Source organism: Demequina sp. NBRC 110056 (assembly GCF_002090155.1).
Classification (GTDB): Bacteria; Actinomycetota; Actinomycetes; order Actinomycetales; family Demequinaceae; genus Demequina.
Genome location: NZ_BBRM01000003.1, coordinates 114,005 through 169,572, shown reverse-complemented (window position 1 = coordinate 169,572; position 55,568 = coordinate 114,005). Strand labels below are relative to the sequence as shown.

Genomic DNA, 55,568 nt, shown 5'->3' with positions numbered 1-55,568 from the left:
TCGGGCCCGTCGAGCAGGGCCGCGAGCCCGACCTCGAGCATCGCCGCGCGCTCCCGGAAGTAGGCGTGGCCGGGGTGCGACGGGTCGAGCGCGTCCGCCTCGACCATCGCGAACAGCCGCGCCGCGTGCGGCAGCGCGACGATGTTCTCCACGGTCCTGTCGAGCAGCGCGCGCGGACCTTCGGCGACTGCGCGCTCCCAGTCGATCGCCGCGTCGTCGCGCTCGTCGCGGCGGCGCACGAGCGCCACCAGCAGCGTGTCGAGGTCGGGGAAGTAGTGCATGAGGCCCGGGGTGGACATCTCGCACCGGCGGGCGAGCTCGGCCATCGTGAGACCGCGGTGCCCCTCGGCGTCGATGACCGCGAGCGCCACGTCGAGGATCCACTCGCGACGCGCCTCTGGCGTCATGCGTCCTGCCACCCCAGCCACCTCCCCACGTGCCGGTCGAGACTTGCGGCGCGCGCATCGGCCCGCCTAGACTCCACCTTATCTAACTGTCTTAGATAGGCAAGGCATCGCCGCCGCCACAAGGAGCATCATGACCGTCACCGACGCCCCCGTCCTGCCCCACGGGGTCACCGAGCAGGCCCTCGAGATCGTCTCGCGCCTGCCCCGCGAGGAGCGCATCCGCCTCATCTCCGGAGCCAGCATGTGGTACTCCGAGGCGCTCGACTCCGAGGGCGTGGCGTCGTTCATGATGACCGACGGCCCGCACGGGCTGCGCAAGCAGAACGGGGACGGCGACCACGGCGGCCTGCACGAGTCCGTGCCCGCCACCTGCTTCCCCACCGCCAGCGCGCTCGCCGCGACGTGGGACCTCGACCTCCTCGAGCAGGTCGGGCACGCCCTGGGGCTCGAGGCCCGCACCGAGGAGATCGGCGTGCTGCTGGGCCCCGGCCTCAACATCAAGCGCCACCCTGCCGGCGGCCGGAACTTCGAGTACATGTCCGAGGACCCGCTGCTGGCCGGCCGCGCCGCCGCGGCGCTCGTGCGCGGCATCCAGGCCGAGGGCGTGGGCGCGTGCCTCAAGCACTACGCGGTCAACAACCAGGAGACCAACCGCATGGGGCTCGACACCATCGTCGACGAGCGCACCCTGCGCGAGATCTACCTCACCGGCTTCGAGATCGCGGTGCGTGAGGCTCAGCCGTGGACCGTCATGAGCGCCTACAACCTCGTCAACGGCGAGCACGCGGGCGAGTCCCGGAAGCTGCTCACCGAGATCCTGCGCGACGACTGGGGCTTCGACGGCCTGGTGATGACCGACTGGATCGCGACCTTCGACCGCGCCGTGGGGGTGCACGCCGGGCTCGACCTCGAGATGCCGTCGAGCACGGGAGCCTTCGACGCCCGCGTGAGCGCGGCCATCGACGCCGGCGAGCTGAGCGAGAGCGACCTCGACACCGCCGCCGCGCGCGTCATCGCGCTCGCGCTGCGCGTCGCCGCGGAGCGGGCGAGCCGCCACCCGGCCGCCCACGTCGACGCGATGCACGCCGACCACCACGCGCTCGCCCGCCGCGCGGCCGCCGCGGGATCGGTGCTGCTGACCAACGACGGCATCCTGCCTCTCGCGCCCCAGGGCAGCATCGCCCTCATCGGCGCCTTCGCGGAGGCTCCGCGTCACCAGGGCGGCGGCAGCTCGCTCGTCCAGACCACCCGGCTCGACACCGCGCTCGAGGCCATGCGCGCCCGCCTGGGCGACGGCGCGACGCTCACCTACGCGCCGGGCTACGACGCCGGGACCGGCGAGGCGACGGACGCGCAGCTGCAGGAGGCCCTCGCCGCCGCCGACGGCGCGGACACCGTGGTGCTCATGGTCGGCCTGCCCACCTCGTTCGAGTCCGAGGGCTACGACCGCGACCACCTCGACGTCCCCGCCTCGCACGTGCGCCTCATCCAGGCGATCACCGCCCGACACGACCGCGTGGTGGTGACGCTGTCCAACGGCGCGCCCGTCGACATGCCGTGGGCGGACGCCCCGAACGCGATCCTCGAGTCGTACCTGGGCGGCCAGGCCTCCGGCAGCGCCGTCGTGGACGTGCTGTTCGGCGACGCCGAGCCCGGCGGCCGCCTCGCGGAGTCCTTCCCCGTCGCGGTGACCGACCTGCCCTCGAACCACGACTTCGCGAACGACCCGCGCCTCGTCCAGTACCGCGAGGGCCCCTACGTCGGCTACCGCTTCCACGACACGTTCGGCGTGCCCGCGCGCTTCGCGTTCGGCCACGGCCTGTCGTACACGACCTTCGAGCTCGGCGCCCCGAAGGTGACCGGGCGCGGCGCTGCCCGCAAGGTGACGGTGCCCGTCACCAACACCGGCGACCGCGCCGGGTCGACCGTCGTGCAGGTCTACGTGCACGACCCGGTGTCGACCCTGCACCGCCCGGTGCAGGAGCTCAAGGGCTTCGCGAAGGTCACCCTCGAGCCCGGTCAGAGCGCCGATGCGGTGGTGCAGCTCGACGAGCGCTCGTTCGCCGTCTACGACGCGGCCGACGGCGCCTGGAAGGTCGAGGCGGGCGACTACGAGCTCCGCGTGGGCCTGTCGTCGACCGAGATCGTCGCCACCAAGTCCATTCGCCTCACGTCCGACGACGTCGTCACCGAGGCCGCCCGGCCCGCCTCGGCCATCGCCACCGCGAGCGAGTTCGCGCGGCTGATCGGGCGGCCGATCCCCGCCTCGCGCCCGGCGTTCCCGCTGCACTACGACTCGGTCATCGGCGACCTCGACCAGACCTGGCTCGGCGGTCGCGTGAAGGCCGTGCTCACCGCGCAGATCGGCAAGATGCTGCCCGTGGGCGACGACACCCCGGACGAGGTGCGCACCACCATGGAGGCGTTCATCACCAACATGCCGCTGCGTGCGATCGCCATGGCCTCCGAGGGCAAGGTGTCGTTCGCGCAGCTCGACACGCTGCTCACGGTCCTCAACGCCACGGGGCTGAAGGCCAAGCGGGCCGCGCGGGGTGAGGCAGGGCTGACCTAGCCTGGGCGCATGCCACGGCGCTGGGAGTGCGAGGCCACGCTCGACCGCGGTGACCACGGGATGGGCGCCACGCGTGGCGCCGCCCAGCGCACCGGCCTGATCGAGGTGACCGGGACGACCCTGCGCTGGGTGCCGCGCGAGGGGCTCGAGTGGACGCTGCCGCTGTCGGAGCTCGCGGTGACGCCGCCGGGCCCGTGGCCGCGCCACGGGGTCGAGGTCCGTCACGCGGACGTCGGCACCTTCCGCATCCGTCCCGTGGGAGGGCCGATGCGCGCGCGGGCCCTCGTCCGCCGCCTCACCAGGCCTCGCGCCTAGTCTGCAGGCATGAGCCTCAAGCGCTGGAGCCTCGCGGCCCACATCAACGACGAGGACCACCGCGTCACGACGATGGAGCTGCTGTTCGACGTCGTCTACGTCTACGCGTTCATCCAGGTGACCTCGTGGATCGCGGGAGAGCACACGTGGCGAGCGGTCGCCGAGGGCCTCGTGGTCCTCGCCGTCCTGTGGTGGGTGTGGATCGCGTGGACGTGGCTCGGCAACGTCATGCGCGCGGACCGAGGGCTGCCGCTCGCGGGGTTCATCGTGGCCATGGTCGCGGTGTTCGGCATCGCCCTCACCATCCAGGGCATCTGGGAGGCCGAGGGCGGCTCGTTCGCGCCCGTGGCGTTCGCAACCCTCTACCTCGTCATCCGCGTGGTCCACGCCGCCGTGTACCTGTGGGGCGCGCGCGGCGACGAGCGCCTCACCCGCCAGATCCTGCTCACCACGGCCGCATGGATCCCCGCCGGGGCGCTGCTCGTGGTCGGCGCGCTACTGCCGCCCGACCAGCGGCTGTGGTGGTGGGCGGGCACCGTCGCGCTCGACGTGCTCGGCACCTGGATCCTGTCGGTGCGCGGGCCCGGCTGGCGCGTGCAGTCGGGATCGCACTTCTCCGAGCGGTTCGACCTGCTCGTCATCCTGGCGCTGGGCGAGTCCGTGCTCGCCGTCGGCATCACCGCCGCGGGCTTCGACCCCAGCCCGGCGCTGGTCGCGCTCGGGCTGCTCGGCGTGCTCGTCGCCGTCGCGCTGTGGTGGCCGTACTTCAAGGACGTGGGCCCCACCCTCGAGCAGGCGCTTGACGACGCGGACCACGAGCGCAAGGCCGACATCGCCCGCGACGCCTACACGTACCTGCACCTGCCGCTGCTCATGGGCATCATCCTGGTCGCGGCCGGCAACGAGGAGGCGGTGATCGCGCTCGACGCGGAGGAGGCGTCCACGGCGTCGTCCCTGCTCATCTGCGCGGGAGCGACGCTGTTCGCCGCGACGTGCGCGGTGCTCATGCGCGTGGCGGGTGGCACCTGGCGCTGGCTCGCCGCGTCCGCCGTGTTCTTCGCGCTCGGAGCGCTGTGGCTGCCGCTGCTCGACGCGACCGTGGCGATCGCGGTCACCGTCGCCGTGCTTGGGGCGGTCGGCTGGATCACCCCGGCGGCGCGTCACCGCGAGCCCACCGCCGTGGCGGCCGGGGACCACGGCGACACGGGCGACTGACCCGGCCCGCGCATCGGCGCTCCGGGCGGTGCGCATGCTCCCCGCACCACCCCCTCCGCACGACGAAAGTGGGCCCACTTTCATCCTCAACAGGCGCGCGGCGAGGAAGGTGGGCCCACTTTCGTGGAGGGGAGCCGGACGGGTCACCGCGCTCATCGGCCCTGGTCGCACTAGCGTGGAGGTCGGAGGAGAGACATGAGCGACAGCACCAGTGTGACCACCAGGCGCGAGCCGATGACCCGCTCCACGCTGGCGAAGTGGGTGTTCTGGCCATCGGCCGTCATCATCCTCAGCTTCTGCCTGTTCGCGATCATCGCGCCCACCGTCGCCGAGGACTTCTTCGCTGCCATCCAGTCAGGCATCATCAACTCGTTCGGCTGGTACTACGTGCTGATCGCCGCGTTCTTCGTGGCCTTCGCGCTGGTGATGGGGTTCAGCAAGTTCGGCAACATCCGCCTCGGCAAGGACGACGACAAGCCGCAGTTCACGATGTTCTCGTGGTTCGCGCTGCTGTTCGCGGCCGGCATGGGCATCGGCCTCGTGTTCTACGGCGTCTCCGAGCCCCTCGCGCACTTCTCCGACCCCCGCCCCGGAGTGACCGGCTCGCCGGAGCGGCTCGCCCAGCAGGCCATGGCGCAGACCTTCCTGCACTGGGGCATCCACGCGTGGGCCATCTACATCGTCGTCGGGCTCGCGATCGCCTACGCGGTGCACCGGCGCGGCCGCCCGGTGTCCATCCGCTACGCGCTCGAGCCGCTGCTCGGCAAGCACATCAAGGGCGCGTGGGGCGACGTCATCGACATCACGGCCGTCGTCGGAACTCTCTTCGGCGTCGCCACCTCGCTGGGCCTGGGCGTGCTGCAGATCTCCTCGGGACTCGAGTCGGTCGGCATCGCCGAGCCGTCCACCGAGACCCAGATCGTCCTGATCATCGCGATCACGATCGTCACGATCTTCTCGCTCGTGACCGGCCTGCAGCGCGGCATGAAGTGGCTGTCGAACATCAACCTCGCGCTCGCGCTGTTCCTGCTCCTGTTCGTCCTGTTCGCCGGACCCACCGCGTTCCTCATGCGCGAGTTCGTGCAGTCGATCGGCGCGTACATCCAGGAGTTCGTGGGCCTCGCGTTCAACGTCTCCGCCTTCCAGGGCGCCGCGGGCGAGGCCTGGCAGGCGTCGTGGACCACGTTCTACTGGGGCTGGTGGATCTCGTGGGCGCCCTTCGTCGGCGTGTTCATCGCGCGCGTGTCCAAGGGCCGCACCGTCCGCGAGTTCGTGTGGGGCATCCTGCTGGTCCCGACCCTCATCACCATGCTGTGGTTCTCGGTCATGGGCGGCACCGCGCTGTACGAGGAGCTCTACGGCGGCGGCGGGATCCTGCTGCCCGACGGCTCGGTCGACTACAACGGCTCGTTGTTCGCGATGCTCGAGCTGCTGCCCGGCGGGACCGCGCTCACGATCGGCGCGATGATCCTCATCGCGGTCTTCTTCGTCACCAGCTCGGACTCCGGCTCGCTGGTGCTGTCGATGCTCACCACCGGTGGCGACGAGAGCCCCCGCCGATGGATCCGCGTCTTCTGGGCCTGCACCACCGCGCTGGTCGCGATCGCGCTGCTGCTGTCCGGTGGGCTGTCCGCCCTGCAGACCGCGGCGATCATCACGGCGCTGCCGTTCTCGCTGGTGATGATCGGCATGTGTCTGGCCACCATCAAGGCGTTCAGACGCGAGCACAGCGCCTTCCTGCGCTCCAACCGCGAGGACTTCGTGTCCCACATCACGGAGACCATCGGCGAGGAGTACGGGCTCGAGCCCACCACCGCCGAGATCGACGTCGAGGGCGCCAAGACCCACCTGCCGCATCCCAAGGGCTGGCACCTCCCCGGGCGCTCCCGACGGGAGGCCGATGCGCGCGCCGGGACCCCCACGGGCGTCGCCTCCGGCGCGGCTGGGGTGGGCGTCGCTGGCGCCGCCTCGGCGGCGAACCTGGCCACCGATGGGAGCGGAGCAGACGAAGGCCGTCCTGGCGTCGAGTCCGCGGGCAGCTCGGACACTCCCGAGGCGCAGGCCTGGGAGGACGCCGTCGCGCAGACCGCCGGCGAGTCCGACGGCGCCGCTGCCGAGTCATCGGCCACCGTCGAGGCGGGCTCACCCGAGCAGACTCCCCCCGCCCAGGCGACCGAGGGCGAGGACCCGGCGGGCGCATCGGCCCCTCCGACGGGCGCCGCGGCGCCGGGAGCGGAGATCCCCACGTCACCGGGACCGGTGGACACCGACGCCCCCGAGGGCGCCGACGAGAAGCCGCCGGCCTACGAGGCCATGCACACCGACGAGATCGTGCTGCCGCTGCCCGAGGACCTCGACCCCAAGGACTGACGCGCGCGGTCACTCACCCCGCGCGCCAGAAGGCACTGAGTGCCGGAATCGAGCCGATTTCGGCACTCAGTGCCTTCCAGGGCGCTGGCGGTAGGGCTACAGCCCCTGGGCGAGGCGGTAGTAGGCCTTGTTCCAGCGGACCTGGTCGCGGAAGCCGCGCGCCGTGGTCTCCTCGTCGATCTCGAGCAGCTCGAGCTGCGCGATCTCGGCGAAGTCGCGGAACACCTCGATGCCCACGGCGGTGGTCATGACGGTGTGGTGGGCGGCGCCGGCGGTCAGCCAGCACTCGGCGCTCGTGGCGAAGTCCGGCGCCGGCTTCCACACCGCGCGGCCCACGGGCAGCTTGGGAAGGTCGGGGGCGTCGACGTTCTCGACCACGTTGGCCGTGAGACGGAAGCGGTCGCGCATGTCGCTCATCGCGACCACGAGCGCGGGACCCGGGTCGGCGGTGAAGACCAGGCGCACCGGGTCCTCCTTGCCGCCGATGCCGAGCGGGTGGATCTCGAGACGCGCCTTCTGGCTCGACAGCGAGGGGCTCACCTCGAGCATGTGGGCGCCAAGGATGCGCTCGTTGCCCGGCACCAGGTCGTACGTGTAGTCCTCCATGAGGCTCGCGCCGCCGGGCAGTCCCGCCCCCATGACGTTCGCGACGCGGACGAGGATCGCGGTCTTCCAGTCGCCCTCGGCGCCAAAGCCGTAGCCCTCGGCCATGAGGCGCTGCACCGCGAGCCCGGGAAGCTGCTTGAGCTCGCCGAGGTCCTCGAACGAGTCCGTGAAGGCGTGGAAGTCGCCGGCCTCGAGGAACGAGCGCAGGCCCACCTCGATGGCGGCGGCGTCGCGCAGCGACTGGTGGCGGTCGCCGTCGGGCAGGAGCTCCTCGGCCACGTCGTAGCTCGCGAGGTAGTCCTCGATGAGCGCGTCGACCTGCTCGTCGGTCGCCGCGGCGACGGCCTCGGCGAGCTCGTTGACGCTCCAGGTGTTGACCTGCACGCCCAGACGGATCTCTGCCTCGGTCTTGTCGCCCTCGGTGACGGCGACCTGGCGCATGTTGTCGCCGAAGCGGGCCAGCTTGAGGGTGCGCACCGCGGCCCAGCCAGCGCACGCGCGCTGCCAGGACTCGATCTTCGCGGTGACCGCGGGGTTGGACACGTGGCCCACGACGGTCTTGCGGGGGATCGCCATGCGCGACTGGATGTAGCCGAACTCGCGGTCGCCGTGCGCGGCCTGGTTGAGGTTCATGAAGTCGAAGTCGATGTCCTCCCACGGGAGCTCGACGTTCGCCTGCGTGTGGAGGTGCAGCAGCGGCTTCTGGAGCGCGTCGAGCCCCGTGATCCACATCTTCGCGGGGCTGAAGGTGTGCATCCAGGCGATGACGCCGATGACGTCGTCGCGCGCGTTGATCTCGAGTGCGAGGCGACGGATCGACTCCGTGTCTTTGAGGACAGGCTTCCACACGACCTTCACCGGCAGGCCGTTGAGGCCGGCGACGACCTCCTGGGACTGCTCGGCGACCTGGCGCAGGGTCTCCTCGCCGTAGAGGTTCTGGCTGCCGGTGACGAACCAGATCTCGTACTGGCTCAGCGGATTCTGGGCGATCGTGGTCTGGGTCATGCGGGTTCTCCTTGGGTCTGGGGGGTCTAGAGGGCCGATGCGGCGGCGCGCTCGACGGCGAGCCCGGCGCGGTAGCGGTCCAGGTAGGCGGTGTAGCCGGCCACGTCGGCCGGGTCCGGGTCGACGACGGACACCTCGGCGTCCGCGAAGATCTGGGTATCGAGGTAGGCGGGCAGGTCACCGGCGTCGGGACCGGCGGCGCGGAACGCCGCGAGCACGGCCATGCCCCACGCGCCACCCTCGGAGGCGGTGTCGCCCACGGCTACCGGGGCGCCCACGGCCGCGGCGAGGAAGCGCTGCGCGACCCCGGCGGTGCGGAAGATGCCGCCGTGCGCGAACATCCGGTCGAGCGCGACGTCCTCGCTCGCGAGCACCTCCATGCCGAGGCTCAGCGTGCCGAACACGCCGTACACCTGGGCGCGCATGAAGTTGGCGAGCGTGAAGCGGCTGTCGGGCGTGCGGACCACAAGCGGCCGGCCCTCGGGGAGGTCGGCGATGGGCTCCCCCGCGAGGGTGTTGTAGGCCAGCAGGCCACCCGCGTCGGCCTCGGCCTCGAGCGCCTCGGTGAGCAGCGTCGCGAAGACGGCGTCCGCATCGGCCGGCTGCCCGCTCGCCTCGGCGAACCGGGTGAACAGCGACGCCCACGCGCCCAGCTCGGAGGCGCCGTTGTTGCAGTGCACCATCGCGACGGCGTCGCCCACCGGCGTCGTCACGAGATCGATCTCCTCGTGCGCGCTGGCGAGGGGTCGCTCGAGCACCACCATGGCGAAGATCGACGTGCCTGCGGAGACGTTGCCGGTCCGAGGTGCGACGGCGTTGGTCGCGACCATGCCCGTGCCCGCGTCGCCCTCGGGAGGCGCGAGCGGGATCCCGGCCTGCAATGCCCCGGTGGGGTCGAGCAGCGCGGCTCCCTCGGCCGTCAGCACGCCGGCGTCGGCGCCGGCGACGCGGACCTCGGGCAGCAGGGCGCGGGCGTCGACTCGACCGGCCGCGAGCGCGTCGTACGCGTCGAGCATCGCCGCGTCGTAGTCCCGGGTGGCGGAGTCGATGGGGAACATGCCCGACGCGTCGCCCACGCCCAGCACCTTCTCGCCCGTGAGGCGCCAGTGCACGTAGCCCGCGAGGGTCGTGATGTGGTCGAGCCGGCCCACGTGGGCCTCGCCGTCGAGCACGGCCTGGTGCAGGTGCGCGATGGACCAGCGCAGCGGGATGTTCACGCCGAGCGCCTCGGTCAGCTCCGCGGCCGCGACGCCGGTGTTCGTGTTGCGCCAGGTGCGGAAGGGGGTGAGCAGCTCGCCGTCCGAGTCGAAGGCCAGGTAGCCGTGCATCATCGCGCTGACGCCGATGGCGCCGTAACTCGTAGGCGCGACCCCGTGGCGGGAGCGCGCGTCCGCGACGAGCGCGGCGTAGGCGGACTGCAGTCCGGCCCACACGTCCTCGAGCGTGTACGTCCATAGCCCGTCGGCGTACTGGTTCTCCCAGGCGTGGGAACCCACGGCGAGCACCTCAGCGGTGTCCACGTCGATCAGGCAGGCCTTGATCCTCGTCGACCCCAGCTCAATGCCCAGTGCTGTTGATGAGCCCTGTGCGGTACGCGACCCGGCCAGCGCATCGGCCGTCATCAGGCGGACTCGCCGTCGCGCCGGTCGTCGGACGCCTGCCCGTAGACGTTCTGGTAGCGCGCGTAGAGGGAGTCGATCGCCTCCTGCGGGATGGGGATGAGGTCGCCGCCCTGCTGTGCGATGTGCACGGTGCGGGCGACATCCTCGAGCATGACCGCGGCCTTGACGGCGTCCTTCGCGGACGAGCCGATGGTGAACGGCCCGTGGTTCTGCATGAGCACGCCGCGCGAGCGGTGGCCGCGCAGCGTCTCGACGATGCCGCGGCCGATCGAGTCGTCGCCGATGATCGCGAACGGCCCCACCGGGATGGGTCCGCCGAACTCGTCGGCCATCGCGGTGATGACGCACGGGATCTCCTCGCCGCGGGCCGCCCACGCGACGCCGTACGTCGAGTGGGTGTGCACCACGCCGCCCACCTCGGGCATGTGGCGGTACACGTAGGCGTGCGCGGCGGTGTCGGAGGACGGGCTGCGCTCGGATCCCGGGGTGCCCGGGATGACGTTGCCGTCGAGGTCGCACAGGATCATGTTGTCCGGGGCGAGGTCGTCGTAGCTCACACCCGAGGGCTTGATGACGAACAGGTCGGCACCGGGTACGCGACCGGAGACGTTGCCCCCGGTCCACACGATGAGGTTGTAGCGGACCAGCTCCGCATGCAGGGCGGCGACGTCCTCACGGACCTTCTGGATCGCGGCTTCGAGATCGGTCATGCCCTCAATGTTAACGTTCAATAGAATAGCCGTCCACTCGGCCGCCCTCCCCTTTCCCCGCGGTTCGTGTAGACGTCGCCCACATCTCGCGTTTGAGTGCGCGCTGCGTGAATGGCCGGGTTCGACCACCCGTGTCCAGATCTACACGCAGGAGTCGCCGGAGCCCGTGATGTGGGCGACGTCTACACGAACCGGACGCGGTCGCCGGGGCGCAGCTGTGCTGCGCGCGCCGCGGAGTCCGCGTCGAGCACCCCGATCACCGGGTAGCCGCCCGTGGTCGGGTGGTCCGCGAGGAAGATGACGGGCTGCCCGCTGGGCGGCACCTGGATCGCGCCGAGCACCATGCCCTCGCTCGCCAGCTCGGCCGTCGCGGCCCGCTCGAGCGCCGGGCCCGCGAGCCTCACGCCCACACGATTCGAGTCGCCGGACACCTCGTAGGTCGCACTCCGAAGCGTCTCGAGCGCGGCCGGCGCGAACCAGTCGCCACGGGGTCCTGGAAGGACCCTCAGACAGACGGCCGATGCGCTCGCCGGCTCCTCGCGTTCCGGCACCTGGGCCGCGGCGAGGGCGCGCAGGCGTGCGAATCCTTCGTGGTCGAGGGACGCGGCCGTCCCCACCGGGAGCGCGTCGCCGTCTCGCAGCGGCGCGGGTCCGAGCCCGGACAGCACGTCGGTCGATCGGCTGCCGAGGACCGGCTCGACGGCGACGCCGCCGCGCACTGCGAGGTAGCTGCGCAGCCCCGCATCCGCCGTCCCGATCTCGATGACCTGGCCGGCGGCGAGGCGCAGCGGTGAACCGTGCGGCGCAGGAACGTCGCCGACCCACACGGGCGCCGTCGCCCCGGTGACGGCCACCACCGCCGGAGCCCGGACGCGGATCGCGCAGCCGTCGAGGGTGGTCTCGAGCACCGCGGCGTCTGCCTCGTTGCCCACCAGCGCGTTGGCGCGCTCGCGCGCCGGACCGTCCGCCGCACCGGACCGCGGCACACCCAGGTGTGCGTGCCCCCGCCGACCGGAGTCCTGAATCGTCGTGAGGGCGCCCGCGCGCACCACCTCGAGCGCGTGCGATGGCTCCGACTGCGCCGCTGCGGGCACAGCTGCGGGAGCCGTGGACGAGCTCGTTGCCGCGCGCGCCCCTGCGTCCACGAGGCGCACCCGCACGCCCGGTGCGAGCAGCGCCGGCGGCTCGCGAAGCGAGTCCCACAGCGTCACGTCGACGGCGCGGCCCACGAGCTGCCAGCCGCCCGGCGACTCCCGCGGATAGATGCCCGCGTACGCACCCGCCAGTCCGAGCGCACCGGCCGGAACCCGGGTGCGGGGCGACGCGCGGCGCGGCACCGCCCACGCGTCGGGCAGACCGGTGAGGTAGGGAAATCCTGGCGCGAACCCGCTGAAGGCGACGAGCAGCTCGGTCGCGAGCAGCCGCTCGATCACGACCTCGGCCTCGACCCCCCACAGGCTCGCGACCGCGTCGAGGTCCGGCCCGTCGAACGCGATGGGCACCTCAACGAGCGGACCGTCACCCCCCGCGAGAGACGCCACCTCCCACCGCGGGATCTCGACCGCGAGCGCATCGCGGTCGACTCCCTCGATGCCGTCGATCAGCACGGTCGTCGCACCTGGGACGATCTCCCGGGCCGACCATGCCGCGCTCGCGTCCGTGTCCGTGTCCGCGTCCGTGCACGTGCCGGTGCCGGTGCCGGTGCCGGTGCCGGTGCCGGCAACCAACCGCGACCGCGCGGTCTGCGCGACAGCGGCGACCGCATCGGCCGTCTCCACCTCGACCAGGAGGCCGTCCTCGCCGACGGGCAGGACGCGGCCGATCACGGGTCGCACCTCGCGGCCCATGGCTCAGCGTCCGCAGACAGCAGGGCGCGTCGCGCAGCGCGGCTGAGGACGCACCGGTCGCGGGCGCGGGCGCGTGCAGGCGGCGCTCACGCGAGCCTCACCAGGCCCCGTCGCCAGCATCGGCGACGCCGACGAACGGCCGCACGTCGACGCCGGCCTCGGCGAGCGCCGCACGCACGCGCGCGGCGACCTCGACCGCGCCGGCGGTGTCGCCGTGCACGCACAGCGACTCGGCCTCGATGGACAGCGGCGTGCCGTCGATCGCGGTCACGGCGCGGCCGGTCGCGACGGCGACCGCACGGTCCACCACCGCGTCGGCGTCCTCGATGACCGCGCCCTCGCGCGAGCGCGGCACGAGCGTGCCGTCCGGCAGGTAGGCGCGGTCGGGGAAGGCCTCGGCGACGATCGGCAGGCCCGCGGCGGCCGCGAGTCGTAGCAGCTCCGAGCCCGGCAGCCCGAGCACGGGAAGCGCCTCGCCGAACGCGGTGGACGCGAGCAGCACGCCGTCGACGACGGCCTTGGCCTGCTCCGCGTCCGCGACCACGCGGTTGTAGAGCGCGCCGTGCGGCTTGACGTAGTCGACCCCGCCGCCTGCCCCTGCGGCGAAGACTTCGAGCGCACCCACCTGGTAGGCGACCTCGGCGGCGAGCTCGTCGGCGGGCATGTCCATCGCCCGGCGGCCGAAGCCGGCGAGGTCGCGGTAGGAGACCTGGGCGCCGATCGCCACGGACCCGGAGACCGCATCGGCGCACACCCGGCGCATCGTGACCGGGTCGCCGCCGTGGAAGCCGCAGGCCACGTTGGCGCTCGTCACCGAGGCGAGGAGCCCCGCGTCGTCGGTCAGGCTCCACCGCCCGAAGCCCTCGCCCAGGTCCGCGTTGAGGTCGATCACGAGGCTCACGCTATCGCGGCGCCAGCGACTCGTCACGGCCCCGTCACCGGAAGTTTGTTGACAGTCAGGACAAAGGTCCGTCGCGATTCGGCACGCGCTTTCCTACGGTCGAAGTGAGCCCCCTTCCGACCCTGCCCGGAGCCCGCCATGACCGCACCCGCCACCTCCTTGCGCCCGCCCTCGGCCCGTCCGACCGCGACCTCGCCGTCGCCCGCACCCTCGAAGCGCAAGGAGCGACCCATGCGCCGCCGCGAGCTCCCGCAGATCACCACGGGCAGCGCCGACCTCCACTTCGCGGAGCAGGTCGTGCCGCACGCCGCGGACACGACCGCGTTGGCGTTGCAGATCGCGCGCATGCCCGGCACGGACGTGACGGTCCAGGCCGAGTGCTTCCAGGTCGCCGCGGAGTCCGAGCACGTGCGCTCGACGGTCAGCGACTGGCTGCGCGCCCGAGGCTTCGACTCGCTTGCCGACCATCACTCGTCAGTGGTGCTCGAGCGCGAGCGCGACGCCCAGGCGCAGGCACACGCCCTCCGGTCCCTTGCGGGCCACCAGCTGCGCTCCGTGGTGCTCGCTGGCGCCTACGCACCCCACGGCGGCTCGGCCGACCTGGTGCGCGTCGCGCGGGACCTGGCCGCGACGGCGGCCGTCGAGGCGGACCGCCTCCGGGCCCTCGCCCAGCTGGTCAGCCTGCGCGCCTCACGCCCGTAGCAGCAGACACACCTCGACAGGGCCCTCGAGACCGGACGCGCTCTCGACGGGCGGCTCGGGGTACCACTCGTACCAACACTCCCAGGTGTCGACCCCGTCCGCGCCGGACACCGCGTAGTCCATGCCGCGCGACTCGCCCCACGTCATCAGCTCGCGGGTGAGCCCGCCGATCCACGCGTAGGGGCCGCGCTGCTCGGCGACCGCGAAGTGGCCCTTCGCGAGCTCGTCGAGGACGAAGGGATCGCGCACGCGCGGCCGGTCGCCGCGCCCCGACAGTGCCAGCCCCACCTCGACCGTGAACGTGCCCTCGTACGAGAAGTCGCGGTAGCGCAGGAGGGACGGGCCGGCGAGGTCGATGCCCCGCATCTCGACGTACCTGTCCAGCTCCTCGAAGCCGGCGCCGACGTCTGCGGGAAGCGTCTCGAGGGTGGTCTCGACGGGGAGCCCGACGTACGCGACGGGCGCCCGTCGCGCGATCCGGAACTCGGCCATCCCTGCAGGCTAGTGCTGCACGGCCCACCTGAACAGGACCGATGCGCTCGCCGGCCCCCCTCCCAGGTGAGGGGTGCACTCGGGACGGCACGCGCATCGGCGCTCCGTCCCGGTCGACTCAGCGGTACTCGGGGTTGGGGTGGCCAAAGCGCTCGCCGTCGCTCCACGCCTCCGAGGAGTTCCCGCCTGCCGGGAAGCCGCCCGAGGCCTTGAGCCAGGCCGCGGTGTGCAGGAGGTTCCACGTCATGAAGGTGAGGTTGCGCTGCGTGAACTCGGTCTCGGGGCCGCCCGAGCCCTCGTCAAGGTAGGACGGGCCCGGCCCGATCGCGCCGATCCACCCCGCATCGGCGTTGGGCGGGATGACGTAGCCCAGGTGCTGCAGCGAGTACAGGATGTTCATCGAGGCGTGCTTGACGCCGTCCTCGTTGCCCGTGACGATCACGCCGCCGGTGCGGCCGTAGTACAGGAACTGGCCGCGGTCGTTGGTGTCACCCGACAATCCGTAGAGGCGCTCGATGAGCCGGGTCGCGATCGACGACTTCTCCCCGAGCCACAGCGGGGTGCCGATGACCAGGATGTCCGCGGCGAGGATCCGCTCGGCGAGCTCGGGCCAGTCGTCCGCGGCCTGGTTGCCGCCGGGGACGTCCTCGCGCATGTCGGGGTAGACGCCGGGCGGGACGTCGAAGTCCGCGAGCCGGATCTGGTCCACGGAGACGCCCTGGTCCTCCATGATCCTGACGGAGTCCTCCATCAGGCCCTGGGTGTGGCTGAGCGCCGGGTTGGGCTTGAGCGTGCAGTTGACGAACACGGCCTTGAGGCCGGAGAAGTCGAGCTCGGGAGCGGGGTTGGTCATCGTCGTACCTCCTGGAGGTGCGACGCTCGGCGGCGCCCGCCTATTCCTGCGGACGGTTCGCACGGGAGCGCCACCCGCGCCCGCGCGTGCCGGCTAGCGCGGAGTCACGTCCACGTAGTCCGTGGCGTGCTGCAGGCTCGCCTCCCACTGGTTCTTCTCACGGGTGGCGAGCATCACGAACACGCCCCACACGCCCAGGTCGTCGATGAAGCCCAGCGGCCCGAGGAACATCTCCGGGATCAGGTCCACGGGGATCGCGGTGTAGATGACGGCGGCGATCGCCGTGAGCCACGTCATGGGCGCGAGCTTGTACTCGCCGCGGCGCACCGCCTGGAAGAACTTCCACCACATGGGACACCTCCTGGGTCTCACGTCCCTAGGCGTCCACGGTAACCCCGGGCGCCGTCATGGGGCTAGACGACCTCGCGCAGCTTGCCCGTGTGCACGTCGAACACGAAGCCGCGCACCTGCGACGAGTCCACCAGGAACGGGTTGCGGCGCAGGCGCTCCATCGACTGGCGCAGGTCCGCGTCGAGGTCGCGGAACGACTCGGGGCTCCACGTGGGCTTGAGGCCGGTCTCGTCGAGCAGCTGGTTGCGCAGCTCGTCGTCGGTGAAGGTCAGGGCGCCGCAGTCGGTGTGGTGGATCAGGATGATCTCGCGGGTGCCCAGCTTGCGCTGCGAGATGACCAGCGAGCGGATCATGTCGTCCGTGATGACGCCGCCGGCGTTGCGCATGATGTGCGCGTCGCCCACCTCGAGGCCCAGCAGGGCGAACACGTCCAGACGGGAGTCCATGCACGCGACGACCGCGAGCTCGCGGCGCGGGGGCAGCGGCCGGTCGGGGGCGTAGTCGGTGGCGTAGGCGGCGTTGTTCTCGATCAGCTCATCGGCGATGCCCATGGGTGACTCCTTGCAAGATCCGGGGGGGTTCATCGGACGTTCGCCCGCGGCGGGACGAATGGTCCGGTGCGCCCAGCCTACTGGCGCGTACGCTGAGCATGCCGAGGCCGTACTTCTCTGGGCGTTGTGTGCCGTTCCGGTGGAGTGCGGCCTCGGTTTCGCGCCTGGCAGCCCCGCGTCCGTAGGGTGGTCGCATGGCTCGCATCCTCGTCACCGGATCCGCCCAGGGCATCGGCGCCCAGACCGCGCGCGACCTCGCCGCGCTCGGCCACGACGTGGTCGTCCACGGCCGCACCCCCGAGAGGGCCGATGCGGCACTCGCCGCGGTGCCCGGCGCATCGGCCGTGGTGGTGGGCGACTTCGACTCGCTGGCCTCGGTGCGCGAGCTCGCCTCGGCGGCGCGACGGGCCGGCCCCTTCGACGTCGTGATCCACAACGCGGCGCTCGGGCCCGACCAGCCCGAGCCGGTGACCACGGTCGACGGCCTCGAACGCATGCTGCAGATCAACGTCGTCGCGCCGTACGTGCTCACGTGCCTCATGCCGCTCGCGCCGCGCATGGTCTACATCGGCTCGGACGCGCACCGCTACGGCACGGTCACCTTCGATAGCGCGGCGTCCGGCTGGGACGGCGGGCAGGCCTACGCGGACTCGAAGCTGCTGCTGCAGATGTGGGTGTTCGAGCTGGCGGCGAGCGCCACGCACGCGGCCGTCAACATCGTGCACCCCGGCTGGGTGCGCTCCGCCATGGGCGGGCCGGGTGCGGCGCTGCCACTCGAGGACGGCGCCGACACCCCCGTGTGGATGGCGACGAGCGACGACGACCTCGCGCTCGGCTCGGGCGCGTTCGTGCACGAGCGCGCCGCGGAGGACGTCAACCCGGCCTCGCTCGACCAGGATGCTCGGGCCGCCGTCGTCGCCCGTCTCGAGGAGCTCACCGGACTGGTGCTGCCGACCAGCTGACCGCGCGGGCGCCCAGGCGTGTCTACGCTGGTCGCATGGCACGCGTCCTCATCACCGGATCCTCGCAAGGCATCGGCGCCGAGTGCGCCCGCCAGCTCCTCGACCTCGGCCACGAGGTGGTCCTGCACGCTCGCGACGACGAGCGCGCCCGGGCCGCGCTCGAGGCCAACCCCGGCGCCCTGGCCGTGGTGACGGGAGACCTGGCGAGCCTCGGGCAGACCCGGGCGATCGCATCGGCCGCGAACGATCACGGACCGTACGACGCGATCATCCACAACGCGGGACTCGGCGGCGGCTCCGAGCGCGTCGAGACCGAGGACGGCCTCTCGCGGCTGTTCCAGGTCAACGTCGTCGCCCCGTACCTGCTGACGGCGCTCATGCCGGTCGCGCCCCGGATGGTCTACCTCACCAGCGGCCTTGAGGCTGACGGGGCGTGGACCCCCGAGGACCTGCAGTGGACCGCCCGCGAGTGGAACGGCCACCAGGCGTACGCCGACTCGAAGGTCTACGACTCGATGCTCGCCTTCGAGGTCGCCGAGCGACACCCGGACGCGATCGTGAACGTGGTGGATCCGGGCTGGATCCGCACCCGGATGGGCGGACCCGACGCATGGGACCCCGTCGAGGACGGCGCCGAGACCCAGGTGTGGCTCGCGGTGTCGGACGACGCGGAGGCGCTGCGCACCGGCCGTTACGTGAAGCGCCGCCAGACCCTCACGCCCAACCCCCTCGTCGAGGACGCCGATGCGCGTGCTGGGCTGATCTCCGAGCTCGAGCGGGTGACGGGGGTCGCGCTCAGCTAGGAGCTCGGCGCGGCGGTCGAGGCGCGCACGACGAGCTCGGGCGCGATGAGCTGCGCGGCGGGAGACTCTCCCGCGACGTGCGCGACCACGAGCTCGACCGCGCGCCGTCCCACCGCCTCGAAGTCCTGGCGCACCGTCGTGAGCGGCGGCAGCGAGTGCCGCGACGTCGCCGTGTCGTCGTAGCCGACCACCGAGAGGTCGCCCGGCACCGAGCGGCCTGCGGTGGCGAGGGCGTGGATGAGCCCAAAGGCCATGTCGTCGTTCGCGCAGAAGACCGCGGTGGCGCTCGGGTCGAGCCGCGCGCCGGCCGCGAAGCCGGAGTCGGTGGTCCAGTCGCCCTCGAGTATCTCGAGCTCGGGCAGGCCGGCCTCGGCGGTCGCTGAACGGAACTCGTCGCGGCGCAGCTGCGCCTCGATGTAGGTCAACGGACCGGCCACGTGCTGGATGCGCGTGTGGCCCAGGCCGATGAGGTGGTCGACCGCGAACCGCGCTCCCGCCCGCTGGTCGATCGATGCGGCGGACCCGGCGGGCTCGCCGCCTGTCAGCAGGTGGATCACCGGGACGCGCGGGTCGACGCCGGCGAGCGCCTCGAGCACGGAGCGCTGCTGGGCGACGAGCACGATCGCGTCGACGCTGCGGCCCACCAGGAACTCGAGGGCGTCGCGCACGCTCGCCGCGGACGGGTCCGCGCTCGTCATCATCGTGTGCAGGCCGGCATCGCGCGCGGCACGCTCGACGGCGTGCAGCGTGGACAGCGGGCCGATGTCGGGGATCTCCGGGCCGATCATGCCGATGGTCTGCGACCGTCCCGTCACGAGGGCACGCGCCGCGAGGTTGCGCCGGTAGCCCAGCTCCTCGATCGCCTCGAGCACCTTGTCGCGGGTCTCGGGCCGGATCCCCGGGAAGTCGTTGAGCACGCGGCTGACGGTCTGGTGGGACACGCCAGCGCGCGCCGCCACGTCGTGCATGCTCGGACCGCGATTGCCGTTCGCCACTGGTGCCTCCCTGTCGCACGTTCACACTAGTGCGCGGCGGGGCCGCGGCCGCGGAGCCTTGCCCGAAGCGGGTTTACCGAGCGTCTCTCGCACGCCCCGAGAACCGCGAGATGGATCCGAATCGCTGGTCTCAGGCCTTGGAGCAGCGATTCGGATCCATTTCGCGGAAGGCTGGGAGCGGTCGGTAGACTGGACTGTGACCGGTCACAGGGTGCCCCGAGCCTGCGATACTGGACACCAGCACTCAGCACCCGCGCGCCCTAGCGGCCGACGACGAAGTGGAGCCACCGATGACTGACCACCTTGCCTCCGTGACGGCTGCCTTCGAGGCCGCCTACGGTCACTCCCCCACGGGGATCTGGTCGGCCCCGGGCCGGGTGAACCTCATCGGAGAGCACACCGACTACAACAACGGGTACGTCCTCCCCTTCGCGATCGACCGCCGCACCTGGGCCGCCGTGGGCGTCCGCGAGGACCGCACGGTGCGCCTGCGCTCGACGTTCGCCGACGAGGAGATCGTCGCGTCGCTGGACGCCCTGAGCCCGGACACGATGGACGGCTGGAGCGCCTACGTGCTGGGCGTCGCGTGGGCGATGGCCGACTCCGGCATCGACCTGTCTGGCGCGACCGGCCTGGACATCCTGATCGACTCGGACGTGCCGGTCGGTGCGGGGCTGTCGTCGTCGGCGGCCCTCGAGTGCGCCGTGGGCAAGGCCTTCGATGAGCTGTGGGGGCTGGGCCTGGACAAGCTCGCCCTGGCCCGCATCGGCCGTGTCGCGGAGAACAAGGCCGTCGGCGCCCCCACCGGGCTGCTGGACCAGGCGGCCTCCATGCTCGGCGAGGAGGACCACGTGGTGTTCCTCGACTGCGACACCGAGGATGCCCGCCCCGTCGCGCTGCACCTGCGCGAGGAGGGTCTGCAGATCCTGGTGATGAACTCCAACGTCGAGCACGAGCACGCCACGGGTGGGTATGGCGACCGCTTCGCGTCCTGTGCCAACGGCGCCACGGCGCTCGGAGTGACGACGCTGCGGGAGATCGGCCAGGCCGACCTGGCCCGCGCGGAGGAGGTGCTGGACGAGGAGACCTACCGCCGCGTGCGCCACGTCGTCACCGAGAACCAGCGGGTCCTGGACACCGTGGACACGCTGGGCAAGGCCGGCCCGCGCGCCATCGGCGAGCTGATGGGCGCCTCGCAGGCGTCCATGCGCGACGACTTCGAGATCACCGTGCCCGAGATCGACCTCGCGAGCGAGGCCGCGGTCGCGGCCGGCGCGATCGGCGCGCGCATGACCGGTGGGGGCTTCGGCGGATCCTCCATCGCGCTCGTGCCGGCGGACAAGACCGATGCCGTGGCTGCGGCGGTCACCACCGCCCTGGCCGACGCCGGCCTGCGTGAGCCGACCATCTTCACCGTCACGCCCTCCCAGGGTGCCAGGCGCGACATCTAGTACTCACCACAGTCCTCAAAAGGAGCTCTCATGGCTTGGATGGTGACCGGCGGAGCCGGCTACATCGGCTCGCACGTGGTGCGGGCGCTGACCGACGCCGGCATCGACGCGGTGGTCCTCGACGACCTGTCGTCCGGCTTCGAGAAGTTCATCCCCTCAGGCGTGCCGTTCGTCAAGGCCAGCATCCTGGACACCGACACGGTGCGTGCCGCGATGGTCGAGCACGGCGTGTCCGGCGTGATCCACTGCGCGGGCTACAAGTACGCCGGCGAGTCGGTGAAGTTCCCCATCCACACCTACCGCCAGAACGTCGAGGGCACCGCGTGCCTGCTCGAGGCGATGGCCGACGCCGGCGTGACCCGCCTGGTCTTCTCCTCGTCCGCTGGCGTCTACGGCACGCCCTCGGAGGCGGTCGTGACCGAGGAGACAGGCACCACGCCCGAGTCGCCCTACGGCGAGTCCAAGCTCATCGGCGAGTGGCTCATCCGCGACCAGGTACGCGCCACCGCCGACACCGACGCACCGCTGAAGGCGACGAGCCTGCGCTACTTCAACGTGGTCGGCTCAGGCACGCCAGACGTCTACGACGCGTCGCCCCACAACCTGTTCCCCAAGGTGATCCGCGCCATCAAGGCCGGCCAGGCGCCGCTGATCTTCGGCGACGACTACGACACCGCTGACGGCACGTGCGTGCGCGACTACGTCCACGTCCAAGACCTCGCGCACAGCCACGTGGCGGCGGCCAGGATGCTCGACTTCGGCAAGCCCCTGGCGCCGGTCTACAACCTCGGCTCCGGCGACGGCACGTCGGTGCGCGAGATCGTCGGCAGCCTCCTCGAAGCCGCCGACTCCGACCTCGAGCCCATCGTCAAGGAGCGCCGCCCCGGCGACCCCGCCCGCATCGTCGCCACCGGCGAGCTCGCCGCGGACGACATCGAGTGGAAGATGGCCCACACCATCGAGGAGATGGCCTCCTCCGCCTGGGCGGCAGCCCCTGACGAGGGCTGACGGCCGCTACAGCTCAGCGATGATGGTCTTCAGCTCGGTGTAGTCCTCGACGCCGAACGAACCGAGCTCGCGGCCCCAGCCGGACTCCTTGTAGCCGCCGCGCGGCAGCGTGACGTCGTCCGCGTGCCACGAGTTGAGCCAGACGGTGCCGGCGCGCAGGCGACCGCCGACACGGTGCGCCGTGCCGATGTCCCGCGACCAGACCCCGGCCGCCAGCCCGTAGCGCGTGTTGTTCGCGGCGGCGATGGCCTGCTCCTCGGTGTCGAAGGGCACCGCGGTGACGACGGGACCGAAGATCTCGTCGGTCTGGATCGACATCTGCTCGCTCACATCGGTGAACACCGTGGGGCGCACGAAGTAGCCCCGGTCGCCCACTCGCACGCCACCCTCGGCCACGGTGGCGCCCGCCGCGACGCCCGCTTCGAGGTAGCCCGTGACCTTCGAAAACTGCTCGTCCGAGATGAGCGGGCCCATGTCGGTGCGCTCGTCGAACGCGCTGCCGACGGTGATGCCCTTCGCGATCTCGGAGATGCCGGCGACGACCTCGTCGTACACCCCGCGCTGCACGTACAGGCGCGAGCCGTTGACGCAGCATTGGCCCTGGTTGAAGAACGCGGCGTGCGCCGAGCCCGGGATCGCCTTGGACAGATCCGCGTCGTCGAACACGATGTTCGGGGCCTTGCCGCCGAGCTCGAGCGAGACCTTCTTGAGGTTGCGGCTGGCAGCCGCCGCGATGACCTTGCCGACCGCGGTGGAGCCGGTGAAGGCGACCTTATCGACGTCGATGTGATCGACGAGCGCGGCACCGGTGTCGCCGAAGCCGGGAAGGACGTTGACGACGCCGGCGGGTAGGCCGGCCTCGAGCATGAGCTCGCCCAGGCGCAGCGCGCTGAGCGGAGTCTGCTCCGCCGGCTTGAGGATCACCGTGTTGCCCACCGTGATGGCGGGCACGATCTTGAACGCCGCCATCGTGAGCGGGAAGTTCCACGGGACGATCCCGGCGACGACGCCGATCGGCTCGCGCACCGTGTACGCGAGGAAGTCCGCCGTCTCGCTCGACAGCGGGATCGTGGTCCCTTCGATCTTGTTCGCCCACCCGGCGAAGTATCGGAACAGCTCCGCAGCCGTCGCCACGTCTCCGTCGCGCGCGCCGACGAAAGGCTTGCCTCCGTCGAGCGCCTCGAGCTGAGCGAACTCGTCCGCGTGCTCCTCGAGGAGGTCCGCGATCCTCCACATCAGCCGGCCGCGCTGGCGCGGCGTGAAGCGGTTCCAGTCCGAGCCGTGCTCGAAGGCGCGACGAGCCGATGCGACGGCCCGGTTGACGTCCTCGGCGCCGGCCTGCGCGACCTGGGTGATCTCGTTCTCGGTGGCCGGGTCGACCGTCGCGAAGGTGCGACCGTCAGCGGCGTCGCGAAGCTCGCCGTCGATCAGCAGCTGCTTGGGTGCGCTGACGAACGAGGCGACGCTGGGGAGAAGGGCGTCGGTGGTCATGAGGTGTCCTTTCTTGGGGAACGTCACTTGACGAACAGGAGCTTGGAGCGGTCGATGGTCAGGGCGACGGCGGCGATCACGAGTGCGCCGTAGAAGATCTGCACGTACGACGGGTCGACGCCAGCGACGGACAGTCCGACGCGAAGCACCGTGATGATCAGGACGCCGATGACGGTGCGTCCCACCCCGCCGAACCCGCCGGTGATGGCAGTGCCGCCCACCACGATCGCGGCGACGACGGGCAGGAGCAGGGAGTCGGCGAGGGTCGGCGCCCCGCTGTACGTCCGACCGACGAGCATCACGCCGGCGAAGCCCGCGCACGCTCCGGAGACGATGAAGGCGCCGATCTTGGTGCGCGCGACGGGCACGCCTGCAAGCAGGGCCGCCGGCTCGTTGCTGCCGATCGCGATGAGCCAGCGGCGCACCGGAGTGAGCAACATGACGAGCCCCAGCACCGCGACGACCGCCGCGCCGATGAGGACCGCGCTCGGGATGTTCCAGCCCGTGAGGCGGGTGAAGGTCCAGGCGAGGGTGTCGCCCGAGACGCCGATGGTCGCGGCGCCCGAGACGACCAGCGCGATCCCCGACCACACGGCGAGACCACCGAGGGTCACGAGGAAGGACGGGATCTGCGCCACGACGTGGACCACCCCCTGGATGAGCCCGGCGAGCGCGCAGACCAGCACCACGAGGACCACCGCCCAACCTTCCAGCGCGGGCACCCACAGGGCGACCAGCACCGACGCCATCGACGCGAGCGCGGCGACCGAGAGATCGATGCCGCCGCACAGGATCACCAGCATCGCGCCGAGCGCGAGGATCAGCAGCGGCACCGAGGAGTCGAGGACCGTCCAGATGCTCGCTGGGCGCAGGAAGTTCGGGTTGGCGATCGAGATCGCGCCCACCAGGCACACGAGGACGGCGACCGGCATGATCGTCAGCAGCAGCTGCCGACGGGACATCCGCGGCATCCGCAGCTTCTCCCGCTGTTCGGTGGTGGTCTCCACCTTGTCCACGACGCTCATCAGATCATCCGCTCCAGAACCGTGACCGGGGTGGGCTTGGCTCCCACCGGGGCGTCGACGACGTCGGTCACTCGGCCGTCCTTCATCACCAAGACGCGATGGCTCATCGCGATCAGCTCCTCCAGGCTGTCCGCCATCAGCAGCACCGACACCCCGGAGGCGGTGAGCTCCCGGATGAGCCGGTACACCTCGCTCTTCGCGCCGACGTCGAGGCCGCGCGTGGGATGGTCGAGGATCAGCAGCTTGAGAGAGTCCGACACCATCCAGCGCGCGAGCACGGCCTTCTGCTGGTTGCCGCCCGAGAGCGACGCGAGCGGCGCCGCCGCCGACGCCGTGCGGATGCGCAGTCGCTCGATCCAGTCGTCGGCGAGCCGGCGCTCCTTGCTGCGCTGCAGCACGGGACCGGCACAGACGTCTGCGATGTGCGGAAGCGTGATGTTCTCCGCCACGGACATGGTGCCGACCATGCCTTCGCGGCGGCGCTCGGCAGGGACGAAGCCGATGTCCGAGGAGATCGCCGACCGCGGCGAGGAGGTCCTGATGGGTCGACCGTCCATCTCGAGCGACCCCCGGGTGGCGGACGCGCCGAAGATTCCCCGGCACAGCTCCTCGCGGCCGGAGCCCTGCACACCCGCGATCCCGAGGATCTCGCCGACGTGCAGGTCGAAGTCGACGCTCTCGCACACGCCCTTGACGGACAGGTCGCGCACCCGGAGCCGAACCTCGTCCTGCACCGGAAGCTGCCGCTCCTCGCTGTAGTGACTGCCTTCGAGATCGCGGCCGATCATCAGCCGACGCAGCTCCGCCTCATCGACCTCTCCCGGCACGCACTCCGCGACGCTGCTGCCATTGCGCAGCACGTAGACGCGGTCCGAGACCTGCAGCACCTCGTCGAGCCTGTGAGAGACGAACACGACCGAGGCGCGAGTGCGCAGCCTCTCGATCTGCGCGAACAGCACCTCCGCCTCGTCCCGGTCCAGCACAGAGGTCGGCTCGTCGAGGAGGACCACCGGCTCGGCGTTCGTCCGCTCTTCGGTGGCGAGGACCTTCGCGATCTCGACGAGCTGGCGCTCGGCGAAGGTGAGGTCCTCAGCCATGGCATCGACGTCGATGGTCGAGCCGATCTTGTCGAGCTGCGCCTGGGCGCGCTGACGCAGGGTCTTCCAGCGGTACATCCCCCCGACGATGGCGTCTCCTTCCGCGCCGAACAGGATGTTCTCGGCGACGGTGAGGTTGGGGATGAGCGACTGCTCCTGGAACACCATGCCGATGCCCGCGGCACCGGCCTGCGCGATGCCGCGCATCTTGATCTGCTCGCCTCGCAGTGCGATCGAGCCGGAGTCGGGCTGCTCCAGTCCGATGAGCATCTTCAGCAGCGTCGACTTGCCGGCGCCGTTCTCGCCGATGAGGCCCACGACCTCGTGGCGCCGCACCTCGAAGGACAGCCCGTCGAGCGCAGTCGTCTCGCCGAAAGTCTTGCGGACGTCGTGGACCGCGAGGACCGGGGCCTCGGCCGGGGCGCTCACTTGACGACTCGCAGACGCTGGCGCAGGGGCCACGCGGTGATCGCGACCGCCGCGACGACGATCACGCCCTGCACGGCACCCTGGACGTAGGGACTGACGCCGATCAGCACGAGTCCGTTGACGAGCACGGTCACGATGAGCACTCCCACGATCGAGTGCAGGACCCCGCCACGGCCGCCCGACAGCAGCGTGCCGCCGACGACCGCAGCGGTGATCGCTGCGAAGTTCTGCCCCACTCCGGCCTGCACGATCCCCGAGCCGAGCTGGATCGTGACCATGACGCCGGCGAGGCCGTACACGGCGCCGGCGAAGGTGAAGGCGATGGTCTTGTAGCGGCGCACGCGGATGCCGGACAGCAGCGCGAGGTCCTCAGCGCCGCCGATCGCGCGGGCGTAGCGGCCCAGTCGCGTGTAGTGCTGGACCAGCAGGCCCACGATCACCACGCCGATCGCCACGAAGGTCAGGCGGGTGAGGCCGAACCACTGGCCGGACGCCCATTCGCCCATCGCCGGCGACGTGACGCTGGGCTGCACGCCGGCGAAGAGCACGGTCGCGATGCCGATGCCGATCGCCGACATGCCTAGGGTCGTCATGAACGATGGGATCTTCAGGCCCGTCGACAGCAACCCCGTCGCAAGGCCGAAGCAGGCGCCGAGCGCCACCGCCGCGACGATGGCAAGGAAGCCCAGGTCGATGTCGTTGCGCGTGTTCGCGATCAGCAGCGCCACGCTCAACGCCGCCGTCGCCATCACTCCCTCGATCGACAGGTCGATCGCGCCGAGCATCAGGACGAAGGTGAGTCCGACGGTGATGACGGCGAGGACCGCCGCCGAGTCCAGGACGTTGCGCAGGTTGCCCCACGTCGCGAACTGCGGGCTCAGCACCGAGAACGTCAGGCACAGCAGCACGAGGGCACCCAGCGGACCGTAGTCCGCGAGGAGGCTCGCGCGGCGACGCGAGCGGGCGGGTGCCCGCCCGGTCTCGGGCGGGGCTTGCCCGAGCCGGGCGGGCGCCACCTTAGCTCACCGGTCCGGTGACGCGGTCGAAGAGGTTGCCACACTCGAAGTCGGCGAGGTTCGCCGTCGGGGTGAGGTTCTCCTCGGCGTTCTCGGCCGAGATCAAGGTCTGGCGTGCGAAGAACGCGCGCTGCTCCTGCGTGACGTCCGCCATGTCGAGGCCGCCCGTCAGCACGCAGTAGCCCATCGCCAGGCCGATGCCGCCCTGCCAGGGACCGTCGACCGACACGGTCGCGGTCATGGTGCCGTCTGCGACCGCCTGCACGGCCTCGGGGACGGCATCGATGCCGGCCACGGCCACGTCGGACATGCCTGCCGCCTCGAGGGCCTGCAGGGCGCCGAGCGCCATGTCGTCGTTCGCCGCCCACACGCCCTTGATCTCGTCACCGTGCTTGGTGATGAGGGTCTTGGTGATGTTGAACGCCGACGTGCGGTCGAAGTCGGCCGCCTGCTGGTCCAGCAGCGTGATCCCGGGATTCGCCTCGAGCGAGTTCTCGAGACCGATGAAGCGGTCCTTGGCTGCGCTCGTGTCGAGGATGCCCTGGAGAGCGATGATGCCGCCCTCGCCGCCCATCTCCTCGAAGATCGCGTCGGCGATCTGAGCGCCGGCGTCCACGCCGTCGAAGGTGATGTGCGAGATCCAGGTGTCGTGCCCGTCCCACGGGTTCAGGTCAGCGGGCTTGTTCCAGTGGGTGACGAGGTAGGCGCCGGCGGCGTCGACCTCGGCCACGATCGGAGCGGTGTCGGAGTCGCCGTTCGGCAGCACGTTGAGGACCATGCACTCCGGGTTGCCGGTGCTCAGGGTCTGACGCAGCTGCTCCTGCTGCTTGGGGGACTCGCCGTCGTAGGTGAGGCGGGTCTGGGTGAGACCGACCGACTCGGCGAAGGCGTCGCCGCCGTCGAGCCATGCCTTCTCGTACGGGTTGGTCTCGTTGCGGACCTGACCGATGAGCTGGATCTCCTCAGGCGCGCAGGTGCCGCCTGCGGACGAGTCGGGCGTCTCCGTCGAGCCGGCGTCGCTCGTGACGTCGGTCTCGGTCCCCTCCGTGCCGGCGCTGCAACCGCTCAGGATGAGCAGCGATCCAGCCGCCGTCGCCAAGGCCATCCCTCGGCGCGAACGCATCATTGAGTTCACTGTGATTCTCCATTCTATGGACATGAGTGTCTGTGGTGGTTCCTGCTCGATCTGCACCGTCATCGCGCCATCCAGCCCCCATCCACCACCAACGTGTGGCCCGTGACGTAGTCGGACGCCCGCGATGCGAGGAACACCGCCGCGCCGCTGATGTCCGTGGGCTCACCCCAGCGCGCGCTCGGGATGCGCGCGAGGATCTCGGCGGAGCGCGCGGAGTCCTCGCGCAGCTCCTCGGTGTTCGCCGTCGCGATGTAGCCAGGAGCGATCGCGTTCACCTGCACGCCGTGCTGAGCCCACTCGTTCGACAGCGCCTGGGTGACGGCCATGATCCCGTGCTTGCTCGCGGAATAGCTCGCCACCCGCAGCCCGCCTTGGAAGGCGAGCAGGCTTGCGACGTTGATGACCTTGCCGTGGCCGCGCTCGATCATCGCCGCGCCGAACGCCTGGCTCAGCACGAACGCCGCGTCGAGATTCACGGACAGCACGCGCCGCCACTGGGCCTGGCTCACCTCCACGCTCGGGGTGCGTTCGATGATCCCGGCGTTGTTGACGAGGATGTCGATCGATCGCTCCTGAGCGAGCTCGCGGGCCTCCTGTTGGAGGGTGTCCGTGTGCTCGAGGTCCCAGGCGACGGTCGAGGCCGCGTAGCCCTGCTCGGTCAGCAGCTCGGCGGTGCGCTCGACGGAGCCGTTGCGGCCCGCGAGCACGACGTCTGCTCCAGCGCCTGCGAGGCCGCAGGCGATCGCCTTGCCGATGCCGCGACCGGCGCCGGTGATCAGCGCGGTGCGCCCCTCGAGCGAGAAGAGCTCACGCACCTCCGCCGTGATCACCGGAGGTCTCGCAGGGCCACCGGCTGGAGGTCGCCGTAGTCCGTGTTCTCGCCCGCCATGGCCCAGACGAACGCGTAGGGAGTCGAGCCGGCACCGAAGTGAACCGACCACGGCGGTGCGATGACCGCCTCGTGGTTGCCGACCACGAGGTGCCGCGTCTGATCCGGCTCGCCCATGAAGTGCATCACGCGGTCGTCCTCGCCGAGCTCGGTGTAGAGGTAGATCTCCGTGCGCCGGGTGTGGAGGTGCGGCGGGATGGTGTTCCAGGCTGCGCGGGGCTCGAGGATCGTGATGCCGAACTGCAGCTGGCACGAGGCGTGGCCTCCTCCCCAGACGTAGCGGTACAGGCGACGGCTGCCGGCACCGCGCGGGTCCTCGATCTCCACGGGCTCGACGGAGGCGTGGGGGATCACCGCGGTCGGATGGTCGGCGTGCGCCGTCGCGGAGATCAGATAGAAGATCGCGCCGGCTCCACCGAAGGCGACATCGTGTCCACGCCCGACGTAGAGGCCGTCGTGGTGGCCGAGCTCGTGACGCTCACCATCGACGAGCACGTATCCCGGCTGGCCGAGGTTGATGACGCCAAGCTCGCGGCGCTCGAGCAGCGTGTCCGCCCCGATGAGGTCGAGCCCGCTCGGCACCACCTCGCTCTCGCCGGGCACGACGCCCGCGATCAGCATGCGGTCAAGACCGGCAAGGACTGCGCGGAACTCCCCAGTGGAGAACAGGGTGTCGACCAGGAACCGCTCGCGCAGCTCCTGAGTGGTCGCGCGGCTCATCGACTCTGGTCCTGCCGCGTGGCGAAGCTCGATCATCATTGATCCTCTTGTTCGGCTATTTGAACGTCGTTCCGGATTCCGTACACTCGAACAGTAGCGACCCTAGCCGCATGGGTCAAGTACGTGTATGGTGTTCAGCATGTTGAACGCAGAGACGCCTCAGGAAGGCGCTGGCGCCGTCCAGGACTTCACGCCCGTGAAGTCCGCAGACCGTGCGCTCGACGTGTTGGAGTACCTCTCCGCCCACAGCTCGGCGGGGCTCGTCGAGCTGACGCGAAGCCTCGGCATCCCCAAGAGCAGCCTCCACAGCATCCTCCGCACGCTCGAGCACCGCGGCTGGATCGAGGCCGACGCGTCGCGCTCGGAGTTCCATCTGGGGATGAACGCGCTGCTGACGGGCGCGTCCTACGTCGACCAGGACTTCATCGTCACGCGCACGGCGGAGGCTCTCGACTCCCTGGCCGCCAAGACCGGCGAGACCGTCCACCTCGGCCGCCTCGAGGGTGATGACGTGGTCTATCTCGCGAAGCGAGAGTCGCGCCACCCGCTTCGCATGTTCTCCGCGATCGGGCGTCGGCTTCCTGCGCACGCCACCGCTCTCGGCAAGGCGATGCTGGCGGAGATGGACGACGATCGCGTGCTCGAGACCCTTCGCGCGCCGCTCGACGAGCTCACGGAGCACACCATCACGTCGCCGGCAGCGGTGGTCGCCAGCCTCGCCGAGGTGCGCGCCCGCGGATACGCCGTGGACGACCAGGAGGCTGCACTGGGCCTGCGCTGCTTCGCGGTGACCCTTCCGTTCAGCTCTCCGTCGCGAGACGCGATCAGCTTCTCCGTCCCCTACGCACGGCTCGACGCCGCGCGCGAGGAGGAGATGATCGCTCTCCTGCTCGCCACCCGAGACGAGCTCGCCCAGCGCGGGCCATCACGCACATCCTGAGAAGAAAGAGAGACACCGATGCCCAACATCACCGTTCAGCTGCTCAAGGGTCGCGACATCGACCAGCGCCGCGCCTTCGTCCAGGAGGTGACGGAGAGCGCGGTGACCACGCTCGGCGCCCGCGCACAGGACGTGCGGATCGTGTTCGAGGAGATCACGCCGGACATCGTCGCGAACGGCGGCGTCCTCGCCAGCGAGGACGAGTCGCGTGCGGGAGTCATCAGCAACCTCGCGCCGTAGGGGAGCGAACGCAGACCGGAGGCCTACTCCTCGACGTAGGCGTCCGCCTGGATCTCCACCAGGTAGTGCGGGTCCGCGAGCGCAGACACCTCGACCAGCGTCGCCGCGGGCAGCACGTCGCCGAAGGAGCGCCGATGCGCGGCCGCCACCTTCTCGGTGTCGCGGATGTCGGTGACGTAGGTGGTGGTGCGGACGACGTCGGCGAGCGACGCTCCTGCCTCTGCGAGCACGCGCTCGATGACGCGCAGCGCGTCCACCGCCTGGGCGTACGCGTCGGGCACGATCGCCTCGTCGCGAGCGCACGAGCCGGAGACCCACACGTGCGCCCCGACGCGCACCGCGCGGGAGTACCCGTACATGTCCTCGAACGGCCCGCCGGAGCCGAAGTTCTGCCTCATGGACTCACGCTACGCCCGCCCGCGTACGCTGGCCCGATGGAGCCGTTCAGCATGAGCCAGGGAACCCAGGTCAAGGTGTTCCACACGGAGGACGAGGGCGCCACCCTCGTCACGACGACCACCGACACCGCGCACCCCGAGCGTCCCCCGCACGTGGGCTACGAGCAGTGCGAGAACGACGCTGAGGCCCAGGCCGTCCTCCAGAAGTGGGTGTTCGACCTGCAGCGTCAGGGCTGGCAGATCACGGACTAGGGGTCAGCCCCAGCCGAGCTCGTGCAGGCGCTCGTCGTCGATGCCGAAGTGGTGGGCGATCTCGTGCACGACGGTCACCGCGACCTCCTCGCGCACGTGATCCGTGTCCTCGCAGAAGCGCAGCGTCGGGTTGCGGTAGATGAAGATGCGGTCGGGCAGGTCGCCCAGGCCCCACTCGGAGCCGCGGTCGGTCAGCGCGACGCCGTCGTAGAGGCCCAGCAGGTCGGGCTCGTTCTCCGGCGCCTCCTCCTCGATGAGGATCACCACGTTGTCGACCAAGGCGAGCAGCTCCTCCGGGATCGAGTCGATCGCGTCGTCGACGGCCTCCTCGAAGGCCTCGCTCGTCATCTCCACCATGGCGACATTCTCGCAAAGCCCAGCGAGCGCATCGGCCCTCCGCGGGCGGCGCGGTTTGTGGGCACGTGCGCGCGCCCCGTACGATAGGCGGGTCCACGGCGCTCGGGAGACCGAGAGTCGGACGGCGCCCTCATCGTCTAGCGGCCTAGGACGCCGCCCTTTCACGGCGGTAGCACGGGTTCGAATCCCGTTGGGGGTACCACCGAAGAAGGTGCTCGAGTGTGAGCCAGATCACCGGTTCGCGCTCGGGGTACGACACAGCCTCCGGGATGGTCTACAATCTTCTTCGGCCCACTTCTCGCGAGGTGGGACACAGCAAGGCCCTGTGGCGCAGTTGGTTAGCGCGCCGCCCTGTCACGGCGGAGGTCGCGGGTTCAAGTCCCGTCAGGGTCGCGAGTGGCGATGCCCCTTGTTCGCAAGGGGCATTCTGCTCAGTGGGGGTCACTCCCCTGCGACCAGGCTCTGTAGCTCAGTTGGTAGAGCGTTCGACTGAAAATCGAAAGGTCACCGGATCGACGCCGGTCGGAGCCACATCGGGAAGGCCCCGCTCCTCAAGGAGCGGGGCCTTCTGCTTTTCCCGGTGAGAGCCGATGCGCGGGCACGGTCCCACCGTGCGCTCGCCTCACGCGTTTGCGCTGGTGTGCCGATAGACGGTGTACTAGGAGCACGCCAACCTGGGAGGAACCATGGCCTCGAGCTACGGGAAGATGTTCGTCAACGCCATCCTCGGCGCGATCGCCGGGCAGTGGGTCGCGACCATCAAGACCGAGGTCGAGATCGTCAAGGTCGAGCTCAAGTACAAGAGCCGGCAGCTGGGCGCCGGAGTCGGGCTCGTCGCCGCTGCGGCCATCCTCGCCTTCTGGATGCTCGCGGTCCTCATCGCGGCCGCAGTGCTCGGACTGTCGAACGTCGTGTCGCCGTGGCTCGCCGCCCTCATCGTTGCCGGTGGACTGCTGTTCTGGATCCTCGTGTTCGGCCTGTGGGGCGCGGCGAAGATCAAGAAGAACAAGGACATCTTCCCCGCCGCCTCGATCGAGCGGATCAAGGACTCGTTCTGACCTCGCGCCCACTCAGGCGGGCGAACCCTTGAGCTCCTGCATGACCTCGGGCCGCGGCTTGGGCTTGCGCTGCGCAAGCCACACGCCCGTGAGCACGATCGCGGCGCCCACCGGCTCGTACCAGTGCAGCCGCTCCCCCAGCACCACCACGCCCAACACGGTGGCGACGACGGGCACCACGTAGGTCACCGAGGTGGCGGTCGTGGCTCCGGCGGCCTTCACGATCTTCCAGAACCACACGTAGGCGAAGCTCGTGCCCGTGACGCCCAGCGCGATGATCGCCCACAGAGACACCGAGTCCAGCGCGATCGCGCCCGCCTCGGGCGCGGGCGCCGCGAGCGCGAACGGCGCCACGATGAGCACCGACAGCGAGATCTGCGTCGCGGACAGCACCACGGGCGACTCGTGCACGCGGTTCAGGAGCACCCGCGACAGCGTGGAGCCGATGCCGTAGCAGGCGGTCGCGGCGAGCATGAGCCCGGCGCCCACCGCGGGGAAGTCGGCGACGTTCCACGCCCCCAGCAGCACCGCGATGCCCGCCGCGCCGAGCACGAGGCCCACCAGCTGCAGCCGGCTCACGCGCTCGCTCGGGATCAGCAGGGCCACGAACAGCGCGGTCCACAGCGGCGTGGTCGCGTTGAGCAGACTCGCGAGGATGCTCGTCAGGTGCTGCTGCGCGAGCGGGATGAGGATCAGCGGGATGCCCGACATGAAGGCGCCCACGACTCCCAGCGACACCACCGCGCGCCAGGTGAGGCGCGGCAGGCGTCGGAGCGCTGCCACCATCGCGATCAGCACCACGGCGCCGAACAGCAGGCGGCCCAGGCCCACCTGCGCCGGCGCGAACTCGCGCAGAGCCACCGCGATGAACAAGAAGCTCGAGCCCCACGCGAGCGAGACGCCCAGGAAGTACGGCAGCCACGCGCGCAGGGGCACGTCGGACAGGGGGCTCACCACTCACCGTCCGGACGCTCGACTCGTACGCGAGGGGCGGTGCGTGCGGCGGCCGCGCGCGCATCGGCGCCCACCAAGGTCTCCTCGGTGACCGGCCCGCGCGCGATGGCGACGCCCTCGTGGGCGAGCATCGCGGCCTTGATGCCCGAGCCGCCGAAGCCGTAGCTGCCCAGGCGGCCGCGCGCGGCGATGACGCGGTGGCACGGCACGAACAGGCCCACCGCGTTGCGCGCGCACGCGGTGCCGGCGGCACGCATCGCGCGAGGACGGCCCGCCATGCCCGCGAGCTCCGCGTAGCTGACGACCTCGCCGCCGGGCACCGTGCGCAGCGTCTCCCACACCTCGGTGAAGAACGGGCTGCCCGCGAGGCGGACCGGAACCCTCGTGATCGCGTCGGCGTCGCCGTCCTCCCAGGCCGCGACCGCATCGGCGATCCCGGGCAGCTCTCCGGCCTCGATGCCGGCCCGCGCCTCGGCGCTCGGCAGGTGCGTGATCACCTCGGCCAGCGGCAGGAACCCGGCGGCGACCACGACGCCGTCGTCCGCGATGACGTTCAGCTCACCGAAGTCGGTCGCGAAGCGCGCCGAGGTGAGGGTCGAGGACATGCGACAAGGCTACGGCCGCGCCCGGTGGCCGCTGGGACCCCAACTGGCACCTGCCGTGCCGGTCCACGTGACGAAGAACGGCCCTGCATGACGAAGAACGGCCCCCGCCCCTTGCGGGACGAGGGCCGAATCCAGTGGCGGTGCTACGGGCGACGCTGTTCCTGTGCCTCGGCGAGGAGGGCCTGAACCTCGGCCTCGCGGAAACGACGGTGGCCGCCCAGGGTGCGGATGGAGGACAGCTTGCCGACCTTGGCCCACCGCGTGACGGTCTTCGGGTCGACCCTGAAGATCGCAGCAACTTCGCTGGGCGTCAGCAGCTTGTCCGGCTCCTGGACTGTGTCAGCCATCATCCTTGATTTCCCCTCGGTTATCGTGTCAGACCCGTGCGGGTCATCGAATGATGAGAGGTCCGACGTTCTCGATTATGACGACGTTTGTCGAGGATTTCTCAAAACGGACGCATCGGAGGGACTCGCAAGCATCGTCGCGTGCGTTGTAAAGTACGTGTCAGGACTCAAACCGCAGGGCCCGCAGTACGTGCGCGCCCGCGAAGCAACCCGGGAAGGGACGGCGACATGGGGCGCGGCCGTCAGAAGGCAAAGGACGCGAAGATCGCGCGTCAGCTCAAGTACTCGAACCATGGCGCGGACCTTCGCGACCTGGAGCGAGAGCTGATCTCCGGTTCCGCGGAGTCCACGCCGTCCGCCACCTCGGCCACCGACACCGACGACGAGTTCTACGACCGCTGGGCGGACGACGAGCGCTGAGCCTCGGCTGTCCCCGCGGTTGATTCTGACGGCTCTACGCCCTTAGACCAGCCATTTGGATCCATTTGGCTGGGTTAGCGGGGGTTGAGCGACCAGAATCAACCGCACTGATCGGCGCCGATGCGCTCGCTGGTTCGCTTTCCTACCGGCGGTAGTCGCCGGTGAGGTGCACCGCGCCACCGACCACGCCCTTCGCACCGCGTACGGTGTCGGGGCTCGCAGGTCGGCCGTCGTCGGCGCTCACGTCGCCGAGGACCCACGCGTCCACACCCGCGGCCTTCGACGCCGCGATGAGGCCGTCCGCGTCCTCCGGGGCGACGATCGCGACCATGCCCACGCCCATGTTGAGCGTCGACTCGAGGTCGGACGTCGGCACAGCGCCAGCGTCCTGCACCGTCGAGAACACAGCCGGCAGCTGCCAGGCGTCGCGGGCGATGGTCGCGGCCAGCCCGGTGGGCATGACGCGCGCCACGTTCGCGGCGAGCCCGCCGCCAGTGACGTGCGAGAAGGCCCGGAGCCCAGGAGTGTCCTCGGCGAGGGCGACGCACAGCTTCGCGTAGATGCGGGTGGGCTCGAGGAGCTCCTCGCCGATGGTGCGGCCCAGGTCGCTGACGTGCTGATCCAGGCCCCAACCCGCGTGCTCGATCACGCGGCGCACGAGCGAGTACCCGTTGGAGTGCAGGCCCGAGGACGCCATCGCGACCACCACGTCGCCCTCGGCGACGCGGTCGGGGCCGAGCAGCGCGGACGCCTCGACCACGCCGATCGCCGCGCCGGCGACGTCGTAGTCGTCGGCGTCCATGACGCCGGGGTGCTCGGCGGTCTCGCCGCCCACGAGCGCCACGCCGGCCATCTCGCAGCCCTCGGCGATGCCGCGGACGATGTCCGCGATGCGCTCCGGCACGACCTTGCCGCACGCGATGTAGTCCGTCATGACGAGGGGCTTCGCGCCGCACACGACGATGTCGTCGACGACCATCGCGACCAGGTCCTGGCCGATGGTGTCGTGCACGTCGAGCGAGCGGGCGATGACGATCTTGGTGCCCACGCCGTCGGTGGACGAGGCCAGCAGCGGCCGCTCGTAGTCCTTGAGGGCCGAGGCGTCGAACATGCCCGCGAACGCGCCGATGCCGCCGAGCACCTCCGGTCCGTGGGTGCGGGCGACGGCCGACTTCATCAGCTCGACGGCCTTGTCGCCGGCCTCGGTGTCGACGCCGGCGCCGGCGTACGTGATCGGTTCGGTCACAGGGGAGCCACCTCCACGGGCTGGATCGCGAGCAGGTGCCTCGCGTCGACGGGCGGCGCGATCGGATACTCGCCCGTGAAGCACGCCGTGCACAGCCGCTCCTGCGCCTGCTCGGTCGCGGCAATCATGCCCTCGGCAGAGATGTAGCCGAGCGAGTCGGCCCCGAGCTGGTCGCGGATCTCGTCGACGGTGTGACCGACGGCCGCGAGCTCCTCGCGAGTCGCGAAGTCGATGCCGTAGAAGCACGGCCACTGGACCGGAGGCGAGGAGATGCGCACGTGCACCTCGGCGGCGCCGGCCTCGCGCAGCATCGACACGATGGCGCGCTGGGTGTTGCCGCGCACGATCGAGTCGTCGACGACGACGAGCCGCTTGCCCTCGATCTGCTCGCGCAGCGGGTTGAGCTTGAGGCGGATGCCCAGCTGGCGCAGGGTCTGCGACGGCTGGATGAAGGTGCGACCCACGTACGCGTTCTTGGTGAGGCCCTGGCCGAACGGGATGCCCGACTGCTGCGCGTAGCCCACGGCCGCGGGGGTGCCGGACTCGGGCGTCGGCATGACCATGTCCGCCTCGACGGGGTGCTCGCGCGCGAGGGCGCGGCCCATCTCGACGCGCGCGGCGTGGATCGAGCGCCCGCCGATGCTGGTGTCGGGACGCGCCAGGTAGACGTACTCGAAGACGCAACCCTTGGGGTCCGCCTGCGCGAAGCGCTGGGAGTGGACGCCGTCGGCATCGATGGTGAGGAACTCGCCGGGCTCGACCTCGCGCACCAACCGCGCGCCGACGATGTCGAGAGCGGGGGTCTCGGAGGCGACGACGAAGCCGCCCGACGGCATCTCGCCGAGCACGAGCGGACGCACGCCCTGCGGGTCGCGCGCCGCATACAGCGTGGTCTCGTCCATGAAGACCAGCGAGAACGCTCCGGCGATGTGCGGCAGCAGCTCGAGCGCGGTCTCGGTGAGGGTGTCGTAGCGGTCCCAGCCCAGCAGGGCCGTGACGATCATCGTGTCGGAGGCGCCGCGCGCCTCCATGTCCGCGCGCCGCTCGGCGCCGAGCCGCTCGCCCACGAGATCGAGCAGCTCGCGGGTGTTGGTGAGGTTGCCGTTGTGGCCCAGCGCCACGGTCCCGTGCTTGGTGGGCCCAAGAGTCGGCTGGGCGTTCGCCCACGTCGACGCGCCCGTCGTCGAGTAGCGCGCGTGGCCCACGGCGATGTGGCCCTGGAGCGCCTCGAGCGCCCCCTCGTCGAACACCTGCGACACGAGCCCCATGTCCTTGAACACGAGGATCTTGTCGCCCATAGACGTCGCGATGCCGGCGGACTCCTGTCCGCGGTGCTGGAGCGCGTAGAGGCCGAAGTAGGTGAGCTTCGCGACCTCCTCGTCGGGGGCCCAGATGCCGAAGACCCCGCACGCGTCCTGCGGTCCCTTCTCGCCGGGAAGCAGGTCGTGGTTGAGACGTCCGTCACCTCGGCCCATCAGCGTCCCTCCTCGTCCATGGTGGGCGCCGATGCGCTCGTAGGCTCCTCGTCCTGACTCGCCCACGCGGTCGCGGCCGCCTCGCGCTCCTTGACCTCCTTGAGGTGGGCGGGGCTGCCGCGGTCCAGCCACACGGCGACCAGGGCCGCGATGAGGCCCGCGAAGCAGGCGAAGCCGAACCCGACGACGAGGCCGACGGTGCCGCGGCCCACGCCCGTCGAGTTGGGCAGGAGCAGGCCGCACAGGAAGCCGACCACGAATCCGGCCACGGCGCCCGTGCCGATGACGCGGGCGAAGCGTGGCGCGCGACGTAGCGTCGCCGGGAGGGCGGTGCGCTCGAGCTCCTCGGCCGAAGGCGCGGAGGTGCTGTCGGGGACGTCGCTCACGGGCCCAAGTCTAGGCGTTGCCCGCGAGCTCGAGGGCAACCTCGAGCCACCACTGGCCCGCGGCGGGGCCGCCGTTGCACGCGCCGTCCGACTCGCCCGGCGGCTTGACCCACGCGGTCGCCTCGAGCGGCCACTCGCGCAGGACCGCGGGCGGCTCGCCGAGCGCTCGCCCACGGGCGTTGCACCACTCGCCGTTGGAGCCGTTGCCGTTGCGGGAGGTGTCGACCAGATACCCAAGCCCCGTCGCGCCGGCGATCTGATCCGCCCACGCCCGCTCGTCCGCGAGCGCCTGGTAGTTGGAGGTGTTGGTCGCGAAGCCGGCGATGCTCTCGAGGCCCACGCGGTCGATGCGCTCGAGGGCCTCGTCGACGCTCAGCCACCCCGAGTGGCCGATGTCCAGGTAGACCCGGGCACCGCCCGACGCCAACGCCTGCGCTCCCGCGGCGAGCAGCGCCGCCCGGTCGCCCTGGCCGTCGCAGTCGCCCATCTGGGCGAGCGCATCGGGCTCGAGCACCACCCACGCCTCCGCGGCGGGATCCATCGCGCCGGCGAGCGACTGCACGAAGTCCACGTAGCGGTCCTGCGCGACGCCGCCTGCCGAGTGCAGGCCGCAGTCGCGCCCCGGGATCGCGTAGACCACCAGCAGCGCGACCTCGTCGGCCGCGGCGGCGGCAGAGGTCACCGACGCGACCGTCGCGGCAGGGTCCGCGATCCACTCTCCCACCCACACCGCCTGCGGCTCGCGGGCGATGCGTTCGACGAGCGCGGCGTCGTCAGCCCGGCCCTCGGCGACGAGCTGCGCGTAGGCGCCGTCCGCCTGGGTGCCGGCGTCGTAGAAGGCCGCGCGCCCCGCCGTGGACCACGCCAGCGTCTCCGATGGATCGGGGACGGCCGCGGACTCGGTGCCGGCCACCGGCGAGGGCTCGGCGTCGGGCTGGAGCGTCCCGGACAGCAACGGCGCCGGGGTCGACGCTTCCGCATCGGGCGCGTCCGCCGAGCACCCGACCAGAGCGAGACCCACGGCGGCGGCGAGAGCCAGCCCGCGCATCGGCGCTGCGGACGTCCGTGACGGCATGACCACATGCAAGCGGCCCGTGTCGCACCCGTCAAGGTGCGACACGGGCCGCCCGTCCCCCAGCCCGTCAGCCCTTGGTCGAGCCAGCCAGCAGACCTCGCACGAAGTACCGCTGCAGCGAGAAGAACACGATCAGCGGGATGATCATCGAGATGAACGCCGCGGGCGGCACCAGGTAGGCCGTGGCGCCATAGCTGCCCGCGAGGTTCGAGATCGGGTAGGTGAGCGGATAGGTGTCGATGGAGCCGAACACCGCGGAGACCAGCAGGTCGTTCCACACCCACAGGAACTGGAAGATCGCAAGCGAGGCGATCGCCGGCAGCGACAGCGGGATAATGATGCGGAAGAACACCTGCGTGTGGCTCGCGCCGTCCACCCGGGCCGCCTCGATGACGTCGCTCGGGATCTGCGCGATGAAGTTGTGCAACAGGAACACCGCGAGTGGCAGCGCGAAGATCGTATGCGCGAGCCAGACGCCGGGGAACTCGCCGGCGATGCCGAGGTTCTCTGGGCCGAGCAGGCGCAGCAGCGGGATCAGCGCGAGCTGGATCGGCACCACCTGGAGCGCGAAGATCAGCACGAACAGGAAGCCCGAGCCCTTGAAGGGGATCCACGCGAACGCGTAGGCGGCCATGAGCGCCAGCACGAGCGGGAAGACCACCGTCGGCACCGTCACCACGATCGAGTTGATGAGGTTGCCCAGCAGCGGGTCGGAGCTCGAGCTGTCGCCGAACGAGTCGAACAGGACGATGCCGAAGTTCTCGAACGTGAGGTTGCCCTCGAGCATCACCGTCCACCAGGCGTCGGTGCGGTAGTACTGGCCGGGAACCAGGGACGTCATCAGCAGACCGACCGTGGGGATGGTCCACAGCACGGCGATGATGATCGCCGCCGCGGTGGCCCAGGGCGAGGTGAGCCTCTCCTTGGCCTTCTGCGAGCGGGTCTTCTCGGGGGCGGTCGCGGTCTTGTCGGGGATCGCGGGTGCGGGAGTGGTCATCAGCGGGTCTCCTTCACCTTCTGGAGCGATCGCACGTTGTAGATGACGACCGGGATGACGAATATGAAGAGGATCACCGCGAGTGCAGCACCCAGCGGTTGTCGTTGCTCGACGAAGGACAGGACGTACATCTTGTTCGCGACCACGTCCGTGTTGTTGCGACCCTGCGTCAGGGTGCGGACGATGTCGTAGACCTTCAGCGTGGCGATCGTGATGGTCGTCAGCACCACCACGAGGGTGCCGCGGATCGACGGGATCGTGACCGACCAGAACCGCTGCCAGGCGTTGGCCCCGTCGAGCGAGGCCGCCTCGATGATCTCGACCGGGACGCCCTTGATGGCCGCCGAGATGATGACCATCGCGAATCCGGTCTGGATCCACGCGAGGATGACGATGAGGAAGAACGTGTTCCACGGCTCGGTGGCGAGGAAGTTGATCGGGTCGATGCCGAACACCCCGAGCACCGCGTTGATCATGCCGGTCTGGGAGCCCGTCTGGTTGTAGTCGTACATGATCGAGCCCCAGATGACCGAGGCGCCGACGAACGAGATCGCCATGGGCATGAACACGAGCGACTTAAGCTGCTTCTCGCCTCGGGCGCGGTCGATGAAGACGGCGTAGGCGAGACCGACGATGGTCGACATCAGCGGCACCAGGATGATCCACGCGATGGTGTTGAGGATCGTGCGCAGCATCGTCGGGTCGGTGAACGCGAAGATGTAGTTGTCGAGCCCCACGAAGTTCATGGACTCCGTGTTGATGCCCGTGACCGGGTCAGGCTCCTTGACGATCTCGGTGAACGACAGCCACACCGTGTCGATCGCCGGGTAGATCAGTCCGATCGCGAGCAGCAGCAGCACCGGGGTGATGAGCACCACCAGCTGCACCTTGTCGCGCTTGCGCCCCTTGACCAGGTCGGCGCCGAACATGATGAGAGCGACCACCGCGATGAACACGATGATCGCCAGGGCCGCGAGGATGAGCTTGCTGCCCTGCTCCGACCAGAAGTTGGCGTCCAGCCCTGCCATCGGCAGCGGCCGCGACGCGGCGGCAAGAACCGTCATCAGTGCCTCTTCTCCTTTGAATGAACAGCTGACCGGTGCGACCAGCCGGGTCCCGCGCGAAGCGGGACCCGGCCGGTCACCTCGTGGTGCGGCTTACGGCCAAGCGGCCTCGATGTCCGTCAGCACCGTGTCGATGTTCTTGCCGTTGACGTACTCGACCATCTCGGTCCAGAACGCCGAGGCACCCACCGCGGACGGCATGAGGTCGGAGCCGTCGAAGCGGAACACCGTGTCCTCGCCCTGCAGGATCTCGATCGACGCACGTCCGAGGTCGGACGATGCGAGGCTCGGGTCGAGGCCCTTGTTCGCGGAGATGACGCCTCCCAGCTCGACGCGGTTGTTGGCCCACGTGTCCGAGGACATGTAGGTCTGCACCGCGGCGACCTCGTCGGAGTCGCTGAAGGCGGCCACGAACTCGCCACCACCGGTGACGGCCGCGGGGTCGCCCTCGTTGATCGGCGGGGTCAGGAACGCCCAGATGTCGCCGTCGGGCGCGACCACGATGTCGGGGTTCGCCTCAGGCCACTGCGCCTCGTAGAACGAGGCCTGGTGGTGCAGCGAGCACGAACCGTCGAGGATGGGCAGGCCGCCCTCCTGGAACGCGGTGTCGACGATCGACGACGAGCCGCCCAGGCCACCGTTGACGTAGTCCTCGTTCAGGGCGATGTTGCCGAACGCCTCGAACGACTCCTTGATCTCGGCCGAGTTGAAGTCGAGGTCACCCGCGACCCATGCGTCGTACTGGTCCGCGCCGTGCTGGCGGAGGACGAGGTCCTCGATCCAGTCCGTGCCGGGCCAGCCGGTCGCCGTGCCCGACTCGAAGCCGATGCACCAGGGCTTGTAGTTGTCGCCCTCGCCGCCGTTCGCGACCATCGTGTCGGTGAGCTCCATGAGCCCGTCCCACGTGGTCGGGACCTCGTAGCCGTTGGCCTCGAAGTCAGCCGGCGAGTACCAGACGTAGCCCTTGACCGACGCCATCAGCGGCGCGGCGTAGAACGTCTGACCGACGGTGCCGTAGTTCTTCCAGTCCTCGGACCAGAACTCGTCGACGTTCGCGGCGACGGACTCCGGTGCGGCCACGACCGAGCCGGTGCCGACGAGGGTCTGCAGCAGTCCGGGCTGGGGCACGATCGCGAGGTCAGGCGGGTTGCCGCCCTCGACGCGAATGTTGATCTCCGTCTCGAACTCGTCCGAGCTCACGACGTTGACGGTCAGTCCGGTGCAGCCCTCGAAGTCCGTGAAGCTGTCCTCGAGCTGGCCGAGCTCGATGCCGGTGATGGTCGTGTAGACCTCGACCTCACCGCCGTCGAACGTGCCGTAGTCGGCGTAGTCCTCGCAGCCGGCCGCGACCTCGCCGCCGCCACCGCCGCCGTCAGAACCTGAGCTGTCGGGCTCGGTGTCGCCGTCAGACGACGAACAGCCCGCCAGGACCAGGCCCGCTGCGGCCAACGCCGCGGCCGGGCCGATGAACCTTCTCTTCATGCGCAACGCTCCTCCTCTTCGAGTGGCGTCCCTGCGCTCAGAGGTCCCACGCAGAGACGTGCTGGCCGCGATCCACGGGAGCGGACCGCAATGTCAGCGCTTGCATTCTCACCTTATGCAGGGACGACGCCTGATGCCAAGCAATTCCGCGACCGTCATCGAATCGTGACGTTTCTGAGATCGACTAGGACGTCACGCCTGGTAGCGGGAGAAGTTCGGACAAATCGCTACGCTCGCCCGAGGCGTCGACGGCGCCTTCGGCGACCGCATCGGCCCACCGGACGCGGCCTGTGACCAGTCCCAGCCAGGTCGCGGCGTCCATCTCGACGACGGCGGGCGGGGTGCCGCGTCGGTGGTGGCGGCCCGCGACGCATTGGGCGGCGCCGAAGGGAGGCACGCGCACCTCGAGCGCGCCGCCGGGCGCGACGTCCGCGAGCTCCTCGAGGGCGTACCTCACCGCGGTCGCGATGGTCGCGCGATCCACCGTCGGCGCGGCGTCCTGAGCGATCGCGACGCCCGGCTGGTGCAGGTCGGGCTCGCGCGTCGAGGCGAGCCAGCCGCGAAGCGCGGCGCGTCCTGCGGAGGGGTCGATGCGGCGGCGTGCAGGCATGTCAACTAGCGTCGCACAGTGAGCGCCCCGCCCTCGATCCCGCCCTGCACGAAGTCGCGGATCAACTCCGAGGCCGGCGACGAGCCGCGCTCAGGACACCAGTCATTCTCAACGCTGGTCCGTGCGTTCGTGCGGGCAAGCCGGACGCGACCCGTCGCAAGGTCGCGCCGGGCCGATGCGCGGGCCGGCCCAGCGCCGCACTCACCCGTGGGAAGGGGACCGGGCGAGACGCCGGTCAGCCGAAGTGCGCGCGCAGCGGCTCGGCCCACGCGGATCGCAGGTCGCCCAGCGCGAGCGAGAACTGGTCCTGCACCTCGAGGGTCTCGCCCTCCTCGGTGACGCCCAGGCGAATCGCGGGTACGCCACGCGCCTCGAGCATCGCCACCAGACGGGTCTCCTCGTCGCGGGGCAGCGCGAGGAGCACGCGGCCCTGGGTCTCCGAGAACAGCGCCTGCGCGGGGGTCACGCCGTCGCGCTCGCAAACCTCGTCGAGCACCACGCGGGCGCCCACGCCGTAACGCAGCGCGCCCTGAGCGAGCGCCGCCGCGAGGCCGCCCTCGCCCACCTCGCGCGCCGCGTCGATGAGCCCGTCGCGCGATGCGGACACCAGCACCTCCGCGAGCACCTTCTCCGCGGCGAAGTCCACGGCCGGCGGGCGCCCACCCAGGTGGCCGGAGAGCTCGGCGAAGCGCGACCCATCGAGGTCGGCGCCCGTGGCGCCCAGGAGGTAGAGCAGCTGGCCGCCCTTGCGCCAGCCCGAGGGCGTGGCGCGCTCGACGGTGTCGAGGATGCCGAGCATGCCCACGATGGCCGTGGGGTTGATCGACGAGTCGATGCGGCCGGGCTCACCCGTGCCGTTGTAGAGCGAGACGTTGCCGCCGGTCACGGGCACCTCGAGCGACGCGCACGCGTCGGCCAGGCCGCGGATGGCCTCGACGAACTGCCACATGGCGTCGGGGTCCTCGGGCGAGCCGAAGTTCAGACCGTCGGTGATCGCGGTCGGCACCGCACCCGCGACGGCGACAGCGCGGTAGGCCGCGACCACGGACTGCTGGGCGCCCGCATACGGGTCCAGCTTGGTGTAGCGGTCGTTGGACCTCGTGGCGATCGCGACGCCGCGACCGGTCTCCTCGTCGACACGGACCACGCCGACCGTGTCGGGGCGCGCGAGCGCGGTGTTGCCCTGCACGTAGCGGTCGTACTGGTCGGTGATCCACGAGCGGTCGGCGAGGTTCGGCGAGGACATGAGCGCGACCAGGGCCGAGCCCAGCTCGGAGCCGGACGCGGGCAGGGAGCCGGCGAACGCATCGGCCTGCAGTCCGTCCATCCACGCGGGGCGAGCGAACGGGCGGTCGTAGGTGGGGCCCTCGTGGGCGACCGTGCGCGGGTCCACGTCGACGATGCGCTCGCCGTGGTGGTCGATGGTGAGACGCCCCGAGTCGTTGACCTCGCCCACGACGGCGGACTCGACGTCCCACTTGCGCGTGATCGCCATGAACTCGTCGAGCTTGTCCGGCGTGACGACCGCCATCATGCGCTCCTGCGACTCCGACATGAGGATCTCGCCGGCGTTGAGGGTGGGGTCGCGCAGCAGGACGTCGTCGAGCCACACGTGCATGCCGCCCGAGCCGTTGCTCGCGAGCTCGCTGGTCGCGCACGAGATGCCCGCCGCGCCCAGGTCCTGGATGCCCTGCACCACGTCCGCGCGGAACAGCTCGAGGCAGCACTCGATGAGCACCTTCTCCATGAAGGGGTCGCCCACCTGGACGCTCGGGCGCTTCGCGGGCACGCCGTCCTCGAAGGTCTCGGAGGCCAGGATGGACGCGCCGCCGATGCCGTCGCCGCCCGTGCGCGCGCCGAACAGCACCACCTTGTTGCCCACCCCCTCGGCGGAGGCGAGGTGAATGTCCTCGTGCTTCATGACGCCCACGCACAGGGCGTTGACCAGGGGGTTCCCCTGATAGCTCGCGTCGAACACGCTGCCGCCGCCGATGTTGGGTAGGCCCAGCGAGTTGCCGTAGCCGCCCACGCCGCCCACGACGCCGTGCACCACGCGCGCCGTGTCGGGGTGGTCGATGTCGCCAAAGCGCAGCTCGTCCATTCCGGCCACCGGGCGGGCACCCATCGCGAGGATGTCGCGCACGATGCCGCCCACGCCGGTCGCGGCGCCCTGGTACGGCTCCACGTAGGAGGGGTGGTTGTGCGACTCGACCTTGAAGGTCACCGCCCAGCCGTCGCCGATGTCCACGACGCCAGCGTTCTCGCCCATGCCGACCATGAGGCGCTCCTTCATGGCCTCCGTGGTCTTCTCGCCGAACTGCTTGAGGTGGATCTTCGAGGACTTGTACGAGCAGTGCTCGGACCACATCACCGAGTACATCGCGAGCTCGGCGGCTGTGGGGCGGCGGCCCAGCAGGTCGACGATCTGCTGGTACTCCTCGGGCTTGAGGCCCAGCTCCGCGAAGGGCATGTCCTGGTCGGGCGTCGCCGCTGCGGCGTCCACGGTGTCGAGCTGGTGCTGGGCGGGCGCGTCGGTCATGTCATCCCTTGCGTGTGAAGCCTGGAGGTGCGGCGGCGTGGCGTGGCTCGCGCGTGCGCGCGGCGTCTGGTCTCAGCCTACCGGCGCGTGCGGGGCGCTTGGGTGGCGCCGATGCGCGGGCTGGGTTCGCTTGCCACGGACGGATCCCGGATTCTTCAGTGACGACGTGCCCCACGGACCGTCGTGACGGAACGAATCGCGAAGCGTCAGTCGGGACGGTACGGCGGCCGTCGCACGCGCGGCGTGCCGTCGCAACGGACGGATCCCGGAATTTCCAGTGACGAGGCGCCCCACGGACCGTCGTGACGGAAGGAACCGCCAAGCGTCCGTCGGGACGGTACGGGGTCAGCCGCGGGCGAGCGCGGTCACCGCAGCGCGCGCCGCCTCGACCAGGTGATCCCAGTCCATGCCGGGCGCGCGCACATGAAGTCGGTCGAGCCCCTCCCACGTCCACCGCTCGACGCCGTCGATGCCGCCGACGGCATCGCCCAGGCGCTCGGCGACGTGCGAGCCGAGGATCGACTCGGCCGACGGCGAGATCCACAGCACGTGCGTGAAGCCGTCGTGGCGCGAGGTGCCGCAGTCGAGGATGACGGCGGCGGCCCCTGCCGTGGGAGCCTGCGCGACGGACGACAGCGCGGCACCGCGCTGACGGCCCGGGAGCTCGCGGTGCGCGGCCGGGGTGGCGGCAGGCGTGAACTCATCGGCGTCTCGCTGCAGACCCTGGGCAAGGGTCGCGAGCACGCCGTCAGCGCCCTGCGTGTGTGCCATCGAAGTCCCTATCGGCAGTTTCTTGCGACTCCATGACAACGCATGCGCGCGCGAAGGGGAACCGAACGTGACGAATCAGACATCACCGCGCGCTCGCTCGACCGACGCCGGGCCAGTCGCCGGCGAACGGGGCACAAGGATGACAGCGGCGCCGCCGCGTGCGACGAGCCCTGATCGACACGGGAGCGGCCAAGGGTGGGCCTGCGGTGGGCGACGTCTCCACGAACCGAGGGCGGGGAGGTGGCGGCGGAGCTCCGAACGCCACTCGCCTCTACAGTGAGGCCATGGTCTGGGTCCTTGCCGCCCTGGCGGTCGCGGCGGCCGCCGTCGCGGCGGTGCTCGGCACGCGCCTGCGTCGCGCCCGTGCGCGCACGGCAGAGCTCGAGGCACAGCTCGCGCGCGACACCGAGGCCGAGCGGGCGCTCGCCGCGGCGGCGGAGCGGGCACGCATCGCCCGCGAGATGCACGACGTCGTCGCGCACACGCTGTCGGTGGTGGTCGCTCAGGCCGACGGCGGCCGGTTCGCGGCCGCGCAGGAGCCGGAGGCGGCCACGCGGGCGCTGAGCACCATCGGCGAGGTCGGCCGTTCCGCGCTTGCGGAGATGCGCTCGCTGCTGGGCCTGCTGCGCGACGCGGACGACGAGGCGGCGCTGGGCCCCCAGCCGAGCATCGACGACATCCCGGCGCTGGTGGCTGCGACCCGCGACGGCGGCCTCGACGTGAGCTTCGTGACCACCGGCACGCCGCGACCCCTGCCCATCGGCGCCGGCCTCGCGCTCTACCGGATCGCCCAGGAGGCGCTGACGAACGTGCTCAAGCACGCAGGTCCTGGGCCTCGCGCCTACGCGCAGCTCACCTGGGACGACGCCGCCGTGACGCTCACCGTGTCGGACGATGGCCGCGGCGCCGCGGCCAAGGACGACGGCAAGGGCCAGGGACTCGCAGGGATGCGGGAGCGGGCGACCGTGTTCGGCGGCACTCTGTCGACCGGCCCCCGCGCGGGCGGCGGCTACCTGGTGCGCGCCACGCTGCCGCTGCGCGCGGGCGCGACCAACACGTTCGCTCCCGCGGCGCCGTCCGTCGGCGCCGGTGACTAGGGTGAGCGCTGAGACCGCCCAGCCCGCGCATCGGCCCTGCCGACGCTGGCACGGGGCCACCTGGGCACGTGGGCACGAGGGACGGAGATGCGGCATGACAGACGAGCGCGAGGTGCTCACCTGGCAGGGATTCGGCGACGCGTCGCGGGTCCTCGCCCAGATGGTGGTGGACGACGGCTTCGAGCCCGAGGTGGTGGTGGCCGTCGCGCGCGGCGGACTGCCGATCGGCGGCGCGATCTCGTACGCGCTCGGCACCAAGGGCGTCGGCACCATGAACGTCGAGTTCTACACGGGCGTCGACGAGCGACTTCCGGCACCGGTGCTCCTGCCCCCGCTGCTGGACACGGACGCGATGGCGGGCCTCAAGGTGCTCATCGCCGACGACGTCGCGGACACCGGCGAGACGCTCGCGCTCGTCAAGCAGCTCATGGAGCAGCACGCCGGCGAGGTGCGGACCGCGGTGCTCTACGCCAAGTCCCGCTCGGTCATCGACCCCGACTACGTCTGGAAGCGCACCGACCAGTGGATCACCTTCCCGTGGTCCGCCCTGCCTCCCGTGACGCCGGGCAAGGCGCACCCGGAGGAGGGGTGACCATTCGGGTCGCGCTGGTCGACGACCAGCAGCTCATCCGTGCGGGCTTCCGCATGGTGGTGGACTCGCAGGGCGACATGGAGGTTGTCGCCGAGGCCGGCGACGGCGCCGATGCGGTCGCCCGGCTCACCGCGCTCGACCCGCCCGCCGACGTGGTCCTCATGGACGTGCGCATGCCCGGCATGGACGGCATCGAGGCATGCCGCGCGCTCGCCGATGCGCTGCCCACCCGGGTCGTGATCCTCACCACCTTCGACCTCGACGAGTACGTGGTGGCCGCCATCAAGGCCGGAGCGAGCGGCTTCCTCCTCAAGGACGCGCCGCCCGAGGACCTGCTGTCCGCGATCCGCACCGTCCACGCCGGTGACGCCGTCATCGCCCCCTCGTCCACCCGCCGCCTCCTCGCGAAGGTGGCGGAGCTGCAGACCGAGCCGGCCAGCGCATCGGCGCTCGAGACGCTCACGGACCGCGAGCGCGAGGTCCTCACCCTCATGGCCAAGGGACACTCCAACCAGGAGATCTGCGGCGAGCTGTTCCTCGCCGAGCCCACCGTGAAGACCCACGTGGGCCGGGTGCTCGCGAAGCTGGGCGCGCGCGACCGGGTGCAGGCGGTCGTCATGGCGTACGAGACGGGGCTCGTTCGGCCCCAGGGCTGACGCCCCCGACCTCGGCGTCATACCTGGGTATCACCCAGGAGAAGACCGAGGGCCGATGCGCGCGCCGAGTCCCGCTCGATAGCGTCGCTGGCATGGACACACCAGCGGTGACGGGCGGCGAGCAGCCGGCGAGCGCATCGGCGCCCGTCGCGCTGACCACCCGCGGCCTCACCAAGACCTACGGGACCGGAGACGCCGCCGTCACCGCCGTCGACCACGTCGACCTCGACATCCCCGGCGGCACGCTCACGGCGATCATGGGCCCGTCGGGGTCGGGCAAGACCACTCTCGTTCACCTGCTCGCGGGGCTCGACCGGCCCGACAGCGGCGAGGTGTGGGTGGGCGAGGACAACCTCGCCGCCCTGAGCGACAAGCAGCTCGCCCGGGTGCGGGGCCGCGTGGTCGGCTTCGTGTTCCAGGGCTTCAACCTCATCCAGACCATGACCGGGCGGGACAACATCCAGCTGCCGCTCCGGCTCAACGGCCTGGCGCACGACAAGGACTGGATGGCGACGCTGGTCGACATGCTCGGGATCGACCGCGAGCTCGACCGCCGCCCCTATGAGATGTCGGGTGGTCAGCAGCAGCGGGTTGCCATCGCCCGCGCGCTGATCACCCGGCCGCGCGTGGTGCTCGCCGACGAGCCCACCGGCAACCTCGACACCCATGCGAGCGCGGAGATCCTGTCGCACCTGCGCGTCAGCTGCCGCGAGCTGGGCCAGTCGGTCGTCATGGTGACGCACGACCCGACCGCCGCGTCGTACGCGGGCCGGGTGCTGCTGTTCGCCGACGGCCGCGTCGAGGGCCACATCACGGATCCGTCGCCCGAGGCCGTCCTGGCCGGGCTCGATGCGCTTGCGGGGGTTGAACGATGAGGTGGATTCCTGTCGCGATCGTGGGGCTGGTCGCCAGCCTGCTGACCTGGGCGGGCCCCGCGCCGTTCACGCCCTGGGACGACCAGCACTCGCCGTGGATGCTGTCCTCGTACTTCGTGGTGCTGATCTACGCGCCGTTCCTCATCGTCGCGATCGGCGGCACCGCGGCGGCGTTCCGCGGGCTGTGGATCTCGACGAGGCGCGCGGAGCTGGCGTCCGAGCTGGCGCTCGGGCGCTCGCGCGGCGACGTGGTGCGTGCACACACGGTCGCCGGCCTACGCGACGGACTCGCGGGGGGCGCGGTCGGGGCGCTGCTCGGCACCACCGCGCGCCAGCTTGTCGCGGGCTTCGGGGGATACTTCGTCGCCGATGCGGTCTGGACCTGGATGGTCGCCGTCGCCCTGGCAGCGGTGTGCCTCACGGTGGCGTACTGGGTGGTCGCGGCGTGGGCCACGCGCGGGTCCGTGCGGGAGGTGGCCGATTCCGGTCCCACAGCACGCTCGGCGACGACGAAGCGCGCAGAGAAACTTCCTCCAGAGCATGGGGAGCGGGCGCGGGGGCGGCGACGGGTCTGGCTGTGGGTCGCGGCGGGCGCCGTTGCCGCCGTCGTGGCGCTGGGCGCCGTGCTCGCCGCCACGGGCAACCTGTCGACGGACGAGTCCGACGGCGGTCTCGCGATCGCCGCGTCGGTCGTGTTCGGCCTGGTGCTGATGCTGACCCTGTACATCGGCCTGCCTGCGCTGCTCGTCTGGGGTGGCACCAGGGCGGCGGTGCGGCTCTCGCGCGGCGCGCTGGCGGGGCTGGCGAAGCGAGCGGCACCCGGCGGCGCACGTTCTCTTGCAGCCGATGCGCTCGCCCGGCCCACGCCCATGCGCACCGGTGCGCTCGCGGCGGTCGTGACCGTGATGGGCGTGGCGACGGTCGTCACGTCCGTCTACGCCGGCACGGAGTCGCGCAACTCGCTCGGCGCGCGCGTGGTCCCGCACGCCACGGTCTCCGAGGTGTCGCTCACGCGCGGCATGTCCGACGTGGACACGCTCCCCTCCGGCTGGGTCGCGCCGCTTCCCTCCGACGTGCTCGAAGAGCTCACCGCTGACACGGACCTGCTGGTCATCCCCGCGGGCGTGCTGCTCACCGATCCCCGCGAGCGAGAGGCCGCGTGGAGCGAGGAGGGCGAGGCGGACTGGAGCGAGGAGCGCGACCTGCTCATCTCCGTCGACGCGACGGACTTCGACCGCGTGGTGCCAGGCGCCTCGGACGCGATGTACCTCACGGCCGGCGCCGAGTGGATCTGGGGCCACGTGGGCTGGACTGCACCCTTCGACGGCGAGACGGGTCCCTACGTCGCGGTCGACGGCGTGCGCGAGGGCACCCAGTCCGTGAACCAGGCGGTTCCGTGGGCGGGCGTCGAGCGCACGTGGGCCGAGAGCGTCTGGGGGATGTCGTCGACCGCGGCGGTGCTGCTCTACCCGCGCGGCGAGGTCTCCGTTGCGGAGGCGCTCGCCAGGCATGACCTTGAGGGGCTCCGCGTGGAGGACCTCTCCAACGCCACCCGGTACGCCCCCGAGGTGCGCGGCGACATCGTCGCGGCGGCGACCGCGCCGTTCCTCGCCGTCGCGGTGGCGATCGTCATCGCGCTGGCCTGGTCGACCCAGCGCCTGCGCGCCAAGGACCAGGCGACCCTGATCGCGCTCGGCGCGACCCGCGGCGCTCTGCGCGGAGCGGCGGCGCTCGAGGCGTTCGTGCCCACGCTGATCGGGGGCCTGTTCGGCGTCGCGGGAGGCGCGCTCATCGGGCTGCCGCTCATCGAGATCGCCAACGCGCCGCTGGGCGCGGCGGGCATCGGCGACATCGTCGCGGGCATCGGGGTGACCGCCTCGGCGATGCCGTGGGCCGCGCTGGTGGGGCTCGTGATCGTCGCGGCGGCCGTCGCCGCGGGCGGGGCCGCGTTGGTGAGGGTGCGGCTGGACCGGCTGACGCCTGCTCAACAGCTCGCGGAGGCGCAGAAGGCGGGCATCTCGTGACCTGGACCCTGCTGCGCGAGCAGATCCGAAGCCAGCGTGGATACCTGGCGACCGCGCTCGCCATGACGGTCGCGGCGGTCGCGTTGGCGACGTACGCGCTGCTCGTCGCAGCGACCCAGGCCGAGGTCGACGCCCGCACGCAGGTGCTCGGCCAGGGCTACGAGTGGAGCACGGACTTCCCCGTCGCGACGGCGCGCTACGCCTCGACCGACGAGGGAAGCCTCACCCCGACAGAGGTCGACGAGCTCGTCACCAGCGCTTCCGCGAGCGACGATGACTTCACGCTCAGCGCCACCGCGGAACGTCGGGTCTCGAACGTGAGCACCGGCGCGGTCGAGCCATTGGAGATCGCCACGTGGGCCGGCACGGTCGACTGGTCGGGCATCATCCTCGAGGGCCGGGCGCCGGGGGACGGCGAGGTGCTGCTGAGCCCCGCCGCCGCGGGCCGGCTCGACGTCGCCATCGGCGACACCGTCGCGGTCGCCGCGATGCCGTCGGATGACGTGGCACGCGATCTCGAGCTCACGGTGAGCGGCCTCTCTCATGGCGAGGCGCGGGCCCCGGTCCAGGTCCGCACGGCCGATGCGCACACCAGCTGGGTCGAGCTCGTCCCCTTGTCGGAGGTGCAGTCCGCCCGCTCGGGTTGGGTGACCGTGGGGTGGAGCGGGCGGTCGGCCACGTGGGACGAGCTGGGCGAGCGCATCGGCTGGTCATTCTGGGCCGACCAAGGCATCCCCAGCAACACCACCACCTTCGTGTCGGGATTGCTGATGCTGGCCGTCGTGCTCGGTGCCGTGGGCGCCGCGCTAGGACTCGGCCGTGCGCAGGCTCAGGCGCGGGCCGCTTGGGTGGGCACCGCGCGGGCCCTCGGTGCGACCCGTACCTCCGTCACCCGGGCGGGCATCCTCGACGCGGGCCTGCTCGCCGTGCTCGGCGCGATCCTCGGGTGGACGCTCGGCTGGCTCGCGGTCGTCATCTCTCTCGCCGCGGAGCGCGCCGCGGGCGACGCTCCCGCGCTCCCCGTCGTTCCCCCCGTGCCGTCCTGGGCGGTGACGTGGCCCGTCGTCGCAGGCGTCTTCATCGCGTGCTGCCTGGCCCTCGCCCCGGCGCTGTGGGCGCGGTCGGTGACCCCCGCATCGGCGCTCCAGCCACGGCCGGTCGGCGAGTCCGAACGGCGGGTGCTGCCGACGTGGGCGTGGTGGACCGTGCTGGCCGGGGCGACCGCCCTCTACGTCCTGCCCTCGGGCAGATCGCAGCACGGTGCCCTCGTCCCCATCTCGGAGTCGTGGTCGCTGGGCGCCTCCACCTGGACCGCGCTCGGCCTCGCGCTCATCGCGTCGGTGGCCCTCGCCGCTCGCCTCACGCGCCTGCTCGTGGCGCGCATCGCCACCCGGCTCGACGCGGGCTCGGCGCCGTGGGCGATCGCGGCATCCGCGGCTCTGACGGGGAGGCCGCGCACGGCGGCGACCGCGGGGCTGACCGTCATGCCGTGGGCGCTGGCGGTGACGCTCGGCGTGAGCGCGATGGCGAGCTCCGAGCGCGTCGACCTCGACCCCGCATGGCTCGGCTACCTCTCCCTGGGGGTCCTGCCGGGGATCGTCGTGGTGACCATCGCGATGCTCGCCGACCGGGTCTCGCTACGCGCCACCGCCGCCGAGTGGGCGTCGATGGGCGCCCTGGGCCTCACCTCGCGCGCGGCACGCATCGCGGCCGGCGCACGATTCGCCGCGTCCGGCATTGCCGGAGCCGCGGCGGGCTCAGCTTCCGGCGCCGGCCTCGCGCTCCTGCTCTCGCTCTGGGGAGAGTGGACGGGCATCGAGTCCGCGTCGTTCGGCGACACGCTCGTCTACGCCACCGCCACAGCCGTCGTCACCGCGTTCGTCGGGACCGTCCTCGTCGCAGTCGCGACGCCCGCCGCGGCCGCGGCGTCCTCTCCCCTCGTGCGGGTCCGGGTGGACGGACCGACTCCGGACGAGCAGCCCGCTCACGACCAGAAGGCAGGCGTGCGATGACCTGGACCCTCCTGCGGGAGCAGATCCGCTCCCAGCGCGCCTACGCGATCTGGGCGACGCTGCTCATCGCCGCCGCTGTCGCGCTGGCCTCCTACGCCTGGACCGTCGATCGCACGCTCGAGGCCCAGGAGCGGGCGTACGCCGTCGCGTCGGGCGACGTTCGAGAGGTCTCCGCCCAGGCCGCCCTCTACCCGCCCGACGGCGGGCCCGCGCCCGACATCGACGAGTACGGCGTGCCGATGACCGTGGCCGAGCTCGAGGACCTGATCGCGACGGCCAACGCCGAGGGCGCGGGAGCCGTCGCAGCCCTGCAGGGAGCCGAGGTCACCGTCTCGTCGGACTCCGCGGGGCCGTGGGGCGAGGTCGCAGCCGTCCAATGGGGCGACGTGCGATGGGACGATGCGGTCGCCGACGGACGAGCTCCCGGGCCGGGCGACGTGATGCTCGAGGCGTCGACCGCCGAGGCGCTCGGTGTCGGCCTGGGCGACGTCGTCGCGGTCGCGCCCAGCGGGCCGCCAGGGACGGCGTCAGGCGCGGTCGAGTCGCGGACGCTGTCAGGACTCGCCTACGACGGCGCGATGTGGCCAGCCGACGCGTGGCCCGTGGGGCGCGCGTACCTGCCGACGGAGGACGCGAGCGCGGCGGTCGCGGCCGTCGACGCGGCACTCGTCGACTCGGACGGCACGCGCCACGCGTACGCGACGGTGACCGTGTCGTGGGACACGACCACGCCCGCTCTCGCCCAGACCTTCACCGAGATGTGGTCCTCCGGAGGCGCGCTGTCGACGCCGCCCAACGTCGTCGCCCCAATGTGGCTCGCGATCGCGCTGGCGGTCGGGCTCGTCGCGATGGCGTTCGCCGTGGGCCGCGCACAAGCTGCCAGCCGCGTCCAGTGGACGGCCACGGCGCAGGCTCTCGGCGCGACTCGCGGGCGCATCGCGGTCGCGACGGTCGCGGAGGGCGTCGTGATCGGCGTCGCCGGCGCGGCGCTGGGACTCGCGAGCGGCCTGGGGGTCGCGGCAGCCCAGTACGCGGCGCATCGTCACTCGCTGGCGGCAGCGTTGCCCGTGCCGCTCACCACGAGCCCGACCCTGTACTGGCTCGCGCTCGGCGGCGGCGTCGCGCTCGGGCTCGTCACCGCCGCCATGCCCGCGGTGCTCGCCTCGCGCGTCTCGCCGTCGGCGGCCCTCAAGGACCTGCCCTCGGTCGACGAGGCCACGCTGTCGCGCCGCGCCCCACTCCTGCCCGTGGCCCTCCTGTTCGCTGCGCTCTACATCGCCTTCCTCATCGCGGCCGCGAACGCCAGCCAGGAGGAGGCGCCGTGGTCGCTGCTCCTGTGCGCGGGCGCCCTCGTCACCTTCGTGCCCGTGCTGGTGGAGACCGCACGGCGTCTCGCCGCAGTGCTCGGGAGGCTCGTGGGTCGCTCGCACCACCCGGCGCTCCTGCACGCGGGCGCAGTCATCGCCGCGCATCCGCGCCAGGCCGCGATCCTCACCACGCTCCCAGCGCTCACGGTGACGACGCTGGTGGGGGTGAGCGCCGTCACGTTCATCACC

The 55,568-nt window shown here is 71.2% G+C and carries 54 protein-coding genes and 3 tRNA genes (2 of these 57 running past the window's edge); 24 read left to right on the top strand and 33 right to left on the bottom strand.

Features of this window, described 5'->3' with window-relative positions:
- A protein-coding gene (locus B7K25_RS05230; protein ID WP_144018857.1) for a TetR/AcrR family transcriptional regulator crosses the window boundary here: on the bottom strand, nt 1-419 show its 5' portion. Its footprint begins 127 nt before the window's first position; 419 of the gene's 546 nt are visible here — the first part of the coding sequence; the start codon lies at nt 417-419; the stop codon falls past the left edge of the window.
- A 118-nt stretch (nt 420-537) separates the two neighbouring features.
- Between B7K25_RS05230 and B7K25_RS05225 the strand changes: the two genes are divergently transcribed.
- The 4 genes from B7K25_RS05225 (at nt 538) to B7K25_RS05210 (ending at nt 6,879) form a co-directional block, all read left to right on the top strand.
- Nucleotides 538-2,979 (top strand): glycoside hydrolase family 3 C-terminal domain-containing protein, encoded by a 2,442-nt coding sequence (locus B7K25_RS05225; protein WP_084104662.1) that lies wholly within the window; start codon nt 538-540, stop codon nt 2,977-2,979.
- A 9-nt stretch (nt 2,980-2,988) separates the two neighbouring features.
- Entirely contained in the window at nt 2,989-3,294 is a 306-nt protein-coding gene (locus B7K25_RS05220) for a hypothetical protein (RefSeq protein ID WP_084104661.1), read from the top strand.
- 9 nt (nt 3,295-3,303) lie between these two features.
- Nucleotides 3,304-4,509 carry a low temperature requirement protein A gene (locus tag B7K25_RS05215; protein ID WP_084104660.1) on the top strand — a complete coding sequence of 402 codons (1,206 nt, stop codon included), beginning with the start codon at nt 3,304-3,306 and terminating at the stop codon, nt 4,507-4,509.
- Nucleotides 4,510-4,704: 195 nt separating this feature from the next.
- Nucleotides 4,705-6,879 carry a BCCT family transporter gene (locus B7K25_RS05210; RefSeq protein ID WP_084104659.1) on the top strand — a complete coding sequence of 725 codons (2,175 nt, stop codon included), beginning with the start codon at nt 4,705-4,707 and terminating at the stop codon, nt 6,877-6,879.
- 96 nt (nt 6,880-6,975) lie between these two features.
- Here the strand turns inward: B7K25_RS05210 and araA are convergent, their stop codons facing one another.
- From araA to B7K25_RS05185, 5 genes are all read right to left on the bottom strand, one after another.
- The gene (gene araA / locus B7K25_RS05205) at nt 6,976-8,490 is read right to left on the bottom strand and encodes an L-arabinose isomerase (protein ID WP_084104658.1); all 1,515 of its coding nucleotides are present in this window, start codon (nt 8,488-8,490) and stop codon (nt 6,976-6,978) included.
- Between the two features lie 26 nt (nt 8,491-8,516).
- Nucleotides 8,517-10,112: a xylulokinase gene (locus B7K25_RS05200; protein WP_084104657.1), complete on the bottom strand. Its 1,596-nt coding sequence runs from the start codon at nt 10,110-10,112 to the stop codon at nt 8,517-8,519.
- Nucleotides 10,112-10,822, bottom strand: coding sequence for an L-ribulose-5-phosphate 4-epimerase (locus tag B7K25_RS05195; protein WP_084104656.1), 711 nt, complete (start codon nt 10,820-10,822; stop codon nt 10,112-10,114). The genes B7K25_RS05200 and B7K25_RS05195 overlap by 1 nt, the downstream gene beginning before the upstream one ends.
- Before the next feature lie 182 nt (nt 10,823-11,004).
- Nucleotides 11,005-12,648 carry a 5-oxoprolinase/urea amidolyase family protein gene (locus B7K25_RS05190; protein ID WP_159450119.1) on the bottom strand — a complete coding sequence of 548 codons (1,644 nt, stop codon included), beginning with the start codon at nt 12,646-12,648 and terminating at the stop codon, nt 11,005-11,007.
- Between the two features lie 118 nt (nt 12,649-12,766).
- Nucleotides 12,767-13,558 (bottom strand): LamB/YcsF family protein, encoded by a 792-nt coding sequence (locus B7K25_RS05185; RefSeq protein WP_200807858.1) that lies wholly within the window; start codon nt 13,556-13,558, stop codon nt 12,767-12,769.
- A 150-nt stretch (nt 13,559-13,708) separates the two neighbouring features.
- On the opposite strand from B7K25_RS05185, the gene B7K25_RS05180 reads away from it, so the two are divergent.
- Nucleotides 13,709-14,272, top strand: a complete 564-nt coding sequence (locus tag B7K25_RS05180; RefSeq protein ID WP_144018856.1) for a hypothetical protein — start codon at nt 13,709-13,711, stop codon at nt 14,270-14,272.
- On the opposite strand, the gene B7K25_RS05175 is transcribed toward B7K25_RS05180, so the two are convergent.
- From B7K25_RS05175 to B7K25_RS05160, 4 genes are all read right to left on the bottom strand, one after another.
- Nucleotides 14,261-14,764: a hypothetical protein gene (locus B7K25_RS05175; protein WP_084104653.1), complete on the bottom strand. Its 504-nt coding sequence runs from the start codon at nt 14,762-14,764 to the stop codon at nt 14,261-14,263. The genes B7K25_RS05180 and B7K25_RS05175 overlap by 12 nt on opposite strands.
- A 118-nt stretch (nt 14,765-14,882) precedes the next feature.
- Nucleotides 14,883-15,617 carry a flavodoxin family protein gene (locus B7K25_RS05170; RefSeq protein WP_084104652.1) on the bottom strand — a complete coding sequence of 245 codons (735 nt, stop codon included), beginning with the start codon at nt 15,615-15,617 and terminating at the stop codon, nt 14,883-14,885.
- Between the two features lie 93 nt (nt 15,618-15,710).
- Entirely contained in the window at nt 15,711-15,968 is a 258-nt protein-coding gene (locus B7K25_RS05165; RefSeq protein ID WP_084104651.1) for a YkvA family protein, read from the bottom strand.
- Nucleotides 15,969-16,030: 62 nt separating this feature from the next.
- Nucleotides 16,031-16,519, bottom strand: a complete 489-nt coding sequence (locus B7K25_RS05160; protein ID WP_084104650.1) for a carbonic anhydrase — start codon at nt 16,517-16,519, stop codon at nt 16,031-16,033.
- Nucleotides 16,520-16,713: 194 nt separating this feature from the next.
- Between B7K25_RS05160 and B7K25_RS05155 the strand changes: the two genes are divergently transcribed.
- Entirely contained in the window at nt 16,714-17,481 is a 768-nt protein-coding gene (locus B7K25_RS05155) for an SDR family NAD(P)-dependent oxidoreductase (RefSeq protein ID WP_084104649.1), read from the top strand.
- Nucleotides 17,482-17,516: 35 nt separating this feature from the next.
- Complete coding sequence (locus B7K25_RS05150; RefSeq protein ID WP_084104648.1) at nt 17,517-18,284, top strand: SDR family NAD(P)-dependent oxidoreductase; 768 nt, start codon at nt 17,517-17,519, stop codon at nt 18,282-18,284.
- On the opposite strand, the gene B7K25_RS05145 is transcribed toward B7K25_RS05150, so the two are convergent.
- Nucleotides 18,281-19,279 carry a LacI family DNA-binding transcriptional regulator gene (locus B7K25_RS05145; protein ID WP_234988085.1) on the bottom strand — a complete coding sequence of 333 codons (999 nt, stop codon included), beginning with the start codon at nt 19,277-19,279 and terminating at the stop codon, nt 18,281-18,283. The two genes, B7K25_RS05150 and B7K25_RS05145, sit on opposite strands and share 4 nt — an antisense overlap.
- A gap of 290 nt (nt 19,280-19,569) precedes the next feature.
- Here B7K25_RS05145 and galK point away from each other — a divergent pair, with 290 nt between their 5' ends.
- Nucleotides 19,570-20,730, top strand: a complete 1,161-nt coding sequence (gene galK / locus B7K25_RS05140; protein ID WP_084104647.1) for a galactokinase — start codon at nt 19,570-19,572, stop codon at nt 20,728-20,730.
- Nucleotides 20,731-20,760: 30 nt separating this feature from the next.
- A complete protein-coding gene (galE, locus tag B7K25_RS05135; RefSeq protein ID WP_084104646.1) occupies nt 20,761-21,738 on the top strand; it encodes a UDP-glucose 4-epimerase GalE in 978 nt (325 codons plus the stop codon).
- Between the two features lie 6 nt (nt 21,739-21,744).
- Here the strand turns inward: galE and B7K25_RS05130 are convergent, their stop codons facing one another.
- The 7 genes from B7K25_RS05130 to kduI form a co-directional block, all read right to left on the bottom strand.
- Entirely contained in the window at nt 21,745-23,229 is a 1,485-nt protein-coding gene (locus tag B7K25_RS05130) for an aldehyde dehydrogenase family protein (protein ID WP_084104645.1), read from the bottom strand.
- Between the two features lie 23 nt (nt 23,230-23,252).
- Nucleotides 23,253-24,254, bottom strand: coding sequence for an ABC transporter permease (locus B7K25_RS05125; RefSeq protein WP_084104644.1), 1,002 nt, complete (start codon nt 24,252-24,254; stop codon nt 23,253-23,255).
- On the bottom strand, nt 24,254-25,780 hold the full coding sequence (locus B7K25_RS05120) for a sugar ABC transporter ATP-binding protein (protein WP_084104643.1): 1,527 nt from the start codon (nt 25,778-25,780) through the stop codon (nt 24,254-24,256). The genes B7K25_RS05125 and B7K25_RS05120 overlap by 1 nt, the downstream gene beginning before the upstream one ends.
- Nucleotides 25,777-26,796 carry an ABC transporter permease gene (locus B7K25_RS05115; RefSeq protein WP_084104642.1) on the bottom strand — a complete coding sequence of 340 codons (1,020 nt, stop codon included), beginning with the start codon at nt 26,794-26,796 and terminating at the stop codon, nt 25,777-25,779. Before B7K25_RS05115 ends, B7K25_RS05120 begins: the two co-directional genes overlap by 4 nt.
- Before the next feature lies 1 nt (nt 26,797).
- Complete coding sequence (locus tag B7K25_RS05110) at nt 26,798-27,922, bottom strand: sugar ABC transporter substrate-binding protein (RefSeq protein ID WP_234988084.1); 1,125 nt, start codon at nt 27,920-27,922, stop codon at nt 26,798-26,800.
- 68 nt (nt 27,923-27,990) lie between these two features.
- Complete coding sequence (locus tag B7K25_RS05105) at nt 27,991-28,761, bottom strand: SDR family oxidoreductase (protein WP_304441521.1); 771 nt, start codon at nt 28,759-28,761, stop codon at nt 27,991-27,993.
- On the bottom strand, nt 28,758-29,576 hold the full coding sequence (kduI, locus tag B7K25_RS05100; protein ID WP_084104888.1) for a 5-dehydro-4-deoxy-D-glucuronate isomerase: 819 nt from the start codon (nt 29,574-29,576) through the stop codon (nt 28,758-28,760). The genes B7K25_RS05105 and kduI overlap by 4 nt, the downstream gene beginning before the upstream one ends.
- Nucleotides 29,577-29,679: 103 nt before the next feature.
- Here kduI and B7K25_RS05095 point away from each other — a divergent pair, with 103 nt between their 5' ends.
- A complete protein-coding gene (locus B7K25_RS05095; RefSeq protein WP_084104887.1) occupies nt 29,680-30,480 on the top strand; it encodes an IclR family transcriptional regulator in 801 nt (266 codons plus the stop codon).
- A gap of 18 nt (nt 30,481-30,498) precedes the next feature.
- Nucleotides 30,499-30,720: a tautomerase family protein gene (locus B7K25_RS05090; RefSeq protein ID WP_084104641.1), complete on the top strand. Its 222-nt coding sequence runs from the start codon at nt 30,499-30,501 to the stop codon at nt 30,718-30,720.
- Between the two features lie 23 nt (nt 30,721-30,743).
- On the opposite strand, the gene B7K25_RS05085 is transcribed toward B7K25_RS05090, so the two are convergent.
- Nucleotides 30,744-31,118, bottom strand: coding sequence for a RidA family protein (locus tag B7K25_RS05085; RefSeq protein WP_084104640.1), 375 nt, complete (start codon nt 31,116-31,118; stop codon nt 30,744-30,746).
- Between the two features lie 51 nt (nt 31,119-31,169).
- Here B7K25_RS05085 and B7K25_RS05080 point away from each other — a divergent pair, with 51 nt between their 5' ends.
- Nucleotides 31,170-31,370, top strand: coding sequence for a hypothetical protein (locus B7K25_RS05080; protein ID WP_144018855.1), 201 nt, complete (start codon nt 31,170-31,172; stop codon nt 31,368-31,370).
- A 3-nt stretch (nt 31,371-31,373) separates the two neighbouring features.
- On the opposite strand, the gene B7K25_RS05075 is transcribed toward B7K25_RS05080, so the two are convergent.
- A complete protein-coding gene (locus B7K25_RS05075) occupies nt 31,374-31,727 on the bottom strand; it encodes a metallopeptidase family protein (RefSeq protein WP_084104638.1) in 354 nt (117 codons plus the stop codon).
- A 126-nt stretch (nt 31,728-31,853) separates the two neighbouring features.
- Between B7K25_RS05075 and B7K25_RS05070 the strand changes: the two genes are divergently transcribed.
- The 4 genes from B7K25_RS05070 to B7K25_RS05055 all read left to right on the top strand — a co-directional run bounded on the left by B7K25_RS05070 (nt 31,854) and on the right by B7K25_RS05055 (nt 32,785).
- Nucleotides 31,854-31,929: transfer RNA gene (locus B7K25_RS05070), tRNA-Glu, on the top strand.
- Nucleotides 31,930-32,046: 117 nt separating this feature from the next.
- Nucleotides 32,047-32,120, top strand: a tRNA-Asp gene (locus B7K25_RS05065).
- A 65-nt stretch (nt 32,121-32,185) separates the two neighbouring features.
- Nucleotides 32,186-32,258, top strand: a tRNA-Phe gene (locus B7K25_RS05060).
- 155 nt (nt 32,259-32,413) lie between these two features.
- The gene (locus tag B7K25_RS05055; RefSeq protein ID WP_084104637.1) at nt 32,414-32,785 is read left to right on the top strand and encodes a phage holin family protein; all 372 of its coding nucleotides are present in this window, start codon (nt 32,414-32,416) and stop codon (nt 32,783-32,785) included.
- 12 nt (nt 32,786-32,797) lie between these two features.
- On the opposite strand, the gene B7K25_RS05050 is transcribed toward B7K25_RS05055, so the two are convergent.
- The 3 genes from B7K25_RS05050 to B7K25_RS05040 form a co-directional block, all read right to left on the bottom strand.
- Complete coding sequence (locus B7K25_RS05050; RefSeq protein WP_159450118.1) at nt 32,798-33,739, bottom strand: DMT family transporter; 942 nt, start codon at nt 33,737-33,739, stop codon at nt 32,798-32,800.
- Complete coding sequence (locus tag B7K25_RS05045) at nt 33,736-34,344, bottom strand: methylated-DNA--[protein]-cysteine S-methyltransferase (protein WP_084104635.1); 609 nt, start codon at nt 34,342-34,344, stop codon at nt 33,736-33,738. The genes B7K25_RS05050 and B7K25_RS05045 overlap by 4 nt, the downstream gene beginning before the upstream one ends.
- A 143-nt stretch (nt 34,345-34,487) precedes the next feature.
- Nucleotides 34,488-34,691, bottom strand: coding sequence for a BldC family transcriptional regulator (locus B7K25_RS05040; protein ID WP_084104886.1), 204 nt, complete (start codon nt 34,689-34,691; stop codon nt 34,488-34,490).
- A gap of 228 nt (nt 34,692-34,919) precedes the next feature.
- Here B7K25_RS05040 and B7K25_RS05035 point away from each other — a divergent pair, with 228 nt between their 5' ends.
- Nucleotides 34,920-35,111, top strand: a complete 192-nt coding sequence (locus B7K25_RS05035) for a DUF3073 family protein (RefSeq protein WP_084104634.1) — start codon at nt 34,920-34,922, stop codon at nt 35,109-35,111.
- Nucleotides 35,112-35,253: 142 nt separating this feature from the next.
- Here B7K25_RS05035 and purM read toward each other — a convergent pair whose 3' ends face one another.
- The 10 genes from purM to B7K25_RS13690 all read right to left on the bottom strand — a co-directional run bounded on the left by purM (nt 35,254) and on the right by B7K25_RS13690 (nt 46,756).
- Nucleotides 35,254-36,357, bottom strand: coding sequence for a phosphoribosylformylglycinamidine cyclo-ligase (gene purM / locus B7K25_RS05030; protein ID WP_084104633.1), 1,104 nt, complete (start codon nt 36,355-36,357; stop codon nt 35,254-35,256).
- Complete coding sequence (purF, locus tag B7K25_RS05025) at nt 36,354-37,832, bottom strand: amidophosphoribosyltransferase (protein WP_084104632.1); 1,479 nt, start codon at nt 37,830-37,832, stop codon at nt 36,354-36,356. Before purF ends, purM begins: the two co-directional genes overlap by 4 nt.
- The gene (locus tag B7K25_RS05020) at nt 37,832-38,218 is read right to left on the bottom strand and encodes a hypothetical protein (protein WP_084104631.1); all 387 of its coding nucleotides are present in this window, start codon (nt 38,216-38,218) and stop codon (nt 37,832-37,834) included. The genes purF and B7K25_RS05020 overlap by 1 nt, the downstream gene beginning before the upstream one ends.
- Nucleotides 38,219-38,228: 10 nt before the next feature.
- A complete protein-coding gene (locus tag B7K25_RS05015) occupies nt 38,229-39,293 on the bottom strand; it encodes a glycoside hydrolase family 6 protein (RefSeq protein WP_084104630.1) in 1,065 nt (354 codons plus the stop codon).
- 67 nt (nt 39,294-39,360) lie between these two features.
- Nucleotides 39,361-40,290: a carbohydrate ABC transporter permease gene (locus tag B7K25_RS05010; protein ID WP_084104629.1), complete on the bottom strand. Its 930-nt coding sequence runs from the start codon at nt 40,288-40,290 to the stop codon at nt 39,361-39,363.
- Nucleotides 40,290-41,354 carry a carbohydrate ABC transporter permease gene (locus B7K25_RS05005; protein ID WP_144018854.1) on the bottom strand — a complete coding sequence of 355 codons (1,065 nt, stop codon included), beginning with the start codon at nt 41,352-41,354 and terminating at the stop codon, nt 40,290-40,292. Before B7K25_RS05005 ends, B7K25_RS05010 begins: the two co-directional genes overlap by 1 nt.
- 93 nt (nt 41,355-41,447) lie before the next feature.
- The gene (locus B7K25_RS05000) at nt 41,448-42,836 is read right to left on the bottom strand and encodes an ABC transporter substrate-binding protein (RefSeq protein WP_084104628.1); all 1,389 of its coding nucleotides are present in this window, start codon (nt 42,834-42,836) and stop codon (nt 41,448-41,450) included.
- Between the two features lie 184 nt (nt 42,837-43,020).
- The gene (locus B7K25_RS04995; protein ID WP_084104627.1) at nt 43,021-43,446 is read right to left on the bottom strand and encodes a sterol carrier family protein; all 426 of its coding nucleotides are present in this window, start codon (nt 43,444-43,446) and stop codon (nt 43,021-43,023) included.
- Between the two features lie 235 nt (nt 43,447-43,681).
- Nucleotides 43,682-45,985, bottom strand: a complete 2,304-nt coding sequence (gene purL / locus B7K25_RS04990; RefSeq protein ID WP_084104626.1) for a phosphoribosylformylglycinamidine synthase subunit PurL — start codon at nt 45,983-45,985, stop codon at nt 43,682-43,684.
- Nucleotides 45,986-46,330: 345 nt separating this feature from the next.
- Nucleotides 46,331-46,756, bottom strand: coding sequence for a hypothetical protein (locus tag B7K25_RS13690; protein ID WP_084104625.1), 426 nt, complete (start codon nt 46,754-46,756; stop codon nt 46,331-46,333).
- 284 nt (nt 46,757-47,040) lie between these two features.
- On the opposite strand from B7K25_RS13690, the gene B7K25_RS04980 reads away from it, so the two are divergent.
- From B7K25_RS04980 to B7K25_RS04950, 7 genes are all read left to right on the top strand, one after another.
- Nucleotides 47,041-47,853, top strand: a complete 813-nt coding sequence (locus tag B7K25_RS04980) for a sensor histidine kinase (protein WP_084104624.1) — start codon at nt 47,041-47,043, stop codon at nt 47,851-47,853.
- Nucleotides 47,854-47,947: 94 nt separating this feature from the next.
- Nucleotides 47,948-48,445, top strand: coding sequence for a phosphoribosyltransferase (locus B7K25_RS04975; protein WP_084104623.1), 498 nt, complete (start codon nt 47,948-47,950; stop codon nt 48,443-48,445).
- Between the two features lie 53 nt (nt 48,446-48,498).
- Nucleotides 48,499-49,101, top strand: coding sequence for a response regulator transcription factor (locus B7K25_RS04970; protein ID WP_144018890.1), 603 nt, complete (start codon nt 48,499-48,501; stop codon nt 49,099-49,101).
- A 92-nt stretch (nt 49,102-49,193) separates the two neighbouring features.
- Complete coding sequence (locus B7K25_RS04965) at nt 49,194-49,976, top strand: ABC transporter ATP-binding protein (protein ID WP_084104621.1); 783 nt, start codon at nt 49,194-49,196, stop codon at nt 49,974-49,976.
- Nucleotides 49,973-52,000, top strand: a complete 2,028-nt coding sequence (locus B7K25_RS04960) for an ABC transporter permease (protein ID WP_084104620.1) — start codon at nt 49,973-49,975, stop codon at nt 51,998-52,000. The genes B7K25_RS04965 and B7K25_RS04960 overlap by 4 nt, the downstream gene beginning before the upstream one ends.
- Nucleotides 51,997-54,012: an FtsX-like permease family protein gene (locus B7K25_RS04955; protein ID WP_084104619.1), complete on the top strand. Its 2,016-nt coding sequence runs from the start codon at nt 51,997-51,999 to the stop codon at nt 54,010-54,012. Before B7K25_RS04960 ends, B7K25_RS04955 begins: the two co-directional genes overlap by 4 nt.
- Nucleotides 54,009-55,568, top strand: the 5' portion of a protein-coding gene (locus B7K25_RS04950) for an ABC transporter permease (RefSeq protein WP_084104618.1). Its footprint extends 444 nt past the window's final position; the window shows 1,560 of its 2,004 coding nt (coding positions 1-1,560); the start codon lies at nt 54,009-54,011; the stop codon falls past the right edge of the window. Before B7K25_RS04955 ends, B7K25_RS04950 begins: the two co-directional genes overlap by 4 nt.

What these genes read in the sequence shown, in the direction of transcription:
- B7K25_RS05225 (WP_084104662.1), top strand. Translation starts at nt 538, where the DNA reads ATGACCGTCACCGACGCCCCCGTCCTGCCCCACGGGGTCACCGAGCAG.
- B7K25_RS05220 (WP_084104661.1), top strand. Translation starts at nt 2,989, where the DNA reads ATGCCACGGCGCTGGGAGTGCGAGGCCACGCTCGACCGCGGTGACCAC.
- B7K25_RS05215 (WP_084104660.1), top strand. Translation starts at nt 3,304, where the DNA reads ATGAGCCTCAAGCGCTGGAGCCTCGCGGCCCACATCAACGACGAGGAC.
- B7K25_RS05210 (WP_084104659.1), top strand. Translation starts at nt 4,705, where the DNA reads ATGAGCGACAGCACCAGTGTGACCACCAGGCGCGAGCCGATGACCCGC.
- araA (WP_084104658.1), bottom strand. Translation starts at nt 8,490, where the DNA reads ATGACCCAGACCACGATCGCCCAGAATCCGCTGAGCCAGTACGAGATC.
- B7K25_RS05200 (WP_084104657.1), bottom strand. Translation starts at nt 10,112, where the DNA reads ATGACGGCCGATGCGCTGGCCGGGTCGCGTACCGCACAGGGCTCATCA.
- B7K25_RS05195 (WP_084104656.1), bottom strand. Translation starts at nt 10,822, where the DNA reads ATGACCGATCTCGAAGCCGCGATCCAGAAGGTCCGTGAGGACGTCGCC.
- B7K25_RS05180 (WP_144018856.1), top strand. Translation starts at nt 13,709, where the DNA reads ATGACCGCACCCGCCACCTCCTTGCGCCCGCCCTCGGCCCGTCCGACC.
- B7K25_RS05175 (WP_084104653.1), bottom strand. Translation starts at nt 14,764, where the DNA reads ATGGCCGAGTTCCGGATCGCGCGACGGGCGCCCGTCGCGTACGTCGGG.
- B7K25_RS05170 (WP_084104652.1), bottom strand. Translation starts at nt 15,617, where the DNA reads ATGACCAACCCCGCTCCCGAGCTCGACTTCTCCGGCCTCAAGGCCGTG.
- B7K25_RS05165 (WP_084104651.1), bottom strand. Translation starts at nt 15,968, where the DNA reads ATGTGGTGGAAGTTCTTCCAGGCGGTGCGCCGCGGCGAGTACAAGCTC.
- B7K25_RS05160 (WP_084104650.1), bottom strand. Translation starts at nt 16,519, where the DNA reads ATGGGCATCGCCGATGAGCTGATCGAGAACAACGCCGCCTACGCCACC.
- B7K25_RS05155 (WP_084104649.1), top strand. Translation starts at nt 16,714, where the DNA reads ATGGCTCGCATCCTCGTCACCGGATCCGCCCAGGGCATCGGCGCCCAG.
- B7K25_RS05150 (WP_084104648.1), top strand. Translation starts at nt 17,517, where the DNA reads ATGGCACGCGTCCTCATCACCGGATCCTCGCAAGGCATCGGCGCCGAG.
- galK (WP_084104647.1), top strand. Translation starts at nt 19,570, where the DNA reads ATGACTGACCACCTTGCCTCCGTGACGGCTGCCTTCGAGGCCGCCTAC.
- galE (WP_084104646.1), top strand. Translation starts at nt 20,761, where the DNA reads ATGGCTTGGATGGTGACCGGCGGAGCCGGCTACATCGGCTCGCACGTG.
- B7K25_RS05130 (WP_084104645.1), bottom strand. Translation starts at nt 23,229, where the DNA reads ATGACCACCGACGCCCTTCTCCCCAGCGTCGCCTCGTTCGTCAGCGCA.
- B7K25_RS05125 (WP_084104644.1), bottom strand. Translation starts at nt 24,254, where the DNA reads ATGAGCGTCGTGGACAAGGTGGAGACCACCACCGAACAGCGGGAGAAG.
- B7K25_RS05110 (WP_234988084.1), bottom strand. Translation starts at nt 27,922, where the DNA reads ATGATGCGTTCGCGCCGAGGGATGGCCTTGGCGACGGCGGCTGGATCG.
- kduI (WP_084104888.1), bottom strand. Translation starts at nt 29,576, where the DNA reads ATGATCGAGCTTCGCCACGCGGCAGGACCAGAGTCGATGAGCCGCGCG.
- B7K25_RS05095 (WP_084104887.1), top strand. Translation starts at nt 29,680, where the DNA reads ATGTTGAACGCAGAGACGCCTCAGGAAGGCGCTGGCGCCGTCCAGGAC.
- B7K25_RS05090 (WP_084104641.1), top strand. Translation starts at nt 30,499, where the DNA reads ATGCCCAACATCACCGTTCAGCTGCTCAAGGGTCGCGACATCGACCAG.
- B7K25_RS05085 (WP_084104640.1), bottom strand. Translation starts at nt 31,118, where the DNA reads ATGAGGCAGAACTTCGGCTCCGGCGGGCCGTTCGAGGACATGTACGGG.
- B7K25_RS05080 (WP_144018855.1), top strand. Translation starts at nt 31,170, where the DNA reads ATGAGCCAGGGAACCCAGGTCAAGGTGTTCCACACGGAGGACGAGGGC.
- B7K25_RS05075 (WP_084104638.1), bottom strand. Translation starts at nt 31,727, where the DNA reads ATGGTGGAGATGACGAGCGAGGCCTTCGAGGAGGCCGTCGACGACGCG.
- B7K25_RS05055 (WP_084104637.1), top strand. Translation starts at nt 32,414, where the DNA reads ATGGCCTCGAGCTACGGGAAGATGTTCGTCAACGCCATCCTCGGCGCG.
- B7K25_RS05045 (WP_084104635.1), bottom strand. Translation starts at nt 34,344, where the DNA reads ATGTCCTCGACCCTCACCTCGGCGCGCTTCGCGACCGACTTCGGTGAG.
- B7K25_RS05040 (WP_084104886.1), bottom strand. Translation starts at nt 34,691, where the DNA reads ATGGCTGACACAGTCCAGGAGCCGGACAAGCTGCTGACGCCCAGCGAA.
- B7K25_RS05035 (WP_084104634.1), top strand. Translation starts at nt 34,920, where the DNA reads ATGGGGCGCGGCCGTCAGAAGGCAAAGGACGCGAAGATCGCGCGTCAG.
- purF (WP_084104632.1), bottom strand. Translation starts at nt 37,832, where the DNA reads ATGGGCCGAGGTGACGGACGTCTCAACCACGACCTGCTTCCCGGCGAG.
- B7K25_RS05015 (WP_084104630.1), bottom strand. Translation starts at nt 39,293, where the DNA reads ATGCCGTCACGGACGTCCGCAGCGCCGATGCGCGGGCTGGCTCTCGCC.
- B7K25_RS05010 (WP_084104629.1), bottom strand. Translation starts at nt 40,290, where the DNA reads ATGACCACTCCCGCACCCGCGATCCCCGACAAGACCGCGACCGCCCCC.
- B7K25_RS05005 (WP_144018854.1), bottom strand. Translation starts at nt 41,354, where the DNA reads ATGACGGTTCTTGCCGCCGCGTCGCGGCCGCTGCCGATGGCAGGGCTG.
- B7K25_RS05000 (WP_084104628.1), bottom strand. Translation starts at nt 42,836, where the DNA reads ATGAAGAGAAGGTTCATCGGCCCGGCCGCGGCGTTGGCCGCAGCGGGC.
- B7K25_RS04995 (WP_084104627.1), bottom strand. Translation starts at nt 43,446, where the DNA reads ATGCCTGCACGCCGCCGCATCGACCCCTCCGCAGGACGCGCCGCGCTT.
- purL (WP_084104626.1), bottom strand. Translation starts at nt 45,985, where the DNA reads ATGACCGACGCGCCCGCCCAGCACCAGCTCGACACCGTGGACGCCGCA.
- B7K25_RS13690 (WP_084104625.1), bottom strand. Translation starts at nt 46,756, where the DNA reads ATGGCACACACGCAGGGCGCTGACGGCGTGCTCGCGACCCTTGCCCAG.
- B7K25_RS04980 (WP_084104624.1), top strand. Translation starts at nt 47,041, where the DNA reads ATGGTCTGGGTCCTTGCCGCCCTGGCGGTCGCGGCGGCCGCCGTCGCG.
- B7K25_RS04975 (WP_084104623.1), top strand. Translation starts at nt 47,948, where the DNA reads ATGACAGACGAGCGCGAGGTGCTCACCTGGCAGGGATTCGGCGACGCG.
- B7K25_RS04970 (WP_144018890.1), top strand. Translation starts at nt 48,499, where the DNA reads ATGGTGGTGGACTCGCAGGGCGACATGGAGGTTGTCGCCGAGGCCGGC.
- B7K25_RS04965 (WP_084104621.1), top strand. Translation starts at nt 49,194, where the DNA reads ATGGACACACCAGCGGTGACGGGCGGCGAGCAGCCGGCGAGCGCATCG.
- B7K25_RS04960 (WP_084104620.1), top strand. Translation starts at nt 49,973, where the DNA reads ATGAGGTGGATTCCTGTCGCGATCGTGGGGCTGGTCGCCAGCCTGCTG.